Origin of the sequence: Bacillus sp. 7_6_55CFAA_CT2 (assembly GCF_000238655.1) — a bacterium.
Taxonomy (GTDB): Bacteria; Bacillota; Bacilli; order Bacillales; family Bacillaceae_G; genus Bacillus_A; species Bacillus_A cereus.
Genome location: NZ_JH414712.1, coordinates 116,223 through 157,211, shown reverse-complemented (window position 1 = coordinate 157,211; position 40,989 = coordinate 116,223). Strand labels below are relative to the sequence as shown.

Here is a 40,989-nt window from a genome sequence, read left to right as displayed (position 1 = left end):
TAATTAAGGATTATTTTCACTTTTTACCAAGCATTACACAAAACACCCAAGAATTATCAAAGGTTCTCCTTCGTCTGTTTAACCTCCTACAGCACAACGGACGAAAATCTCATCGGTACGAGAAAAAGACAGTCTTTGATATTTTGGGTGTTGTTTATGAGTATACCACTTCTAATCCTCAGGTAGCATAGTAAAAAATTGAAACCTGTCAGGGTTTATTTGATATGCCTACTTTTATAAAATCTATAAAAGATAATAAAAAATTATATAAAAAAACACATTTTGTTTGAAAATATCCCTTAAGTTGATGGATGTGGGGTAGCGCCACATAGCTATCAAGCTAAGATTATGTAAAATCAATTTCAGGTGAGAAGGTTTTGAAAAAGCTGATTTTGTATTAAATAAACCAAAAGATATTTTGAATTTACTTTAACCAAGCTCGTGTCTAATAAAGAAATTTGGTTATTGTTGGCGCTATCTTTCAGTGAAGGTTTTATTGATATTCTAATTTTATTAGCATAAAACACCTTAATTCTAGTTAACTTTATGCTTCTTATTAAAATTCCTGGCAAAGTTTATGGGTTAATAATTAACCTACGGCTAATTTATAGGTAAACTGATAATCAAAGTGTTAGCTTGATGGAAATAAAATAAAAGAACTCTTTTTAAATGTAGTTGGAAATTTAATTAAAAAATATGAGGTTTAATCCATAATAATTACAAATTAATTAATAAGAAAACAAAGAGTGATTCCTCTTTTTATACCGTTTTATTAAACCGGAAAAACTTCAATTTTTGTTGGCTTTGAAAACCTACGTTCTAATTCTCTTTTAATCTTATTAACAGCAAAAACTTCTGAGGATGCATGAACTTTAGCTACCTTTTTTATAGCAGTATTACCCGTGACTAAAATATAACTTACCGAATACGATGAAATCATATATTCACCCTTTCAATGTAACATGTTGTTATAATATATGATCCTTATCTTAACTCTATGAAAGAAATGTAAATTAATATAAAGTTTCCTTTTTAATTCATAGCATATACTTAACTAAATATTAATGAAAAAAGGCCCCTTTTCTCGTTGAAAAGAGGCCTTTTACCGTATCATATTAAGGTTTTTCGGGTACTAGTAATAGTAAGTAATGTACTGGGATACAATTTATTTACTATGCAATTAAGTATAGCATGTATATATCATAAAAGGCTGTGTCAAATTTACGAATAAATATAGTATCAAAATACTTATAGATAACCAAGTACTGAAGTTAAACTATTTTCATACTTCTGCAGTTGACTAAAATTTAAATGAAACTTTAAATTGAGATTAATTATCCAAAGTTCTTATCTCTTCGGGAGTATCTTTGTATTTTTTATTTTCTTTCAACAATCTATAAAACTCACTTTTTAATATATTTTTTTCGCGTTCTAGTTTCTTTTGATGGCTAGTTAATTCATTTATACGCTTCGCACTTTCTTGTATTTTTAAATACATGCTCATAATCAACCTCCCAATAAATTATGCTTAAATATATGAGGTTTTTGTACAAAAAATACGGTGAAATTTTTTGTACAAAGGAAGCTTTTCTTTGGTAGTCATTATAGCCTTGCTATCTAGAGTTTATGTGTGGAGACATAAAAACTTCATAGGAAAATTATCTTTACTTCATATCAGCTTCAGGAGCATGCGATAATTTATGTGCATAATAACACTAAAAAGAAAGAGGTAATCAAGATGTCACTTGAAACAAACATTATTCTTTCTTTATTAGATGTACAACTGTGAATTGCTCATTATCGGGATAATAGTCGCATACAAGTAAAATAAATTCAGCACCATACTCAAATAAGTACGCAAGTGTAAGTAAAGTAAATTAGACATTTATACATATTTTGTATATAAATTAACCAGTTCCTTATATGTTAAGGAACTGGTTGTTGACTTATTAGAAAAAGTTATATTTTATTAATTAGTTCTTGGGTCTTTAGTTTTCGTTATTGGAAGTTAAAAGTGCCTATGTTTTAAAGTTCTGTGAAGAGTTTTTTCCATTTTTGTGCTATTTCACTATCTGTATTTATACCCTTAGAATCTATGAAGGTTTCCCATTGCCAGATCTCAGCCCCAATTAAATGCAAATCAGTAAACTTTTCAATAAACTCAATAAAATTATCTGCTACATAAGTGACTGAATCTTCTTCATGGTCCCAGTAAACAACAGCTGCATCTTCGTTATTAGAATTCAAATCTAAAGCAAGATAATCACCGTTGGGAACGGTATAGAATGCTAATTTTTGTCGTAAGTTTTCACCATAATTATCTCCTACATCCTTTAAGCTATCTGCAACTTCTGCTAAGTCCTCAATCGAATCTAAATTCCAACATAGTTCACCTGCAAAGATATCATCAAATTCAGCTGGTATAGAAAGTTCATCTGGAAAGGACCATCTAAGCTCTACTTACTTTGAAAATTTCACTAAAACTTCTTTGAAGCTAATAGGGAGAGGATAGCCTAATTGTTGTTCTGTTAATTTAATTTCTTCTTCTGTTGCTGATTTTTCAACAACGAAAGATTCAATATCCCCTTTAATTTTTTCTATTTGATGAAACGTTTCGTTCCAGTTATTAATCCAATTTTGACTGTTCAACATAGCCAGTCCTCTCTTTTTATGTATTTATAAGATTAGATTATCATGGTAAAGCTTATTTGTATTAAAGTTTTTTTAATGAATACTCTATTCATTTCTAGTTCACATAACGTCTCATTATCGATAGCAAGGAAAAAGGAGAAACCCTAGTCTTACAAGGGAACCTCCTTTTTTGTTCTATCAATCTATGCAATTTTTAATACATTCCTAGTACGGTTTTAGGTTTTAGGTTTTAGGTTTTAGGTTTTAGGTTTGTTACTAGATCAGCCGAAATGCTGCGGTACCCATTAAATAGCAAGTGTAGAAATTGCTTGTTTGTATATTAATTGTTGTTTATTACGAATCATCATTAGGATGGTAAATTTATCTGTTGCAAGAATCTTCCCACGTACTGGAACGCCATTCTTTAAAATTACTGTAACTACCCCTTGTTTCTTTGTATTTACTTTTCTTCTAATACCTGCTGCTTTTCACTGTTGGATATTTGTGATTCCCATTCACTTTCTATTTTTCTAAACCATTTTCCTATTTTGCTTAGATAATATCTTTTTATTTCACCATTAGGAATCCAAATTTCACGTTCCTGTATTTGATTCATCACTTCATGAAGAATCTCATCATGTTCATACTTTCTAGGTTTTCTATAATGTGTTTTTACAAACTGTGTATATTCTCTACGTAACCAATTAGAAATATGTTGTCTTTGTCTTTGCTTGAGATGTGACCATTTTTTATTTGTTTGAAGGATTTTTCCATTTACTTTTATGTGGTTTTTCATCGACACTCATCCCCTTTTACTAGCAAAACGAATATATCACTATCGTATCACATTTAAATCGAAATACTGCTCTAGGTACATATTTCGCAAGAAATCTATCCAAAATATATACAATATATTCTCCATTTAGCTGATTAAGTCTACACAAGATTAAATGTAGACTATTATTGTATTGTTTTAGTTTTTTAAAGTATTACAGTATGTGAAATTATTATTTTAACTATAAAAAAAAGCCCCTTGAAAGGGGCACTTATTTGACAAGGTACTGTTCTATTTCTTTTATTAATAGTTCTGCACCTTCTGGACTTAATGAGATCTTACCCTTTGCTAATGCTATGTTACGATTTGACACTTCTCCTGTTAATGCACAAACATGACCAGGCTGATACTTCTGTAAAATGATGTCTTCCCCTTCTACAAAAATTTCTAATGGTGATTTTTCTTTAATCCCAAGCGTATTTCTAAGTTCCTTTGGAATTACTATACGCCCTAATTCATCCACTTTTCTAGTTACTCCGGTTGCTTTCATCCAGCATATTTCCCCATTTCATTATCAATTTGTACCCAAGTTATTCTTTACTATTGTAACAGGATTTCTCCACATATGAGAAACATAATAATCCCAAAACTAACGATCATAACCAGAAATTCTTTAAATCTTTGCTGAAAGGAAATACGTCCTTCTTCCTCTTTTCGCAATACTGCGTAAAATAACTATTCTTTTATGGATTAAGGCATGAATTTCCTGTCAAGGAGTTACTTCAACTCGTTAATATTACTCGTAGTACGTACTATTATTGGATGAAACAGCTCAATCATCCTAATCCAAATGCGGAGGTAAAAGAACTGATACAAGCTATTTATGATTAACACGATGGGTGTTATGGCTAGTAACAATACAGCTCATTCTTTCGTTTTGGAGTATTTCAAAATGTTAACTGGATGGGTATGTACGGTGACCTCTGCTTAATTATCAGAAAAACATTAACCTTTAATTGTATACACGGTAATTACCATTATTTTCCGATAACAGCATCATAATAAATCTTTCCTTTTCCTCTTTTTATCAGTATTGGAAGGTAAAGAGGGGGCTAGGCACAAAAACAGGTTGTGGAGAAAGTCTTCTTCACAACCTGAGGGTAATTTATATATCCAAATATGATCTGTTCTTTTAACTATTTAGTCTTTTATAGTCGATATAACTAGAGTCATAATAAATCCACTGACCTGTTCCAATTCTTAGCCAGCCATTCTTTTCTTCATATACTGTAACTTTTTCACCTTTACTTGTCTTTCTAACAATAGAATAGTTTGTACCTGAGCCGCTTCGAACATTTACCCCAATACCATTAATTTGAGCCGTTCCAATTACCTTTTCAACACTACCATTTTCAATTACTTGTAGCATATTTAGAATGAATGTTGCTGTTTCACCACGAGTTGTTGTTCCTTTAGGGTCGTATTGATTTTCACCCTTACCTTTGACAATACCTAAGCCATACAATCTTTGTACATCTTCTTTATAGCTAATTTGGTCTTTGTCTGAGAATGGTAGGTTTACAACTGGTCCCCATATACCTTTATACTGTAAAGCCTTGTTTACAATAATTGCTGATTCTTCTCTTGTAATAGGTGTGTTTGGGTCAAAATAACCATCTCCTCTACCTTGAATGATACCTGCACTTGCAGTACGTTTAATAGCATCTCGTAAAGTTGAATTTGCATCGTTTAGGTCTTTAAATGAAGCATCTCCAGCTGGCAGGTTTAGAGATTTAGAGATTAATTGAGCAAATTCGGCTCTTGTTATCGCTCTATTGGGTGCGAAAACTCCGTTTCCTTCCCCTATCATAATACCCCTTCTATTTAACTCTCGAATAGCTTCTTCATACCAACCTCCTGTAATGTCATCTTTTGGTTGATAAAGATTATTATAATATCCCTCAACGCTATTTACGAATACATCCCATTGCCCATTATTAATCATGTTAGCAGGGCAGATTTTACCGCTCCATTTTTGGTGTTTTACAATGTTATTTAACGGTACACCAGTTTCTTTCATTAAATATGCTACAAGTTTCTTAGCGTTATCTACCGCTTTACTGTAGTTTCCGTCACTGTTAACTGCGATTTCAATTGCAATAGATTCTCTATTACCTGGACCATCACCGTCTCCTGCGTGCCATCCGTTCTCGTTTAATGGTAGATGTTGATAAATCTCTTTATCGTCTACTGTAAAATGCCACGATGCAGCTCGGTCTGTGTTCCCTACTGCTTGGTTATATAGGTATTGAGCGTGGTTTCTAGCACCTGCTCCTACACTTGTATTATCAGTCTCATGAATTGTAATATACTTTGGACTCATGTAGTTTTGAGGACGAATATTATCGTTACCTGCTGGAACAATCCATTCAGTGAATGGAACACCGTTTATTGTACTAGAGGTGCTAGGTGATATGGGAGACAGACTACGTTTTGTTCTGTTTGAATTGTTAGGAACAGTTAATGTACCTGTTTCTTCATGAATACCTTCTGAACGTTGAAGACTATCTACTTTCTTATTGTCGACAGTACCTCCACCACGTCCGTCTACCTCTTCAAAACTAGCTTCAATACTTTTTAAAGCCTGTTCATCTGTTGTTTGAAGTTGGTCTGTGTTACCTTGCAATTGAAGGCTTGTAGATTGCTTATTGTTTACTGATTGTTGTTCCTCTGCAAACGATACCAATGGTGAAGATAATACCGTTAATCCTGCCGTGAATGCTACTACTTTTTTATTAAATTTAATATTCATTTTGAATTTGGTATATCTTACTATTTTAATAGATATACCTTCCTCCTTGTACTTCTTTTAGTCTGAATAATAGTGTGAATAATAATAGCCTGAACCTCAAAGATAATGCCTTAATTTTTCATTTCATATGATAAACCGAAATCTATAAGTCCTACTAGATATATCAGTATTTCAGAATTATAACACAGCACGATTGCAAAAATATAATTAAATAACATAAATAACCTTTAATGTATAGAACGGTTCTGGTGCAAAAATCCCAAGGCTCTTACAGCTAATATCTTAATCTTGAACATACTGATAGTATGAATCTAAAAAGAAGCATAATCAGTTAATCTATTTTCACACCAAAACCATTTTAGCTCCTATATAAAAAATACACCCCTTCTTTTCATTTTATTATTTCTTTTTACCTAGCGATTTAAGGCCACGTTTAATAACATCATAGAAACTTAGAGATTGTGACATATGACCTGGATCTACATATTCTCGTATAGCCCGAAGAACTTTCTTAGGTTCCTTAGAAGAAAAGGTGAAGATTCCATTTCTCTTGGTTTCAATAGCATAACGTGGAATCCATTTACCCTTAAACATTACAGAAGCTATAACATAATCTACTTCCTCCCATGGAATTTGAATAAATTTACGCGTATCACGAGAATTATAAAATTCAAACCCTTTATCACCAATCATAATTTTCCCATAGTCTGTAAGTCCCGTAAAAGCGGTAGCATCTATTACTAAATCTACCTTTGTATTAATTGATTGAACCATCATATCCGCTCCATTTCATTTATCCTATTTATAATTCGTTGCTTCAAATAATTAAGCCAATACAAAAAGTGGCTGAAACGATAATCGACAGCCACTTTTGTATACGAACTATTATCAATTTATAGGCTACTAATCTACACTTTAATCTCAACAATTCCTAAATAATAAATCTTAAGAATTGAAAACGTCAGCAACTTAAATTATAAAAGCCCGATTACGTGACCAACTACCCCAACTACAAATAATGAAAGAATAATAACAATTGGGCTGACTTTTTTCTTCAGCAACCACATGCAGAAGAATGTCAGAAGCAATGCAGCTAAACCAGGAATTAATTGATCTAAGTTATCTTGCAAGGTAGTTACTTTCGTAGGTGACAGTGCCATTCCTGAGTTTACTTGTTCGAAAGATTGACGAATCCCTTCACCATTTCCAGGAAGTTTGTCCCACTCAATATACGCACCTTTATCTAACTGAACTTCAGATACAACTGGCTTGAATTTAATTGATACCCACCGTTCCACCAAGGCTGCAAGTACAAACATACCAAGGATTGATGCACCTTTTGTAATATCTTGTAATAATCCACCAGAAAGATCATCAGTGATTTTAGAACCGGCTTTATAACCAAATTCTTGTGTATACCACATAAATCCCCAACGGACCAGATTCCAAGCTAAGAAGAAAAGGATTGGCCCAAGGATATTCCCCCCCATTGCTAATGATGCTCCTAAAGCACCTAACATTGGACGTAAAGTAAACCAGAATACCGGATCACCAACACCGGCTAAAGGACCCATCATCCCAACTTTAACCCCTTGAATTGCCACATCATCAACTTCTGCACCATTAGCGCGTTCTTCTTCAAGTGCTAATGTAACTCCTAGAATTGGTGAAGCAATATAGGGGTGTGTATTAAAGAATTCCAAGTGACGTTTTAATGCTGCTTTTCGATCTTCTTTTGATTTATATAACTTTTTAATCGCTGGAATCATCGAGAAAGCCCAGCCACCATTCTGCATACGTTCATAGTTCCAAGAACCCTGAATAAATGTAGATCGCCATGCAACGGCTAAACGATCTCTTTTTGTTAATTTAATTTTTTCTGCCATTTGTCTTCTCCTCCTCCTAAATTAATAATCGTTTAAGATATCGTCAAGTGGGTCACCAGAGTTACCTCCACCACCATTTGAAGAACCACCCATTTTAGAAAGACTCAAATAAATAAGAGCTAAAGCTACACCCAATGCACCAAGTGCAATAAGTGTTAATTGAGAAATTGCTGCTATTACGAAACCAATAATGAAGAATGGCCATACTTCTTTTGTTGCCATCATATTAATAACTAATGCATAACCAACAGCAACAACCATTCCCCCACCTATAGCCATTCCATCAGTTAACCATGCAGGCATTGATTCCAAGAATCCTTGAACGCTTTGTGCAGGGATAAATAAAAGTGCTCCAGCAGGAATTGCAATTCGGATACCTTGTAAACATACCGCAGCGATGTGTAACACTTCAATTTTTTTTATATTTCCTTCTTCAGCTGCCGTATCCATCATGTGTACAATAGGAACAGCAAGTGTACGAACAATCATTGTTAAGAAAAGTCCTGCTACTGCAAGTGGTACCGCTACTGCAATTGCTGATGCAACACCGCTAACACCTTGCCCGCCTAATACTAAAATAATCGCTGATGCAACTGATGCCAATGCAGCATCTGGCGCTACGGCTGCTCCAATATTTGCCCATCCAAGTGCAATCATTTGAAGTGTACCGCCAAGAACAATACCAGCCTCCAGGTTACCTGTTACTAAACCGATTAGTGTACATGCCACTAGCGGTTGATGGAATTGAAATTCATCTAATATTCCTTCCATACCGGCTAGAAATGCAATTAGTATCACTAAAATTATTTCTATAGTAGACATTATGATCCCCCATTTCATTTAAATTTGCTATGTAACTACGATAATTCAACCTTCGCTTTTTTTAGAATATCATCCATGTTTGCACGAGAATCATTAGGTACTTTACGTACATCAAAATGAATGCCTTTTGCTTTCATTTTCTCGAAAGCCTCAACATCTTCTCTTCCCATAGAAAGAACCTTATTAACAACAACCTTTCCAGTTGAATGAGCCATAGAACCAACGTTAACTTCTTTAATATCCACACCACCCTCTATAACTCTCAGGACATCTAGTGGGTTTTCAAATAATACCAGTGCATTAGTATTACCAAAACGGGGATCTTTTTCAACTTCAATCATTTTGCTGATTGGAATAACATTGGCCTTAACCCCTGGTGGTGCCGCCTGTTCGATTAATTTCTTACGAAGATCGTCTTTAGACACTGCATCTGAAACTACGATAATACGATTTGGTTGTGTAGACTTTGTCCATGCAGTCGCTACCTGACCATGCAATAAACGAGAATCCACACGGACTAAAACAAACTTGATTTTCCCATCACCAACTACTGTACCGGGAGCAAGTCTGCCTTTTGCTTTTCCATCTTTAGCAACTGCAGTATCAGTATTTTCTTTGGGTTCCAGCTCTTCAGGTTTAATCCTGATCCCTTCTTTTGCTGTTTTAACGATTTGTGCTGCGATTTCTTGAGCAGACGTTATTGATAAACGAGATGCATAAGCTTCAATCACCATTGGTAAGCTCATACCAGCAACGATCGCCCAATTGTCTTTGTGTTCTTCATACAAGCCATTAGCTTGATTGAATGGAGTACCGCCCCATAGATCGACTAAGAATAATACTTCATCTTGATTATCAAAAGATGCAACTGCAGCTTCCATTTTCGCCCTCAAATCGCCTGGACCTTCGCTAGGCATTAAGGTAACAGCTTTAACATTTTCTTGTTCTCCAAAAATCATTGCGCCAGATTGTAAAATGCCTTCAGCAAATTGGCCATGGCTTGCTAGGATAATCCCTACCATCTCTCTACCTCCTAAATATTTCATCCTAATTTTTTCTGAATTGACGCAAACAACACAACTCTTCTTCTTCATTTCATCAATCTTTAACTATTAAAAACCAACTTTTTCTATCCTTGAGAAAACCACCTCCTAGGCTATTTAAATCTCACTTCTTTTATAAAATTTTGTTTACTACTAAAAATGAGTTTGTGAATCTCCAATTCATCATTTTCCAAATCATTACTTAAAACACATAATTTCTTAGGTAAAAGGTTCATAATCTTATAAAATAACCCACTAAAAGAAAACGCTTTCAAAATATAGAAAGAACATACCGTTAAAAATCGTTGTTTCAAATACACTTACTCTAAACCTAATCAACTATAAATAGACTGAGTTGCGTCAAACCAAAATAGGAGTAAAACTCCACTTGCGAATTGCCTTATTGATAAGGAAAGCGTTTATCTCGAAAAACATGATTATCAATGCAAACCAACATGACAGAAATCAATTTAAAGTTCTTTCGAATGATAAAAATACCATGTAAGTTTTTAATTACGCATATGTTACTCACCAAAAGTTCAATTGAATGACAGACTATACATATTTATCCTTTTCCCAAATAAAGAAAAGCACTGTTACTCGTATAATGAAATCGATTCCACTTACTAAAAACATTGCCGTTCTATCTGATAAGATGATTTATATCGCCTGCATACAAAATAACAAACAAAAAAACAATAACCCCCTCTTACGAGTCAGAAGTTTGCTAAAGATAGCTATCTAGAAAACAGTTTGTAGTTGGAGACAGAAATTTGATAAAAGAGTTGATTCGTCGCAAAAGAATATTTGGCATTGGTATTTTTGATCTTGGTTAGATTGGATATTTGCTCAACTTTAAAGAGAGTATGTATCAAATAATAATAATATTTGTAAAAAAACATAAATATAACAATATAAAAGCAGCTCGTTTATCAGTTCTCAAAAGAATAAAACCACTATCACCCTCTACAACGGTTATATATTCATTATATCCATTGTGAATTTTTTCACAATGGATATAAATTGAACATTTTATGAATAAAACAATTCCACATTATAAGAAATATATAGTGATTTTTTTAGCATACATTTTTTACTTAAATACCCCTTTGCATTATATGATCGATAGTAAACGTAGTTAACTAATTGATTTCTAATTGAAGTTTAATATATTAATTGCTTAATAAATCAATTGAAAACATATAGCTCCTATGATTCCTCCTATGGTACTACCAATTATGGGAATCCATGCGTATCCCCAATCCGAAGAGCCTTTATTACATATTGGTAAGATTTGATGTGCTAGTCTTGGGCCAAAATCTCGAGCTGGATTTAAAGCAAATCCAGTTGTTCCACCAAGAGATAAACCTATAGATACTATTAACGCTCCTATTATTATTGGAAGTAGTCCATCTGTAACTTTATTATGACTCATAGCTAAAATTGAAAATACAAATACTGCAGTGCCAATAATTTCACTTAACAAATTGAACGGCCAACTTTTTATTGCAGGGCTTGTAGAAAACACCGACAATATAATTTCTTGATTTTTAGTTTCTTTCCAATGCGGAAAATACTGGAGCCAGACAAATATTGAACCTAAAAAAGCCCCCATCAACTGTGCACCAATATAGGAAGGAACTTCACTCCAAGGAAATAACCCTATACAAGCAAAAGCAATTGTAACTGCAGGATTCAAATGTGCTCCACTTATGTTATCTACTATATATATAGCAAATGTAACTGCTAATCCCCAGCCAAGAGTAATTGCAATCCATCCGGAATTTTGTGCTTTGGATTTTTTTAGTAAAGTACCTGCTACAACGCCGTTTCCTAATAAAATAAGAACTAAGGTTCCAATTAATTCCCCCATAAATGGAGACATATTTATGACCCCCTTTTGTTATTTCAAATACCATTGTATAAACACAAGGGCATCATCAGCATCTTTCCCATCAAGAATTACATGTATTTCCGCTCCTCTTTTTACTGCTAAACCGATTAATTGAAGAGTGCTTTTTGCATTAACTTTTTTATCTTTAAATATAAACTTAACCGAACAATCATAATCCCTTAAGCCATCTACAATTTCACTTGCTGATTTTGCATGAATTCCATCCTTACGAGTTACAATCAATTTTCTTTCGATTCTCATAAGATTAGCTCCTTTTATATTTTTATAATGGTTTTCGCTTCAAGTACAGCCTTAAATCTTAAATATTTCTTCTAAAGTTCTGCCAATCCCTAATTCAACAACTGCTACGTAGGACCCTCTATTAATAGTGAATCTACTATTTTGATTTAATCACTCTTAATTAGAGCGCCTCCCAAATTTAGGAATACAATTACAACTCGTTCATTATAAATAACCTCTTGAATTTATCTGACGCTTCTACCTACTTATCGTTATCTACTACTCCTGCAGAAACTTTAAAAACACTGGAACTTAATCGGGCGAGTAAAGCTTTTAAATCTCTTAACTAGTAGATAAACATGAGAAACTAAAGCAATTCCTGCATTAGTCATCACAATTGCTCCCTAAGTTCATTAACAATTTCTTTTTCACCTATAAGAGATAAACATAGAGTTTCAAAGATAATAAAAGATGAGACTGCTCCTGGATCTAAATGACCAATAGACCTTTCTCCTAGAAAAGAAGCACGTCCTTTTTTAGCTAATAATGGCTTAGTTTTTTCCATTTGTTCTCTTGCAAAAATGATAAGACCAATAGGTTTTATTTTTTCTCCATTTCTTTGGATATACTTCAAAACAGGATCCCAAACATCAAGCATTGTTTTATCTCCAATCTGAGTTTTTCCTCTTAGACAAATGCCATTTACAGATTCTTGAAAAGCAAGTCCTAATTCATTGATTGTAATTTTATTTTTCCCTTTTAAAACACTACCAGCCCTTAAAAATGCTGTTCCATATAAAGGACCTGATGCACCTCCAACCTTTGAAATAAGTATCATTCCAATATCATGAAATACATTTCCAATATCATCATAGGCTGTATATGATATCTTTTTTTCAACCTCTTTAAACCCTCTATTCATATTAATACCATGATCTCCATCACCTATGAATTGATCAAGTTGCGTTAGGTTTTTTTTTGATACTCAAGTTGTTTTGCAGTAAGTTGCATCCAATTGATGATATGTCTTGGTGTAATATACATGTTGGCCCTCCTATTGTACACGCCAGTTAGTCGTATTTGCTGGATCATTAAGCAAAGCAGTTAATTGTTCATCTAGTTTTAATAAAGTAATAGAAAAACCGGCCATATCAATCGCTGTCATGTATTCCCCAACATATGTTTTACAGATATCGATACCAATTTTGTTTAATATTATGTTAATCATCTTATTTAAAATATATAATTCCATTAACGGCGTTCCACCTAAGCCGTTTACCATTACTGCAACTTTGTCACCAATCTTCAATTGCATATCACTTAAAATATGCTCTAAAAGGAGTTCAGCCATTTTATTAGCTGCTATCATACTAATACGATGAGTTCCAGGTTCACCGTGGATACCTATACCAACCTCTACTTCATTTTCATCAATTTTATAACCAACTGTACCAGCTCCAGGTATAGTACACGTTTTTAATGCCATGCCCATACTACGTATATTAGCAATTACTTTATTTGCAACATCTTCAACTTCTTTAAGCGATGCCCCTTTCTCAGCCATTGCTCCAGCTATTTTATGTACAAATATTGTTCCAGAAATTCCTCTTCTTCTCATAGTGTGTGAACTATTATCAATAGCAATATCATCATTAACAATGACTGTAGCAATCGGAATTCCCTGTGCTTCAGCCATTTCAGCAGCCATTTCAAAATTCATTATGTCTCCTGAGTAGTTTTTTACAATTAACAAAACCCCACTTCCAGTATCCACCTTTTGAATTGCTTTCAAAATCTGGTCTGGTGTAGGAGAAGTAAAAATTTCGCCAATTACAGCAGCATCAAGCATTCCTTTACCAACAAATCCAATATGCGCTGGTTCATGACCACTCCCGCCTCCGCTGACAATTGCCACTTTTCCTGGAAATGGACTATTAGCTCGAATAATTATATTTGTTTCAGCCATATTTTGTAGTTTATCAGAATGTGCAAACAACATTCCGTCAATCATATCCCTAACTACTTTTTCTGGATTATTAATAAATTTTTTCATGGCATCTATTCCTTTCCATTAGTCGCCGCTAGTACCCTAACATTTAATTTTATAATTTTATTCCCTCCTACAATTCCCTTTTATTATAAAAACCTATAATGATTTCACTTGGACATTTAGCTTTAAGCCTCCAATTTCATCTAAAAAGATTCTTCCAATGTTTGCTTGCTCAAATTTCCCTTTCCTCATGTGAAGTGCTCCAGTGAATACTCCTTTTTCATGCTCAAATAGCTCACTTTCAATTAAATTAGGGGGGATAGCCGCACAATTTACTAGAATAAACGACTTATCCTTTCTGAAAACAGCTTTATGGATACCTTTACCTATAAGTTCTTTTCCTGTTTCACTCTCTCCAGTAATAAGAATCGTAGAATCTAATTCTGCCACTTCATTCGCAACAAAGAGCGTCTTCATTAAAGTGTCACTATAAATAATAATGTCTGGAAAAGAGTTGTTTAGTTTTTTATATTTCGACAATTCACATTCTAAATACTTTATTCTTTTCTTTTCAAGAGTCAATTGGTCTAATAATGATTGTGTTTCATGAATAGATTCATCGTTAAAAGTATTCCGCTCAATTTTGCTATAAGTGTAGCTACGGCTCGAGCATGTGGACCATTTTTAGTATGAATATTAATTTCAATCCTTTGTATCATAAGAACCTATTTCATAATAATACGTGCATAAAAATACATAAAATTCAACCAGTGAATTTTATGTATTTTTATTTTCATTATTAAAACTCTAACTATTACATAATAAGATTTTTTATACAAAACCTGATAATATAGGTTTTTAATACTAATTTTCCCATTTCACCTTTCTTAAGAAATAGTATTTGATTTTTGATAATCATAACACTATCTTTTAATCCGTCATATAACAGACGAAAAATATACATAAAATATTCATAATTCTGTACTCAGAATTTTGATAACATTAGATTCAAGGCTAGATTTTCAGCTTACTTACAAAAAAATCAAGGAGTGATTATCATGGAACGTATCCTAATTAGCCCGCAAAAATATATTCAGGGAAGAAATGTAATTAAAAAAATTGGAGAGTATGTAAAACCTCTAGGAACCAATTTATTAGTTATTGTAGATGAATGTGTTTGGCATCTTGTTGGTGAAAAAGTTATGGAAAGCTTTCATAAACAAAATCTAAGCTTTGAAAAAGTCGGTTTTAATGGTGAAAGTTCTGAAAATGAAATTGCAAGAATTGAGAAAATAGGAAAAGAATTTGGTGCTGATGTAATCATTGGTATTGGTGGTGGTAAATCAGTAGACACAGCAAAAGCGGTAGGAGAAATTCTTTCGGCCAAAGTTGTAAGCGTTCCCACTATTGCCTCAACAGATGCACCAACCAGTTCTCTTTCTGTTATTTACTCTGATGATGGAGTATTTGAGAAATACAAATTTTATTTAAAAAATCCGGATATTATTTTAGTAGATTCCCAAGTCATTGCACAAGCTCCATCCAGATTTTTAGCTGCTGGGATTGGAGACGGAATGGCTACATGGATTGAAGCTAGAGCAAATTTAGAATCTCGAAAACCCGCTATGGCTGGAGGACTCTCTACCCTAGCAGCTGCTAAAATTGCAGAACTCTGCTGGGATACCTTATTTGAATATGGAGAAGCTGCGCTTTTAGCAGTTAAACAAAAAACTGTTACTCCAGCAGTTGAAGCCGTAATAGAGGCAAACACCTTACTTAGTGGACTTGGATTTGAAAGTGTCGGGTTAGCTGCAGCTCATGCCATCCATAATGGTTTTACTGTTTTACATGATAAGACTCATGATTTGATGCATGGAGAAAAGGTTGCATTTGGCACATTAGTACAAATGGCAATGGAATCTTGGACAACTGAAGAGCTATATAACTACATTGATTTCTGTATCAAACTCGGCCTACCTACTACACTTGAAGATTTGAACTTAGGTGATGCAAGTAAAGAAGAATTGATGAAAGTTGCAGAAGCTGCCTGTCAAGATGGTGAAACTATACATAATATGCCATTTGAAATTTCACCAGAAATGGTTTTTGATGCAATTATTGCTGCTGATGCTTATGCTACTGAGTATAAATTAAAAAAATCAATTTAAAATTACAATACAAAAAATTAATAAACTTTAATTAAACGTATTGTAAAAAATTAATTAAATGTATATTACACATCGTTAAATTTTGTTTGTGTCCTTTAAGCATTTAGCAAAATAACAATACAATATATTAAAAACTAAATAAACATTAAAATTTATTTGTATCATGAAATAATCTGAAGACTTCATCCAACATATAAAAGCACAAAATATTTAAACAAAACATAGAATTATTTCAAAATTAATTTTGCAACTGAATTTTCACACCAAAGATAAATATATAAATAAGAAAAAACCTCTTTATGAGGTTTTTTCTAGTCCTATACTTTAATAATAAAATAAGCTGTTTTTATTATAAACAATAGGTTAGCAACACCATCTTAACATATAAAAATAAAAAGTCTATGTGTCAATTTTTCAAACTCCCTATAGTTTTTATGAGAATACTAAAAAGATATAACTAATAAAAAATGTAGGAGAAGTAATAGACTTAATTTATGCTGTTTCCAGTTTACCTATTTAACTAAATTAAGACAGTTTTAGAAGATCTAGAAAGAATAATCTCATTTTATTACTAAAAAATACAACATATTGTTTAGATTCAGTCAAAATAGTAGTTAATCTTCTACTTAAGATAACAATTTTTTAGCTAAACTAGATTATTAGAATTGACACTTTTGTGTACATTTCTATTACTTCTAGCTCACTATTAATTCTCACCTTACAAAAATGGTATATATATACATTTTAATTCGATTTCCTGTAGTTTATGAGAAGAAATATACTATTTTTGAATGAATATCATTACATTTCCCTTTAATTTGTTTCATTTTTTGTAAGTTGTTATCCTACTAAATGAGGGTAATCATCACATATAAAAATTAGCATTAACTAAAAATATCAAAGACATTCATATTTTTATATCAGTATCGGAGGTTACAGCAATAATTCTTCAGAATATATTTTAAAAGGATTTTTATATTGCCAAATATAATTTTTTTAAAATTATAAATTAGAAGTGAGGAGATATTATTATGATTATAAAAAAACATCCATTTCGTACTCTAGCAAAAACTGCTGTTGCATTAACTATGATAATTCCTACATCCCAAGCCATTAGCCAACCGTTTGCGTATGCTCAAGAAAATATAACCAAATCTCAACAACAAGTAGCACCATTTTGGAATAAAAACAAAGATTATCCAGGCGAATCTTATGTTACATATGAAGGTAAAGTTTATCATTCTGTATATTGGGTAAATGCAGGTACCTTACCTACCCAACAATTTAGCGGATGGGAATTATATACTGGTTCAGAATATATACCTGACAATAGCGATCCAAATGATTTATTTGGTGAAGGAATAACTTGGCCAACCCATGTTTTTGCACCATATGTAGATAACGGAATGAATCCTCAAAATCTATTAAAATATGCCCAAGAAACAAATACTAGTTTCTTTACGCTTTCGTTTATAGTGGCTGATAAAAATGGAAATCCAGTATGGGGAGGAAGTCATACCCCTATTGGAGATGGTAACTTAGATGATCAAATAAAACAAATTAGAAAAATAGGTGGAGATGTTAAAGTATCCTTTGGTGGAGCAAATGCTGGTAATATCCCTGGATTAGGTGCAGATCTTGCTGCAGCTATTACAGATGTAAATAAATTAAAAGATGCTTATAAAAGTGTAATTAACACATTACATTTAACACATATGGATTTTGATATTGAAGGAGTCTTAGTCGCTCACCCTGAATCTATTGAAAGAAGATCAAAAGCAATTGCGTTATTACAAAAGGAATTAAAAGCTGAAGGTAAAGATGTAAAAATTGGTTATACCTTACCAGTAATGCCCTATGGCCTAACTAATGATGGGATAAATGTGATTCAAAGCGCTATAAAACATGATGTAGATTTAAATTCTATTAATATTATGACTATGGATTACGGACAACAAAACCAACAAATGGGACAAGCTGCAATAGATGCTATTAATAGCTTGCATGGACAGTTAACTAATTTATATAAAGGTACTATTAAAGATTCTGACATTTGGAAAATGATTGCTGTTACACCTATGATCGGAAAAAACGATACTCAAAATGAAACTTTCACATTAAATAATGCAAAAGAATTGTTCCAATTTGCCAAAGAAAAAGGTATTGGGGAAATTAGTATGTGGTCAGTGTATCGTGATAAAAAAGCTACTGAAAGTTGGCAAATTGGTCAGGCAACTGGAGATGCTTCCGGTTTACCCGATGTAGAAGATGGTGCCTTCTCTAAACTATTTTCTGCTTTTAATAGTAATACTGAAATTGACATAATAGCTCCAACAGCTCCTTCTAATCTACGTTCAGTTAATCAAACAGCAACAACTGTTGAGCTACAGTGGGAGGCTTCCACAGATAATATTGGTGTGAAAGAATATGAAGTTTATCGTGATGGAAAAAAAGTAGGAACAACAAAAACAACACGTTATGAAGATGCGGGATTACAAGCCAATACAAAATATAATTATAAAATTAAAGCTACAGATGCTGCAGGAAATAAGTCAAAAAGTAGCAATGAAGTTTCAGTTACAACAAAGGAAGAGAATCCAGAACAAACAGCTCCAACAGCTCCAACTGAATTACAAGCATCAGAAACTACTACAAACAGTGTTCATTTAATATGGGAAGAATCCATAAGTAATGTTGGTATAAAAGAGTATGAGATTTATCGTAACGGTACGAAAATAGCTACAAGTCCTTCAACTTACTATACAGATGAAAATTTACTGGCTAGTACTGAATATAGCTATATGGTAAAAGCTATAGATACTCAAGGAAAAGTTTCAGTTGCGAGTAATGAAATCAAAATCACAACAAAAGATACCTCCTCTTCTGAGTATAAGGCATGGGATTCGTATGCTGCATATAAAAAAGGAGATAGAGTAGAACATCAAGGTAAAATTTATGAAGCAGTTCAAAGTTATCAAGGATACGGTGATCCAAATTGGATTTTCTCATTAGCTTTATGGAAAGTAATTAAATAAACCGTAATACTATTAAATAAAAGACATCTTTCTTTTCAGATTGATGTCTTTTATGAATTGAAATTTATATTTTACAAATCTATTCTTTCATTTGCCCTAGACTATATATTTTCTATAGGTAATTCTTATTTTACATTACTATGATTTGATTAAGCATCATATTTTCTAAGTTAAGACAAAGTTTACATTTTTAATAGTTCGGACGAAAGTCCTAACTTTTAAATCTTTTTAACTATATATACAATTAAAAGAAGGTTTTAAGATGCAGACGAACACTAATACTATAGAGGACATCTATCAGGAGATATTAAATGGAAAAAGAAATAGATTCCCACCAAATACTTGGAAATTAGATAGAAATAATCAATTGGCCAGAAGAGTAACAAAGTATTTAGTAACAAAAATTTTGAATTGGAATGAAGAAGAGATAAAACAGAATTGGAATAACAAATTGATTGCAAAGTATCGATTACGTGGTGTATTGAAGCACAAATATAATAATAGTCCATATGCGATGATTAATGATTTATATCCGAATCAATTTAAAGAATGGGAATTTAGAATGACACCATTAAATTTTTGGACGAAAGAAAAGGCCCTACAATTATTAAAATGGTTAATTGAAGAAGAGGAGAAATTACCACCACAAAAACTCTTGCAAATTTATGGGCAAAAATGGTTAATTGAACATCGACTAAGTGCACCTCTAAGGGTGATTTGGAATGGAAGCCCGTATGCGATGATTAATGATTTATATCCAAATCGATTTAAAGAATGGGAATTTAATAAGGCTCCTAATAAGTTTTGGACGAAAGAAAAAACATTACAAGCACTAAAATGGACAATTGAAGAAAAAGAAAAATTAAATCTGGATCAATTGAAGAATATATACGAACATAAATGGTTAGCCCAATCAGGATTGCGTGGAGCCTGCCAATTATATTGGAATGATAGTCCATATGCAATGATTAATGATTTATATCCAAATCAATTTAAACAATGGGAATTTAAGATGACACCTAGTGGTTTTTGGACGAGAGAAAAAGCGCTAGATGCATTACGGTGGACAATTGAAGAAAAAGAAAAGCTGACAGATAATCAATTATTACAGCAATACACAATGCAGTGGCTTAAAAGCCATAGACTATGGACACCTGTAGTAAGATACTGGAATGGAAGCCCATACGCAATGATTAATGATTTATATCCAAATAAATATATAAAAAGTTCATTCAGAGGATATATAAATAAAGCTTAATATTATTAGACATAACTTAATTAAAATGAAAGCTTAACTTGATAAACAGCAAACTATATTTTCTTGATGGGAGAAATATCTAATAACTAATTGGCACGATTAATAACAATAGAAAAACAGTAAAAAATGCTATTGGTTTAAAAATGAATTTAAGGTTTTAGAGGAGGATATTTATGCAAGCAAAAAAAATTCTATTTATTTTTAAAGTGATTAGGCTATTAGCAATAGTTATCTTATTTCTTCTCTTTTATTTTACACATCAATTATCTTATCTCTATTTTTCAATTCCTTTCATTCTTGAAAGGTTCACTAGAAATATTTTAAAAAACAAAGTTTTATAGATGAAAACAAGCTAGCAACTTCAGCAATGAAGCAATAGCTTGTTTTCATCTATCCTTCCCCCCCATTTTTACATATTTATTACTCCTTTTCATATGTCTCACAAGTCATTAATATAATTCCACCATTTAAGCTCTTCTGCCCCAGTATCTAAAACTTAAGATTTTAGCATTATATTAATAAAAAAAGTAAGAAATTTATATGAGGATTTCGTTATAGATTTTTCTAAAATGAAAATTTTGTGAACTTTATAACAAGATAACTTGTTAAACCATTTTCAATAACTTATAATCTTAACTGTGTATGGTGTGTATGGTGTGCATCATAGACAGTCACACTTGTCGATTGAGAGGTATTTAAATGAAAATTATTTTAAATAATGCATCAAATCAACCTTTATATCAACAAATAAAGGAACAAATTAAAGATTCTATATTTAATAATGAATTGACGGAAGGTGAACAATTACCATCAATCCGTGTATTGGCTAATGATTTACATGTAAGTATGTTAACCACAAAAAGAGTTTATGCGGAACTAGAATCCGAAGGTTTTATCGTTACCAGGGTTGGAAAAGGTACTTATGTAGCATCTACAAACTTGGAATTATTAATGGAATCTAAGCGTCATATGGTTGAAGTAAAATTGACAGAAGTGTGCAAAATGGCTCGAAGTATTGGAATCCATAATGAGGAACTCTATTCGATGTTAGATTTAATCTTAAAGGAGGAAAATGAAGAATGAATGCAGTGTTAGAAGTGAAGAATCTAAACAAAGCTTATGAGAATTTTTCATTAAAAGACGTGACATTTTCACTTAACCAGGACTGTATAACTGGTTTTATTGGTACTAATGGTTCTGGGAAAACTACTACTATTAAAGCTATCCTCGGGCTCGTACTCAAAGATTCGGGTAAAATTAATTTTTTAGAAAAGGATATAGATAAACATGAACGAAAATCCAAAAATAAAATTGGTGTCGTGTTAGACGAAGGGTACTTTTACGATGAATTAACATTAAAAGAAATGAAGAATATAATCGCCCCTTCCTATACTAAATGGGATGAGCAAGTTTTTTTAAAGTATATTAAACGATTTAATTTAAATCTAGGACAAAAAATTTCTACCCTCTCCAAAGGAATGCGAATGAAATTTGCAGTTGCTCTAGCTTTATCCCACCACGCAGATCTATTAATAATGGATGAACCCACAAGTGGACTTGATCCATTGGTTCGAAGTGAACTAATAGACATACTTCTAGATTTTATGAAAGAACCAGGAAAGAGTGTCTTTTTTTCTACTCATATTACCTCAGATCTAGATAAAATAGCAGACATGATTATTTTGATAGATGATGGTCAAATATTAATTGATGAAGAAAAAGATGCACTAGTGGAAACACATGCATTAGTAAAAGGTGATAATCAATTGATTAATAATCAAACAGAAAAACTCTTTTTGAATTTGAGTCAAACTAAATATGGATTTGAAGGGATTACTCATAAAATAGATGATGTGTGCCGGCTTATGCCTGGTGTTTTGATGGAAAGACCAACTATAGAAGATATAATGCTTTCTTATATTGGAGGAAATACATATGCTTATTAATCTTGTTGTAAAAGACATACTATTAGTAAAAAGATATTTTTTTATTTTACTCGTTTTCGCAGCTATTGCACCAATCTATCTTTCTACTCAGTTACACCTCAACGATGGTGGACTTATTGGTTTTCTTTTAACAGTAGTTTTTATGGAGCATATTTTGTTTGGTACAATATCGAAATTCGAAGACCAATACAAAGGAGCAGCTTTACTTTGTGCAACACCATATACTAGAAGTGCCTTTGTAAAAGCAAAATATCTCTTTCTATTGGTAGTTTTTCTTTGTGCCTCAATTATTCGAATGATAATTTCAATTATTATACCATCTGGTATCGAGAATCTTAGTATAAACGCTCTCGGAATAACATTCTTAGTTGTTAGTATTTTGTTTGGAATATTACTCCCTTTCCAATTTAAATTTGGTTTTGATAAAACAAAAATGATTTCTTTTATTGTTGTCTTTTTGACACCTTTTGTAGCTCCTACTCTTATAAAAGAAATTCAGTTGAGCCATCTAAATTTTACACTCCCTCTTCCATTTCCATCAATTATCATGGCATGGATGCCTTGTCTCATTTCAATAGTTATTAGCATTATATCAATGATAATTTCACTGAAGATATATGCAAAAAAAGATTTATAATTAGTTTAAGGGGCATTTTAAAAAATATGTTTTATCGTCCCATACTTATCGAAGTTACGTCAACGCACAAGATACTTCAGTTCTCAGCGTAGGAACTACTGACAAAACCTACTAAGAAAGCTGGTAAATACGTCGATATTAGCAGGTATCTGTCACTTCGAACATTTCGTTATTTACTTTCTAAATCTTGAGCATTGATCTATGTCTCGATTAAAATGCATCCCTTGTCAATTAAGTGATGTATTTTAGATACTTATTTGTTAAAAAAGGAAGGATGAATGTTCAATCAACCGACACAACTACTTCTTAGGAAGTGTGTTATAGTTAATTCAGAATCAATACTGCTTAGCAGCATTAATTCTCACCTATCTTTTATTTATTTGTTTTTACACCAACTTAAAGGAAAGACCAACTATATTTTTAGTTGGTCTTTCCTTTTGTTATTAGAATACGATTAAGAATCACTTAGTTTATATACACATTACTATTTATTTTACGATAATGTACATATGCTTCCGATAGAATTCTACCGTTCTCTTAATAAAATATGATAAACATAACTAGTTAAGGTACCTTTCAAAAAAATCAAAACAAAAAGAACTTGTAATATATAATTACAAGTTCTTTTTATCGTAGCTTCAACACATTGGAACTATAGACTTGTAAACAACAACATTAAAGGAAGGGTGAATTATCCCTTTAAAATGATTATATAACTAATATTCATATTTTGAGATTGAAACCTTGAACATTTCGTTAATTTTAACGATTATTTTAATATTCTTCATTTTTAATTTACATAAACATGTTAATTTCTATACATTATAATAAAAATAATATAAAAATAAAAATATATGTGAAATTTTTTATATTTTTTTTGATAATCATAAAATATTTTATTATTATCATTGCATTTTCACTCTAATATTACCATGTTTGTAGATTGCTATTAGAGATTTACCTTCTAAAACTTACTTAAAATTGGTTAGTATTGAATACATTGACTGAAAATTGAGAAATCAAATGCATATTGATACTATTATCATATAAATTATCTGTCAGTCTAACTTCCATTACCCACAATAATGTTTTTCTATCTATGTATAGAAATAATTTATCTGTCAGTAATTTATAGTTAATTATCATATATTAAAAAGGAGGAAGTAAAATTATGAAGAAGCAAATCATTACAGCAACTGCTCTGGCTGCAACATTAGCTACAGCTGCATTACCTACAACATCAGTATTTGCTGCTGAGACAGTTGCTCCTATCCAACAACAGGAATCACAAGTTAGTATTCAACCGTTTGCACAAAGTAATCTAGAAACGGCTGTTCAAGCTGCATTAAATGGCCCCGAAGTAAAAAAATAAAAGTATTTGAGCATGAATTTAATGTAAAAGAAATTGAAGTTGTGGATCGAGGTGCAGCTGGTAAAGATGTATACGGACAAATCTCTCATCATTTAAGCTTCCGTCCAGATGATCAACTTTACTATAAATTCACAAAAAAAGATGGTGAGGTAACGGGATTCGAATTCCATATTGATAGAGGGGGCTGGACACCGATTGTAGCTCCACTTTTATCAATTCTTGCTGCATATAACGGAATTCCTGTTAATCCAAATGATTTAAATTCACTCGGTCAACAACTTGGAAAAGTTATCGATGGTAGTTGGGAACATGCAGGACAATCTATTGCTACTGCAGTTAGTTTAAGCTTTAATGAGAAATAAGCTTACAGGCATTATTTAGGGTTACAGAGAAGTATTATTCGTAAGTTTTTCTAAAATGATATTATATGTAACAAATCCATTTCTAAATTCAATGCAGTAATAAGAGAGAGACTCTCCCCAAAAGTCTTTTGATCTCAGATATGGAATTCATATAATTTTGTCACATAATATCTTAACAAATAAAAATTTACATTAATAATTATGTAAACATTACCAATTTTAATAATTCATTGTACTTCGGAAAACAGACGTCTAGTTTAAGACTTCTGTTTTCTTTGTATAATATTAGATTTGAATTGTATGCCTTATAAAGTACATGAAGTATGATAATATACTTTGTCATCATTTCACTAAACTTGCACATGATTATTTTGGCCTTTCCACCCTTTTATGATTACATTTCTAAACTTATGTTCCCAGTGCACGATGGCTTTTGAGCAAATCTAAATGAGAATATCCCACTCTAAATTTTAAACCTAACACAATATTTTAAGGCAAATGAAAATAGTAAATCTGATGGTAGCTAACATATTATCTTATTTGACTTACTTTCTTTTTAACTTTACAAACCTTTTGGTACCTATTATAAATTTGGCACTATTTATAAAAACTAAATTTTCAAATTAATACAGTCTATTATTCTCATGCTGGACTTTATGCATATGGTAAAAGCACCTAAATTATTATATAAGACTAATCTGTTTAAAATCAGGAGAGATATAATGAAGAAAATAAAGATTATAAAACACTTAAAATTCGGGATTCTTACTTGTTTTACACTAGCGAGTTTATGTACAACTTCAATAGTATTTGCTGATAGACATTCAGGTTATTCATATGACTCCGATTTAGGTTATCGAAATCCAAACTGGATGTCAAAATTGGAAGATACAAAAAGAATAAGCGAATTATCTATTCCAGGTACTCATGGTTCTATGGCTTTACATGGAGCGAGTTTTATTGATGAGAATTTGACAAGAAATCAAACAATGCCCCTACCTCAGCAGTTCAATGCAGGAATACGGTATGTAGACATGCGTGTGAAACGTGTGAAAAATTCTTTTGCCATGCAGCATGGTATTGTAAATCAAAAAGCAATGTTTGAAGATGTATTAAAAGAAACAATCCAATTTTTAAGAGACAACCCTCATGAAACAATTTTAATGCGCTTAAAAGAGGAAACTGATCCAGAGAACGGCTCACAGTCATTCGAGGAGATATTTAAAAGTTATAAAGACCGTAATGTGTCCTACTTTTGGGAACCTAATTCTGTTCCATTTTCAGAAAGAAATAACCCTAAGTTAGGAGATATCCGCGGAAAAATTGTAATACTACAAAACTTCGCAGCATCTCAAGAATACGGTATTAATTATGAATCATTAAATATCCAAGATAATTTTGAAGTTAGCGCTGGACCGGATGGAATGTATGAAAAATGGAGTGCAGTAAAAAACCAGCTTCTAAAGGCAAATAACGACTCTAACAATAATCATATCTATCTCAACCATTTTAGTGGTACAGGTGGCGCTACAGCATTATGGAATAATTATTATCCTTGGTTTGTTGCAAGTGGAAAGGAAAATCGAGATACTGGTAGTAACCCACAGTTAATTCAAAAAAACACAACAAATGAATGGAAAGACTTCCCTCGTGATACAAACGGTCAAGTATTTTATGGTGGAATGAATACAATGGGGACAGATTTCATACTACAAGGTGGTATCAGACATTCTGGTATCATTGCAGCTGATTTTCCAGGTCCAGGTTTAATAGATAGTATCATTAAATTAAATGGGATAAACGTTAATGAAAAAGAGATATTAATTTCCCAAATTTCTTCTGACTCTAAGCCATTGCCTGGAGAAAAGAACCGATCCAGCCAAAACTTTAGTATAAATAATTTACCCCCAGGGACAATCGGTTTAAAATGGATTATTGAACCTACCCAGGGAGAGACTTCTGACAGTATCTCTTTCAATATTATGGTCGATGTTTCTCTGGGTCTAGATCGTGTTAGTTGGAGCAATATTTCAAATGAGTCCAGGACTGCAGCAGATACAAATTCTAAATATTATATCGCAAATCCAAGTGGTGTGAATCACCCATTTACAGTAAAAGTATATGCTATCACCAATTAAATTTTTTAAAGGATTTCTTTATCCCTCCTTCGGCTTAAGAAGTTCAATTACCTTATGTATCAAAAGAGCAGTCTCTCCAGGTATGCTATATTAAAGGAAATAAAGAATCCAGTGAACTTAAAAAAATTTCATGTGACATATCTTTAGGATTATAAAATAAAAAAGAATCTAGAAATTCCACTAGATTCTTTTTTGTTTTTGGAAACAATTCATATTTAGATTAAAATGTTTTATTTTATAAAAATAATTAAAATACAAATTAACAAACCGCTGAACGTCCTAAAAGTAAAAGTACAATAACTACAATTTCATTCCATGTTGGTAATTGATTTATTTCAACTTTATTCGCGGAAACACATTATATAGAAAATAACATTTCTTGGTTTCGTTCCCCGTTACTTTCATATAAATACATAATCATATCACCTTTCTATATATAATTTATTTATAGTAAAGGCGTTCCTTCTTGATTTCAAATAACTACTTATGACCAATGAGCAGTAACTACCGTATCTTAATGATACTTATAGCATAGAAAAACTGACTGTAAAACACATTCTGTTTTCTTAAAATAACGATATAAAATCAATAAGTAATAGTTGATTCTCCTATTCTTTCTCACAACTAAAAAATTATTATAATAATCATTACACTAACTACCCATAAACTCCATATATACTACAGATTATGTTTGTATGATACGTATATCAATAGAAAGGGATGATATATATTGCTGACAATTTATATAATATACCTGTTTTTATCAATTGCTATCATGCTATTTTTATTTACAAGTACAATCGGTTAATTTTATAGATTATATCAAGCTCGCTTCTTTTCATACAAGAGAACGTCTATTTCTTCACTAAATTAAAGAGAAAATCCTATTACTATCAAGTCGAAATTAGAGAGATTCAGTTTAAGAGAAAGCGTTCTTCTTTTTCTATAAAGCTAAGTCATTATCTTAAAGAAGATATAGATATCTTTCGGTTCCCTCCTACATATAAAGCAATTTACCCTGCTTCCTAATACCCACTGATTTGTTACACAAAAATAAAAATTTGAATTTCAAAACACCCAGGAATACAATGAATATAGTATATACCTTATTTTTTAGAAAGAAGGATTGAACACGAAAACCAAAGTAGCTAAATCAATTCAAAATTTACAATTGAAATCATTTGAAATGATGACAAATTCTGTTTCTTTTAAATCTATTTTGCGTGGAACTGGTATGACTTTTGTAATTATTTTTGGATCATCTTTCATTAACAACTCTTCTTTATTTTCATTAAATTCTTTGATGGTGATATTGGGTTTCTTTTTAATCTTTACGCCATATATGTTTAATATTGCTGAGAAGTCTAATATATAACTTAATTTCCGACGTTTAATCATTGACTTAAAAATTTTAAGCACCCAAAACAAGAAATTCACACACTTTTAATTAAAAGGTGTGAATTTTTTGTTTGGGTCTATTTCCTCTTAAATTTATAATTAAGTGTTACTACTTCAATTAATTAATTTTTATTTCTAGTTTAAAATTATGCAAATGGGTAGCCTGTATCTTCTCTACAATACAATCCCCCCTATTTAACTATTTATATTGTATAGATTACCTAATCCCCCATACAAAACTCTAAAAGTATCTTCATTTTTTATATTATATTTATATAGAAGTTTCCCTTTCTTGAAAACATACTATACTATAAAATTAAATTAACAAATATTATTTAATGGAGGTTCATAATGAATAAAACAGAACTAATTAACCAAGTATCTGAGAAAACATCACTTACTAAAAAAGAGGCTACCGTATCTGTACAAGCTATCCTAGATCAAATTACGCAATCTCTTCAAAAAGAGCAATCCGTACAGTTAATTGGATTTGGTACATTTGAAGTACGTAAGCGTTCTGCACGTACTGGTCGCAATCCCCAAACGGGCGAAGAAATGCATATCCCAGGAGGAAAAGTACCTGGATTTAAAGCTGGAAAAGCTTTAAAAGAGGCTGTTAAATAAGGTTTAATTATCTATCTAAAAAGGAATGGAGATTTTTATCTCCATTCCTTTTTAAATTAATCATATATTTTTTCGGAAAATAATTAACTAGTTATTTATCATTTTCACGATTTCCATACCCCACACACTCTTCTAGTCGTGGTATTTGTTTTTTAGATGCTAGGTGCATCTTTTACTGCTAATTTTTTCTGACTTAAATAAACAGCTCGATCCGATTTTTTTGCAACTTCCTGAGAATGCGTTACAACAATTACACATTTATTTTCTTGATGAGCGAGCTCCTGGAACAAATCAATAATGTCATTTGCTGTTTCTTCATCAAGGTTTCCTGTCGGCTCATCCGCAATCAATAAATCAACATTACAAGATAGTGCTCGGGCAATTGCTACACGTTGTTGTTGTCCACCGCTTAGTTGTAAGACATTTCTTTTCGCTTCTACTTCTGTGAGTCCTACCTTCTCTAATAATTCTAATGCTCTTGCTTTTTTATTTTTCACCTTTACACCTGTAATTTCCATTGCCGTTAGTACATTCTGAATGGCAGTCATATAGGTAATTAAATTATAGGATTGGAAAATTACGGATACATTTTGATTACGGTATCGATCCAAACCAATTTTTCGAATATCCTTGCCATTATAAAGTACATAACCATTTTTAGGTATATCAAGCCCACAACCTAAGCTAAGCGTGGTGGTTTTACCAGATCCAGATGGTCCTAAAATCGTGTAGAAATGCCCTTTTTGAAAAGAAAAATTAACATTATCTAGTATCTTTACTTTTTTTCCGTTACTTTCATAATAATAATCTAAGTTTTTAAATTGTAAAATCGTCTCCATATCGAGCCTCCTTATTCATCTTTTAAAAGAATTTGTTTTGGATTTAAGCGTAGAATATATAATGCTGGCAAAATAGTTGCTAATATAGCAATAGCTAGTCCAATCCCTCCCATTTTCCCTACGTCTTCTCCTGTTACACTTACGTTAATTTTATCTATTGGATCCTCTTTTTGATTTTGTACAGTTCCACCTGGTCCAGCCACCATTACAGCCCCATTTTGTGAAGTGTCTGTTTCTTCGCCTGCTGTAGCAACTTCACTCGAAAGTAAATTATCCCCTACGAATTGAGAAACTTTAGCTCCTGTTGTTAGAGATAATCCAAATGCTAAAATAGCGATACATACTACTTCTACTATGAACTGCGCCATCAGTTTCCATTTTTTCTCTCCAATGGACAATAAAATTCCCATTTCCTTACGACGTGCTTTAATCGATAACATAATAATTAATCCTAAGATAATTGCACCTGCAATAGATACCATATAGATAATCATTTGAGAAGTAGAAGCGATATTTTCGATAGGACCAATCATTTGTTTGTACAACGAATCATGTGCATCTAACTTAAAATAATTAAAATCAATATCAGATTTTTTTGCTTCTTTTTTAAATCCATCAATGTATTGTGGATCGTTCAAGAAGTACACGGCTTGAAAACTATTACCCATACCGTCATCTGTTTCTAATTTTTTTAAAGTAGAGTAAGGCATATATAGCTTATTAGCTGGATCCATCATAGGAGGAGCATGCTGACCCATTGGTTGCTCATTTGTTTCATAAATACCAATAATTTCAAATTCAAGAGTTTGCTTCTTATCCCCTGATTGAATTTTAATCTTATCTCCTACTTTCAAATTGTTTTGTTCCGCTAATCGTTTTTCCATTAAAGTTACATTCTGATCTTTCATCTTTTCTGTAATTGGTTTCCCATCAATGATTTTACTTTTTCCATTTTTAAAATTTTCTTGTAATACAGTTTTACGAACTCCTTCTATCATAAGAGAAGAATTCATATCTATTTCTGAGCCCGAACCTGATCCACCCGCTGCTGCCACCATTCCAACTCTACCTTTTCCTTCATCTTCTCCTTCTGAAGCACCTACTAGTTTAAATCCATCCGAAATTCCGAAAGTATTGGTTATGTAATTATAATCTTTTACATACTTGGACTTCGCTAATTGATCTGCTTCTTTAATGTTGAGCTTTGGTGGCTTAGGCATCTCTCCAGTTTCCCTAGTTTGTTGACCTAATTTATCAAAATCAAGACCTAAAGTGACATCTGCACCTAATTTTTTTCTTGCTGCATCCGCAGCTTTTTTTGATGCATTTTGAATTGCGAATCCGGCCAATACTAAATTTGTAACAATCAGAAAGACCGCCATCAAAATTAATGATGTCCCGACTCTTTTTTTCATACTGAGAATTGCACGTTTCATAAAGTTCATTTTTCCTTACCTCCTTGATAATTTGTATTTTATATAGGTTATCTAGAGTCTATATGAAGCTTATCTGGAGTTTATCTAGAGATATTAGGGCTTATCTGGAGTGTATATGTGGTGTTTCGTTAAAATAGGTAAGAAAAACTGGAATACAAGTTAAAATACTTAATTTATTTTGAAGATTGATAAGAAGTAGTCCATTTAATAGTGAATGAGGACAAACGAAATACTAATAGAATAAATTTAGTCACCAACTTGATTAACTAGGGAAATGCATACAAACATGGGATAACACCTTCCATTTATAACCACAGTATAGGATGAAAAACTATAACTGGAAAATAAGCCTCTTTCATGGAATAACAATGTGGTTATTTTTCTTCTTCACATTTACCACTCCCAATACATCTAGTCCCCACACGGTAAGCACAAATAAAAAACCACCGAAAGGCGGCTAAATTTTTAAACGTCCATTATTTGATCTGTTTATTTCACATTTTTTGTTAGTATTTCCTTTCATCATATCTAAAACAGAGCTATTTTCTTAGTGACAAGGTCGATCAAACTATATAAGCGGCTAATCCATTCTACTCATTCGCCATATTATGCATCATAATCTATAAAATACTTATCTACAAATCAAAGACCTAAAAAAGAAAAAATCTGAAACCCCTTCTGGCATAAGGAGTTTCAGATTTTTTTATTTTAGTAATACCCTTTGCAACAAGTTGCCATTAGGATAGTGTATCAGCAACTTGTAGCTATTACTATGAATGCTAGATTCCTCAAAATTATTCCATATTTTTTCATTATATTTATATTATTCTATGCTTTGTTCTAAATTATAATTCCATATTTATGGACAAAAGTTTAAATTTATGGAATTTTGTACAAGCTATTTATACATCATTCTTAATTAGGAGGGATTCTTTATGTTTGGTCTAGGAAAAAAAAGAACTCCATTTGGTGATTATTTAGATCACAGAGGAATCAAACAACAATGGCTTGTACAAAGAACTGGATTAAGTAAATCTCTGATAAGTGATTTAGCAAATAAAAAGGATCGTATTCCCACTTTAACATCTGCAACTAAAATCATTAGAATACTAAAAAAATTTGATAAGCATATTGATTATCAGGATTTTTGGAATATTGATATTTAAAACTTCTAGAATGTACTACACATCTAATTGTCTCTAATCCAATCGTGTAGATTACTAAAAACATAGATTTTTCCCTTTATAACTATTGATTATTTAACACTTATAATACAAAAATTACTTTTATTAAAAAGGAGATAAATTTCTATTTAGCTCTGTTCATATCCCCGCTTAAAATAATTAATGATTACATCCCACTTCATTTTTGACAAATCAATTCTTTAAAGACATTTTTATTAGAAATTCTAAATTTCGTTGTTTTTTATCCAGAAGCCTTAATATACATTTGATATTATTCTAAAATTTATAGCGCACTATTCGAACATTTTGTGAAAACCACCAAAAAACATCACAAACTACTAGTAGTAGGTATTAATTTCCTGTGTTTGTTCCAAACACCGTGTTAAACTGAAGGGGTTTAACAGATCTACTCTAATAACATTAATGAAATGGGGTATTTACTTGAACTTTCCACAATTAAAAATCGGGCATATGATGCCAAAGGTCCCAATTCTACAGGGAGGAATGGGCGTAGGCATTTCATTAAGTAAACTTGCATCTGCAGTTGCAAATGCTGGAGGAATTGGGATAATATCAGGAACTGGTATTTCCATAGATGAAATGAGAATGCATATTAGGAAGGCGAAAGAAAAGATTCGGAATACTGGTTATATTGGAGTAAATGTCCTTTTTGCAATGAATGATTTTGCTGAAAAAATGAAAGCAGCCATTGAGGAAAAAGTTGATTTCATCATATCTGGTGCTGGCATTTCGCGAGATATGTATACTTGGGGGAAAAATGCCGGCATACCAGTTATTTCAATAGTTTCCTCAGCCAAACTCGCTAAATTATCTGAACGATTGGGTGCAGCCGCTGTTGTAGTAGAGGGGCATGAAGCAGGAGGACATCTGGGTACCGAGCGACCTTTATTCGATATCTTACCGGAAGTAGTTGCAGCAGTCGAAATTCCCGTAATTGCTGCTGGAGGAATTATGACCGGGAAAGATATTGCTCGTGCCTTAAAAATGGGTGCATCTGGTGTGCAAATGGGGACAAGATTCGTTGCAAGTAATGAGTGTGACGCACCACTATCCTTTAAGGAAAAATATATAAATGCTCGATTAGAAGATACTATATTAGTCAAAACAACTGTCGGTCTCCAAGGTCGTGCGGTAAAAAATAACTTTACTAAATTAATAGCTGATAATAATAAAAAAATAAAAATAAAAAAGTGTATAAATTGCTTAAAAAACTGTTCTTATCGTTTCTGCACGCTAGATTCTTTGATAACCTCTATGGATGGTGATTGTGAAAATGGTCTTGTTTTCGCAGGTGCACGAGTAAATGAAGTCAAAGAGATTTTGCCCGTCCAAACAATTATTAACAATATTATGATGGAATATAGAGCATGTATTTAGCGTAGCATCCATGTATAGTTCTTTAAAAAATATTTAATGTTGTAAATTCTTATTTTCCTGACGATACATCAACTAATAATTATGGGCATTATTGATCATAAAAAAGAACACCTAAAAATGCTGTAGGTGTTCTTTTTTATTTATAATTGGATAATTTCTCTTATTTCTTCTATAGGTAACTTCGTAAATTTCGCAATATCCTCTACAGACATTCCGTTTTTATACATACCACATACCAATTGTATACGCTCGGCTTTTTTCCCTTCTTCAATACCCTTTTCAATACCTTTTTTGATTCCTTGCTCCTCTGCATGAGCAAACTTTGCAGCTTCATCCATTAGGGTTTTTTCCCTCGCTTCATAGGCTTGTCTGAAAGTCGAATCTTGACTCATTCGCTCCCACTTATTCATTGCTTTTTGTAAAATCGGATCTTGATTCATCGCAATGTCCTCCAATGTTTGAGTTAAGTGTTCATCTTCATTTGCCGGAAGTAATAACAGCCAACGAACAAATGAATCTTCCCACGGATTAACCTTCTCTTCCCGCCATTGTTCCATTAATTTAGGAAGCTCTATAACATGAATCTCTATATCATCACTAAACTGCTTTTGCTGTTGTACATTCCATAGCTTTCCCGTTGTATGAAATTCCTCATATTCGGGAAAAAGTACGAAGTTTAACAAATTAATAGTAATTGTTTTACTAAGAGAGCTGTAAGGCATCCCTTTTTGTAACTGTGAAGTATATAATTTACCCCAGTAATACAAACTTCGTTTAATCATGTCGTGATTATTATTCAGCTGAATTTCTACGTTTACTTTAGTACCTGTGTCTAATGTGGCTGAGACATCTAAAATTGATAATTTATCATCCTCGTGTTCTCGATGTAAATGTGGATCCTCTAATTGTAGTGACATAATAGGTGATTCTAATGAATTCTTTAGCATGGCATTTAAAAATGTGATAAGAATATCCTCACTACCACTTGTCCCAAATAATTGCTTAAAAGCAAAATCAATTCGTAAATTTACTAATGACTTGGTCATGACTTTCCTCTTCCTGTCTAAGAAACTCTCTTTTCTTTATTGTACATAAAAATTAGGTAATCATGCAAATAGGAACATTTACAAAAGATAACGCTATCATTCTTTTCAAAAATATAGGTTCACTAGAAGATAAAGGTACAATTAATAGTTAATTTGGTGAATTATAACATATATTATCTTTAAATAATACCTATTCAAAAAAATAATGGATTATTTGTGACATAATTGTTAAATGTAGGGATTTAAAAAGGCTTTCTATATAAAAAAATAGAAAGGTGATGGTGTACGGATAAAATATAAGGGGGATTTATATTATGTTTTCAAAAAAACAAAAATTAGTAACAGTGGTTACCACTCTGACGCTAGGATGTGGATTAGCTTTCGGATTAACTCCTACTTCGGCAGATTCTATAAGTAATCCTACTCCTATTAAGGAAGAAGAAGTAAGAATACAAATACCTTTCACTGGATATGTTATTTCTGCAGATGATAATTATTTGGTTGTAGCTGACACTAATACAAAAGAGGAGGCACTTTCTTATCAAAATAATTGGTGGGAATTAGCTTCTCAGAATAAAATTTTACGTGTTCCTATTACTAGCAAAGATAACTATAGCGTAGGTGAAAAACTAAATATATTTTCCGTAGGATGGACTCACTCTATTCCACCAATCGCTGTTATGCCTGTTATCGAAAAAATAATTGAATAAATTATATATTTTTTACAAAAGAAGATAGCCCTTAAAAATGGCTATCTTCTTTTAAACTCATTTATTCTAAATTGCACTAAAGAAGTTTTGTTTGTAACTATCTTTATAAATTTATGCTATAACAACGCTTGTGCACTTTTGTATTTACTGAACTATGGCTTGTTCTTCCTTCTTCATAGCTCTAATGGATTGAGCTACTTTAACCATCATAGAACATTCTATCCTCTTGCGGAAGATTTTACAGCTGAACTCATGTGTTCCCTTAAGGGAACCCGTTGCATGTATTGTATTAGCTGGGCAACCGCCGCTACAGTAAAGCTGTGCCCAACATTCCTGACATTCCGTTTTTGAATAGCAATTACTCTTCTTAAATTGAGACTGTATCTCTGTTTTTGTAATGCCATCCCAGATATTCCCCATACTATATTCTTCTTCCCCAACAAACTGATGACAAGGAAATATCTCCCCCCATGGGGTAATAGCAAGGTATTCAGTCCCAGAACCACAACCAGAAATTCTTTTTTGAACGCATGGACCTTCTGAAAGGTCAAGCATGTAATGATAGAAAGTAAAACCGCTTCCTTTTTCCTCACGGTTTAGCATTTCCTTCGAGAGAATTTCATATTGATTGTAAATTTCCAAAAGATCTTCTTCACCGAGCGCATATGGTTCTCTTGGATTACAGATAACGGGTTCCATTGATATCTTATTAAAACCTAGATCAGCGATGTGATAAATATCATTGGTAAAATCGACATTATTATGGGTATAGGTTCCACGTACATAATATTCTTTATCTCCACGCTTCTCAACAAATTCCTGAAACTTTGGAACAATATGATTGTAGCTACCCTTCCCATTGACAGTTTTACGTAGATAATCATGAACTTTTTTTCTTCCATCAAGGCTTAATACAACATTGTGCATTTCCTGATTCAAGAAGTCAGTAATTTCATCATTAAGCAGCATACCATTTGTAGTAAAGGTAAAACGAAAAGTTTTTTTGTACTCTTTTTCTTTATTTCTTGCATAGGCGACAATCTGTTTGACAGTCTTCCACGCCATGAGTGGCTCCCCACCAAAAAAATCAACATCGAGATTTTGATGATTACCTGAGTTTTCTAATAGAAAATCGATGGCTCTTTTTCCAACTTCATAACTCATGATGGCCCTATTTCCATTGTATTTTCCTTGGCTAGCAAAGCAGTATTCACACGACAGATTACATGTATGCGCAACATTAAGGCAAAGAGCCTTCACATAAGTGGGACGATTTATCAAATCAATTGAAAGGTCCTTATAATCATCATCGGTAAAAAGCTTCCCATCTCTTTTTAGTTCTTCAATATCTGCAATTGTTTCTCGAATTTCCTTCTCGGAAACGTGGAAATCATATTTATACTTTTCCTGCATCATTGACAGGATTTCTACCATAGGAGTATTCTCATATAGCATAATTATTTCATAAGCAAGATCGTCAACGACATGTACCGAACCGCTATAAGTATCTAATACGATATTGTATCCATTTAATTTATATTGATGAATCATACTGGATAATCAAACTCCTTTTTCATAAAGATTGCCGCCCATATAAAATATAACTGAGTACAATACTACTTGTTTCCTATCTATTTATTGTATTTTCACACTTTTGATTTGCAACTCCACATGAGGTTTTACAAGCAGACTGACAAGATGTCTGACATGCACCACACCCACCATGTTTTATAGTATCTTGCAGTTTACAAGTGCTCAGTGTTATAATTCTTTTCATTGTTTATAACCTCCTTTTGAAATAATTTTGAAGAACTAAGGTATATATTTGTGAAAAAAATCACAATCATATACCTTAGTTCTTCATATTGTAATTATTTATACATTCATAAATACGGTACGTGAAATTACAACATTTATCTTATAATAAATATGGGCGTTTATAACTTTGTGCTACAACTATAAAAAGTCAATCCCATTGGAATTGACCTTTTATAAACCGTGGCAACAGAAGGATGTCATAAAACTAGGATTTGATATTGTAGCATTTCACTTGTGAAAAGTATAACATGATTAACTAAGAATAGATGTGTCAATCCTTGGAACATTAGCTATAACTTGATTTTTTGAGTATATATAATAGTTAGTGGGCTATAGAATTCATCCTATATCACTATTAATAATTAGCATTTTTTAATAGTGATATAGGATGTCTAAAAAAATTCTATTTTTTTAGACATCCTTTTTATCTATTTTATTAATAATCCTGTAGGAGTAACTTGATATGTTTTTTTCTTGCCTACAAATTCCTGTTTACTATTCTCAAGATTAGTAAGTGTGGCACGGGTCTTTTCCTTCTGTGCTTCTCCCTCTATATGAGTAAACTCGATATAATCCCCTACCTTAACTGGAACGGTTTGGCTTTCAGCATTTTGTTGTCTATTTCCTACAATTTCTTTATTGTACAATATATTGCCCGATGAGTTTTGAACTTTAATGCTTGCATACGTACTAGTAAAATAGGAATGGGGGATACCCGCTTCTAATTTAATCTGCATTTTTTCTGTTGCTTTGTTATACTCTACTTTTGCGATTTCTCGATCATTATATCCCTTTAAAGACCAGTTAAATTGATTTCCATCTAAAACTGTTGTTTCTGGCATTTTTTCTACTTTCTTCAGGCCTTCTTTTGTAACTTGATATCTTGCTGTCTTTCCAATGGTTTCATTTTTGTTATTTTCAAGGTTAATTAAAGTCGCTCGCGTCTTTTCCTTTGTTGCTTCCCCTTCTATATGAGTAAGTTCAATGTAATCCCCTATTTTAACGGGCACAGTTTGGCTTTCAGCATTTTGTTGTTTATTTCCCACGATTTCCTTATTGTACAGAACGTTGCCAGAAGCATTCTGGACCTTAATACTCGCATACGTACTAGTAAAGTAGGAATGGGGTACACCTGCTTCTAGTTTTACCTTCATCTCTTCTACTGTTTTATCATAATTTACTTTTGCAATTTCTCTATCACTATATCCTTTTAATGACCATGCAAATTGATTTCCATCTAAAACTGTTGTTTCTGGCATTTTTTCTACTTTCTTTAGACCTTCTTTTGTAACTTCGTATATGGCTTTTTTTCCAAAGCTCTCTTGTTTACTATTATCTACATTTGTGAGAGTAGCTCTATGCACACCTTCTAGATGTGTTAACTCTATATAGTCTCCTACCTTGACCGAAACTTTTTGCGATTCAGCATTTTGTTGTTTGTTTCCATAAATCTCTTTATTATAGACCACTTTACCTGATGTGTTTTGCACTTTAATACTTGCATATGTACTATCAAAGTAGTTATGTGGTACACCTGCTTTTAAATCAATTTGCATTTCTTCTGTTGATTTATTTAAATTTACTTTTGCGAATTCAAAATCTCCAATCCCTTTCAGCGACCATGCAAACTGGTTTCCTTCTAAAATATTATTTACATTAGGTATATCTGGTTTAATTGGATTAGAATCCGTCCCCTTCCAAATCTCTGCTGTTAAAATAGGATATCCTAATGCAGCTACTTTTTGAATGGTATCGTTATTTGGACGTAATCCCCACTTCTCAAAGAAAGGAATCAAATTTTGTTTGGCTACTTTTGATGCTGAAATCATAAATAATTGTTTTTTATTTTCATCGGTTTGTGGAAGTTCACTTGAAGGCATGTCTCTATACAATTGATGCAATTTAGGATAGAAATCCTCTCCATACGCTAACTGTAGTTGCCAAAGCATAACAAGCTTTACAAAAACATCGCTAATTTCATCATAATTTTTATTCCCTTGTTCTAGATATTGAAATGCTTTTGGATAAATTCCACTTTTCTCTAAGTTGGATGGTTGATTAAATGCTTTTTCTACAGAAAGGCTGTATATATTATTTTGTACTTCTGTCATATTATAAAACTTCCAGGGCGATTGTTGTCTCAAATGTCCTGCCTCATGCCAAGGGCCCCAGCCATCTGTTACAAATTTATTAATATCTAGCACGTATTGGATTGCATCTCCTACATATGCTGTTCGATAAGAAGTTGCATACATATAATAATCAGGAGAATGATTTTCTTCTACGTAATGAACATAATGTTTATCTACTTGTTCTTCAGATAATCCAGCTACTTTGTCTTGAATTCGAGTAGCTTCATCCATCTTTTTTAAGAGTTGTACAGGATCTGTATTAGAACCCAACAAATATTTCTTAACACGTGCAGGGCTGGCCGTAATTAATACACGTTCGCCTTTTAACTCCACTGCATGTGCATTAGGATACTGGTCCAGCATGTTTATTAAATCTTGTTTCGTATGCTTTCCTAGTTCAAAGAAAGGCATAGTCGTTCCACCTGTTGTGATTGTTGTTCGAATGGTACCCCCTTGTTGTTTATTATAAAAATAAATCATCCCCCCATTTGGAGATTGGATTGTGTTTATACCAGGTTTTAATGTAAATGATTTTATCTTTGAATCTTCTCTCCAAGAAGCATCATACGAATACGTTCCAATATATACCTGAATATCTTGATTACCTTCCACATTAATCGTTATTTGTTCATTTGGCTTTGCATATAAACCAGTTGGTTCATATGGACTAAATGCCATACTTTTTCTTTCCTGTTGTTTCAGTATCTCAACATCCCCTTTTCCTGGGACTGTAAATGTTCTATTTTCTGATTTAACTGATTTTTCACTTTGCAGTGATGTCGATAATTTTTTTTGTTGCTGCGTTTCCTCTGCAAAGACATCTGATGAAGAAGCCATTCCAGAAGCAATTATAGTTAATGTTGCAGTAGCTACTAGTATTCTTTTGGTTTTATACTTTGATTTATTCCCCATAGTATCTCCCTCTCATTTCCTTGATCAATTTAATAGTTTTGGTTTCTTTAGCATGTATTTACGTGCAAAAACAGTTCATGAACTTGTATTTATTACTTTTTTACATAGTCCTCCCTTATTCTATTTATAATTATATTTTGATATTATTTTATGACACATATTAATACAACTTTATAAAATATCAATCAATAATGAGCTTTTATGTTTTGATTTGGTATGCTTAACTATCTTATAAATCAAATAAATTACATAAAGGTATTCATTTCGTATGAATAATACTTTAAATCAAATTATTTTCAGATTAATAATTCACAAAAAATTAATATTATGTAAAATCCTATCAATGAAATAAATACAAATTGATTTGTCATATATACATTGAAATCACTAAGACATTTACTATCATCCGAATAATTAATTCCTTTTTCTATTTCAGTTTAATTTTTAAGTTATTAGGAGATAAAAAAAGCGAATCTATTTTGA

At 32.1% G+C, this 40,989-nt stretch carries 33 protein-coding genes and 4 pseudogenes; 14 read left to right on the top strand and 23 right to left on the bottom strand.

Going from position 1 to position 40,989, the window contains the following annotated elements:
- Positions 1-191 (top strand): annotated as a pseudogene (locus HMPREF1014_RS24215) (IS4 family transposase); the annotation flags it as partial.
- 1,139 nt (positions 192-1,330) lie between these two features.
- Here the strand turns inward: HMPREF1014_RS24215 and HMPREF1014_RS31400 are convergent.
- From HMPREF1014_RS31400 to HMPREF1014_RS24195, 6 genes are all read right to left on the bottom strand, one after another.
- Positions 1,331-1,504 carry a hypothetical protein gene (locus HMPREF1014_RS31400; protein WP_000063206.1) on the bottom strand — a complete coding sequence of 58 codons (174 nt, stop codon included), beginning with the start codon at positions 1,502-1,504 and terminating at the stop codon, positions 1,331-1,333.
- Between the two features lie 521 nt (positions 1,505-2,025).
- Complete coding sequence (locus tag HMPREF1014_RS30800; protein WP_255344402.1) at positions 2,026-2,403, bottom strand: SMI1/KNR4 family protein; 378 nt, start codon at positions 2,401-2,403, stop codon at positions 2,026-2,028.
- A gap of 57 nt (positions 2,404-2,460) precedes the next feature.
- Positions 2,461-2,652 carry an SMI1/KNR4 family protein gene (locus HMPREF1014_RS24205; protein ID WP_000935110.1) on the bottom strand — a complete coding sequence of 64 codons (192 nt, stop codon included), beginning with the start codon at positions 2,650-2,652 and terminating at the stop codon, positions 2,461-2,463.
- Positions 2,653-2,936: 284 nt separating this feature from the next.
- The gene (locus HMPREF1014_RS30795) at positions 2,937-3,107 is read right to left on the bottom strand and encodes an RNA chaperone Hfq (protein WP_080473710.1); all 171 of its coding nucleotides are present in this window, start codon (positions 3,105-3,107) and stop codon (positions 2,937-2,939) included.
- Positions 3,092-3,427, bottom strand: coding sequence for a hypothetical protein (locus HMPREF1014_RS24200; protein WP_000788511.1), 336 nt, complete (start codon positions 3,425-3,427; stop codon positions 3,092-3,094). The genes HMPREF1014_RS30795 and HMPREF1014_RS24200 overlap by 16 nt, the downstream gene beginning before the upstream one ends.
- 250 nt (positions 3,428-3,677) lie before the next feature.
- Positions 3,678-3,956 carry an AbrB/MazE/SpoVT family DNA-binding domain-containing protein gene (locus HMPREF1014_RS24195; protein WP_000648344.1) on the bottom strand — a complete coding sequence of 93 codons (279 nt, stop codon included), beginning with the start codon at positions 3,954-3,956 and terminating at the stop codon, positions 3,678-3,680.
- Between the two features lie 194 nt (positions 3,957-4,150).
- On the opposite strand from HMPREF1014_RS24195, the pseudogene HMPREF1014_RS31135 reads away from it, so the two are divergent.
- Positions 4,151-4,294, top strand: a pseudogene (locus HMPREF1014_RS31135) (IS3 family transposase); the annotation flags it as partial.
- Between the two features lie 304 nt (positions 4,295-4,598).
- Here the strand turns inward: HMPREF1014_RS31135 and HMPREF1014_RS24190 are convergent.
- The 10 genes and pseudogenes from HMPREF1014_RS24190 to HMPREF1014_RS24145 form a co-directional block, all read right to left on the bottom strand.
- A complete protein-coding gene (locus HMPREF1014_RS24190) occupies positions 4,599-6,218 on the bottom strand; it encodes an S-layer homology domain-containing protein (protein WP_001021940.1) in 1,620 nt (539 codons plus the stop codon).
- Between the two features lie 399 nt (positions 6,219-6,617).
- Positions 6,618-6,995, bottom strand: coding sequence for a DUF956 family protein (locus tag HMPREF1014_RS24185; RefSeq protein ID WP_009327551.1), 378 nt, complete (start codon positions 6,993-6,995; stop codon positions 6,618-6,620).
- A gap of 197 nt (positions 6,996-7,192) precedes the next feature.
- Positions 7,193-8,104: a PTS system mannose/fructose/sorbose family transporter subunit IID gene (locus tag HMPREF1014_RS24180; RefSeq protein WP_000818295.1), complete on the bottom strand. Its 912-nt coding sequence runs from the start codon at positions 8,102-8,104 to the stop codon at positions 7,193-7,195.
- A 21-nt stretch (positions 8,105-8,125) separates the two neighbouring features.
- Positions 8,126-8,926: a PTS mannose/fructose/sorbose transporter subunit IIC gene (locus HMPREF1014_RS24175; protein WP_000103758.1), complete on the bottom strand. Its 801-nt coding sequence runs from the start codon at positions 8,924-8,926 to the stop codon at positions 8,126-8,128.
- Between the two features lie 35 nt (positions 8,927-8,961).
- Entirely contained in the window at positions 8,962-9,948 is a 987-nt protein-coding gene (locus tag HMPREF1014_RS24170; RefSeq protein ID WP_000232812.1) for a mannose/fructose/sorbose PTS transporter subunit IIA, read from the bottom strand.
- Between the two features lie 1,201 nt (positions 9,949-11,149).
- Positions 11,150-11,854, bottom strand: coding sequence for an MIP/aquaporin family protein (locus HMPREF1014_RS24165; RefSeq protein WP_000074460.1), 705 nt, complete (start codon positions 11,852-11,854; stop codon positions 11,150-11,152).
- 18 nt (positions 11,855-11,872) lie between these two features.
- Complete coding sequence (locus HMPREF1014_RS24160; RefSeq protein ID WP_001217719.1) at positions 11,873-12,124, bottom strand: HPr family phosphocarrier protein; 252 nt, start codon at positions 12,122-12,124, stop codon at positions 11,873-11,875.
- A 370-nt stretch (positions 12,125-12,494) separates the two neighbouring features.
- A pseudogene (gene dhaL / locus HMPREF1014_RS24155) lies at positions 12,495-13,147 on the bottom strand (dihydroxyacetone kinase subunit DhaL).
- Positions 13,148-13,157: 10 nt separating this feature from the next.
- Positions 13,158-14,156, bottom strand: a complete 999-nt coding sequence (dhaK, locus tag HMPREF1014_RS24150; protein ID WP_000713539.1) for a dihydroxyacetone kinase subunit DhaK — start codon at positions 14,154-14,156, stop codon at positions 13,158-13,160.
- 93 nt (positions 14,157-14,249) lie between these two features.
- On the bottom strand, positions 14,250-14,633 hold the full coding sequence (locus HMPREF1014_RS24145; protein WP_025966274.1) for a sigma 54-interacting transcriptional regulator: 384 nt from the start codon (positions 14,631-14,633) through the stop codon (positions 14,250-14,252).
- Between the two features lie 518 nt (positions 14,634-15,151).
- Between HMPREF1014_RS24145 and HMPREF1014_RS24140 the strand changes: the two genes are divergently transcribed.
- From HMPREF1014_RS24140 to HMPREF1014_RS24105, 8 genes and pseudogenes are all read left to right on the top strand, one after another.
- Positions 15,152-16,261, top strand: coding sequence for a glycerol dehydrogenase (locus HMPREF1014_RS24140; protein WP_000439700.1), 1,110 nt, complete (start codon positions 15,152-15,154; stop codon positions 16,259-16,261).
- A 1,031-nt stretch (positions 16,262-17,292) separates the two neighbouring features.
- Complete coding sequence (locus tag HMPREF1014_RS24135) at positions 17,293-19,296, top strand: fibronectin type III domain-containing protein (RefSeq protein WP_000584412.1); 2,004 nt, start codon at positions 17,293-17,295, stop codon at positions 19,294-19,296.
- Between the two features lie 262 nt (positions 19,297-19,558).
- A complete protein-coding gene (locus HMPREF1014_RS24130; RefSeq protein WP_001194341.1) occupies positions 19,559-20,554 on the top strand; it encodes a DUF4046 domain-containing protein in 996 nt (331 codons plus the stop codon).
- A gap of 699 nt (positions 20,555-21,253) precedes the next feature.
- A complete protein-coding gene (locus HMPREF1014_RS24125; RefSeq protein ID WP_000691660.1) occupies positions 21,254-21,637 on the top strand; it encodes a GntR family transcriptional regulator in 384 nt (127 codons plus the stop codon).
- Positions 21,634-22,500, top strand: a complete 867-nt coding sequence (locus HMPREF1014_RS24120) for an ABC transporter ATP-binding protein (RefSeq protein ID WP_000994766.1) — start codon at positions 21,634-21,636, stop codon at positions 22,498-22,500. Before HMPREF1014_RS24125 ends, HMPREF1014_RS24120 begins: the two co-directional genes overlap by 4 nt.
- Positions 22,490-23,137: an ABC-2 transporter permease gene (locus tag HMPREF1014_RS24115; RefSeq protein WP_000906775.1), complete on the top strand. Its 648-nt coding sequence runs from the start codon at positions 22,490-22,492 to the stop codon at positions 23,135-23,137. Before HMPREF1014_RS24120 ends, HMPREF1014_RS24115 begins: the two co-directional genes overlap by 11 nt.
- A 1,171-nt stretch (positions 23,138-24,308) precedes the next feature.
- Positions 24,309-24,871, top strand: a pseudogene (locus tag HMPREF1014_RS24110) (methyltransferase).
- A 722-nt stretch (positions 24,872-25,593) separates the two neighbouring features.
- The gene (locus HMPREF1014_RS24105) at positions 25,594-27,009 is read left to right on the top strand and encodes a phosphatidylinositol-specific phospholipase C (protein ID WP_000721291.1); all 1,416 of its coding nucleotides are present in this window, start codon (positions 25,594-25,596) and stop codon (positions 27,007-27,009) included.
- A gap of 1,158 nt (positions 27,010-28,167) precedes the next feature.
- Here HMPREF1014_RS24105 and HMPREF1014_RS31395 read toward each other — a convergent pair.
- Entirely contained in the window at positions 28,168-28,437 is a 270-nt protein-coding gene (locus HMPREF1014_RS31395) for a hypothetical protein (protein WP_000498950.1), read from the bottom strand.
- Between the two features lie 321 nt (positions 28,438-28,758).
- On the opposite strand from HMPREF1014_RS31395, the gene HMPREF1014_RS24095 reads away from it, so the two are divergent.
- Positions 28,759-29,031: an HU family DNA-binding protein gene (locus HMPREF1014_RS24095; RefSeq protein ID WP_001043922.1), complete on the top strand. Its 273-nt coding sequence runs from the start codon at positions 28,759-28,761 to the stop codon at positions 29,029-29,031.
- Between the two features lie 152 nt (positions 29,032-29,183).
- Here the strand turns inward: HMPREF1014_RS24095 and HMPREF1014_RS24090 are convergent, their stop codons facing one another.
- Together HMPREF1014_RS24090 and HMPREF1014_RS24085 are read right to left on the bottom strand one after the other, a co-directional pair.
- Positions 29,184-29,870, bottom strand: a complete 687-nt coding sequence (locus HMPREF1014_RS24090) for an ABC transporter ATP-binding protein (RefSeq protein WP_000447832.1) — start codon at positions 29,868-29,870, stop codon at positions 29,184-29,186.
- A gap of 11 nt (positions 29,871-29,881) precedes the next feature.
- A complete protein-coding gene (locus HMPREF1014_RS24085) occupies positions 29,882-31,315 on the bottom strand; it encodes an ABC transporter permease (protein ID WP_001010235.1) in 1,434 nt (477 codons plus the stop codon).
- A 926-nt stretch (positions 31,316-32,241) separates the two neighbouring features.
- Here HMPREF1014_RS24085 and HMPREF1014_RS24080 point away from each other — a divergent pair.
- Positions 32,242-32,472 carry a helix-turn-helix domain-containing protein gene (locus HMPREF1014_RS24080; protein ID WP_000467331.1) on the top strand — a complete coding sequence of 77 codons (231 nt, stop codon included), beginning with the start codon at positions 32,242-32,244 and terminating at the stop codon, positions 32,470-32,472.
- Between the two features lie 441 nt (positions 32,473-32,913).
- A complete protein-coding gene (locus HMPREF1014_RS24075; protein ID WP_000871005.1) occupies positions 32,914-33,888 on the top strand; it encodes an NAD(P)H-dependent flavin oxidoreductase in 975 nt (324 codons plus the stop codon).
- A gap of 140 nt (positions 33,889-34,028) precedes the next feature.
- On the opposite strand, the gene HMPREF1014_RS24070 is transcribed toward HMPREF1014_RS24075, so the two are convergent.
- Positions 34,029-34,934, bottom strand: coding sequence for an Rpn family recombination-promoting nuclease/putative transposase (locus tag HMPREF1014_RS24070; RefSeq protein WP_000167466.1), 906 nt, complete (start codon positions 34,932-34,934; stop codon positions 34,029-34,031).
- Between the two features lie 314 nt (positions 34,935-35,248).
- On the opposite strand from HMPREF1014_RS24070, the gene HMPREF1014_RS24065 reads away from it, so the two are divergent.
- Entirely contained in the window at positions 35,249-35,644 is a 396-nt protein-coding gene (locus tag HMPREF1014_RS24065) for a DUF3221 domain-containing protein (protein WP_000491771.1), read from the top strand.
- 144 nt (positions 35,645-35,788) lie between these two features.
- Here HMPREF1014_RS24065 and scfB read toward each other — a convergent pair whose 3' ends face one another.
- The 3 genes from scfB to HMPREF1014_RS24050 all read right to left on the bottom strand — a co-directional run bounded on the left by scfB (position 35,789) and on the right by HMPREF1014_RS24050 (position 40,506).
- Positions 35,789-37,195, bottom strand: a complete 1,407-nt coding sequence (scfB, locus tag HMPREF1014_RS24060; protein ID WP_000581826.1) for a thioether cross-link-forming SCIFF peptide maturase — start codon at positions 37,193-37,195, stop codon at positions 35,789-35,791.
- A gap of 76 nt (positions 37,196-37,271) precedes the next feature.
- Complete coding sequence (gene scfA, locus HMPREF1014_RS24055; RefSeq protein ID WP_000821352.1) at positions 37,272-37,421, bottom strand: six-cysteine ranthipeptide SCIFF; 150 nt, start codon at positions 37,419-37,421, stop codon at positions 37,272-37,274.
- Positions 37,422-37,890: 469 nt separating this feature from the next.
- A complete protein-coding gene (locus HMPREF1014_RS24050; protein ID WP_000527244.1) occupies positions 37,891-40,506 on the bottom strand; it encodes a putative mucin/carbohydrate-binding domain-containing protein in 2,616 nt (871 codons plus the stop codon).
- Between the last annotated feature and the right edge of the window lie 483 nt (positions 40,507-40,989).

Coding starts and splice junctions, on each gene's coding strand:
- HMPREF1014_RS31400 (WP_000063206.1), bottom strand. CDS start 1,504: ATGAGCATGTATTTAAAAATACAAGAAAGTGCGAAGCGTATAAATGAA.
- HMPREF1014_RS24195 (WP_000648344.1), bottom strand. CDS start 3,956: ATGAAAGCAACCGGAGTAACTAGAAAAGTGGATGAATTAGGGCGTATA.
- HMPREF1014_RS24205 (WP_000935110.1), bottom strand. CDS start 2,652: ATGTTGAACAGTCAAAATTGGATTAATAACTGGAACGAAACGTTTCAT.
- HMPREF1014_RS24180 (WP_000818295.1), bottom strand. CDS start 8,104: ATGGCAGAAAAAATTAAATTAACAAAAAGAGATCGTTTAGCCGTTGCA.
- HMPREF1014_RS24125 (WP_000691660.1), top strand. CDS start 21,254: ATGAAAATTATTTTAAATAATGCATCAAATCAACCTTTATATCAACAA.
- HMPREF1014_RS24075 (WP_000871005.1), top strand. CDS start 32,914: ATGAAATGGGGTATTTACTTGAACTTTCCACAATTAAAAATCGGGCAT.
- HMPREF1014_RS24165 (WP_000074460.1), bottom strand. CDS start 11,854: ATGTCTCCATTTATGGGGGAATTAATTGGAACCTTAGTTCTTATTTTA.
- HMPREF1014_RS24105 (WP_000721291.1), top strand. CDS start 25,594: ATGAAGAAAATAAAGATTATAAAACACTTAAAATTCGGGATTCTTACT.
- dhaK (WP_000713539.1), bottom strand. CDS start 14,156: ATGAAAAAATTTATTAATAATCCAGAAAAAGTAGTTAGGGATATGATT.
- HMPREF1014_RS24080 (WP_000467331.1), top strand. CDS start 32,242: ATGTTTGGTCTAGGAAAAAAAAGAACTCCATTTGGTGATTATTTAGAT.
- HMPREF1014_RS24090 (WP_000447832.1), bottom strand. CDS start 29,870: ATGGAGACGATTTTACAATTTAAAAACTTAGATTATTATTATGAAAGT.
- HMPREF1014_RS24175 (WP_000103758.1), bottom strand. CDS start 8,926: ATGTCTACTATAGAAATAATTTTAGTGATACTAATTGCATTTCTAGCC.
- HMPREF1014_RS24185 (WP_009327551.1), bottom strand. CDS start 6,995: ATGATGGTTCAATCAATTAATACAAAGGTAGATTTAGTAATAGATGCT.
- HMPREF1014_RS24085 (WP_001010235.1), bottom strand. CDS start 31,315: ATGAACTTTATGAAACGTGCAATTCTCAGTATGAAAAAAAGAGTCGGG.
- HMPREF1014_RS24065 (WP_000491771.1), top strand. CDS start 35,249: ATGTTTTCAAAAAAACAAAAATTAGTAACAGTGGTTACCACTCTGACG.
- HMPREF1014_RS24170 (WP_000232812.1), bottom strand. CDS start 9,948: ATGGTAGGGATTATCCTAGCAAGCCATGGCCAATTTGCTGAAGGCATT.
- HMPREF1014_RS24050 (WP_000527244.1), bottom strand. CDS start 40,506: ATGGGGAATAAATCAAAGTATAAAACCAAAAGAATACTAGTAGCTACT.
- HMPREF1014_RS24140 (WP_000439700.1), top strand. CDS start 15,152: ATGGAACGTATCCTAATTAGCCCGCAAAAATATATTCAGGGAAGAAAT.
- HMPREF1014_RS24120 (WP_000994766.1), top strand. CDS start 21,634: ATGAATGCAGTGTTAGAAGTGAAGAATCTAAACAAAGCTTATGAGAAT.
- HMPREF1014_RS24190 (WP_001021940.1), bottom strand. CDS start 6,218: ATGAATATTAAATTTAATAAAAAAGTAGTAGCATTCACGGCAGGATTA.
- HMPREF1014_RS24200 (WP_000788511.1), bottom strand. CDS start 3,427: ATGAAAAACCACATAAAAGTAAATGGAAAAATCCTTCAAACAAATAAA.
- HMPREF1014_RS24115 (WP_000906775.1), top strand. CDS start 22,490: ATGCTTATTAATCTTGTTGTAAAAGACATACTATTAGTAAAAAGATAT.
- HMPREF1014_RS24130 (WP_001194341.1), top strand. CDS start 19,559: ATGCAGACGAACACTAATACTATAGAGGACATCTATCAGGAGATATTA.
- HMPREF1014_RS24070 (WP_000167466.1), bottom strand. CDS start 34,934: ATGACCAAGTCATTAGTAAATTTACGAATTGATTTTGCTTTTAAGCAA.
- HMPREF1014_RS24160 (WP_001217719.1), bottom strand. CDS start 12,124: ATGAGAATCGAAAGAAAATTGATTGTAACTCGTAAGGATGGAATTCAT.
- scfA (WP_000821352.1), bottom strand. CDS start 37,421: ATGAAAAGAATTATAACACTGAGCACTTGTAAACTGCAAGATACTATA.
- HMPREF1014_RS24135 (WP_000584412.1), top strand. CDS start 17,293: ATGATTATAAAAAAACATCCATTTCGTACTCTAGCAAAAACTGCTGTT.
- scfB (WP_000581826.1), bottom strand. CDS start 37,195: ATGATTCATCAATATAAATTAAATGGATACAATATCGTATTAGATACT.
- HMPREF1014_RS24095 (WP_001043922.1), top strand. CDS start 28,759: ATGAATAAAACAGAACTAATTAACCAAGTATCTGAGAAAACATCACTT.